Consider the following 57,108-nt stretch of genomic DNA (forward strand, 5'->3'; position numbering starts at 1 on the left):
GGGCGCACATGGCGCGCAGCGCGTACTGGGTTCTGGCGGAGATCCGCATCAGCGTTCCCCGCGGCGGTGAGCTGATCTCAAGGAAACACTCCTTCGGAAAAGCGCGATGCCCCCGGCTCGCGGCCGGGGGCATCATGGGCGATTCATGGGTGACTCAGGCCGGGGTGGGCTCGTCCTGCCGCTCCAGCTCGGAGTCCACGGCTTCCACCGACTCGTTCGCCTTGTCGCGGCGGTACTCGCGTACCGAGTAGACGATGGCGCCGACCCAGAGGAGCGCGATGAGGACGTAGGCGATGGCCTGCACGTTGCCGGGCGCGTCGATCCAGTCGCTGCGCAGCAGGGTACGCACGTTCGTCAGGATGATCACACCGCCGACCGCCGAGCCCAGGATGCGCGGCGGGATGTGGCGCACCAGCCAGGCGGCGATGGGTGCGGCGATGACGCCGCCGAGCAGCAGGACGCCGACCCAGGCGAAGTTGATGTTCTCCGAGCCGATGCCGACCAGGAAGCCGGCGCTGGCCGCGATGGCCACCAGGAACTCGCTGGCGTCGATGGAGCCGATGACCTTGCGCGGGGGGATGCGGCCGCTGGCCAGGATGGCCGGCGTGCCGACCGGTCCCCAGCCGCCGCCGCCGGTGGCGTCCACGAACCCGGCCACCAGGCCGAGCGGGCCGAGGAAGCGCTTGCGCAGCGGCTTGCCCAGGTTGCCGCGCGGCAGCCCGAACGCGGTGAAGCGGATGAGGATGTAGACGCCGAGGGTCAGCAGGATGACCGACATGATCGGCGCGGCGAGCTCGGTGGACAGGCTCGACAGGAACGTGGCTCCGGCGAAGGCGCCGATCGCGCCCGGGACGCCGATCTTGGCGACGACCTTCCAGTCGACGTTGCCGAAGCGCCAGTGAGAGATGCCGGAGGCCAGCGTGGTACCGATCTCGGCCAGATGGACGGTCGCCGACGCGGCGGCGGCGTTGGTGCCGATGGCCAGCAGCAACGTGGTGGAGGTGACGCCGTAGGCCATGCCCAGGCTGCCGTCGACGAGCTGCGCGGCCAGGCCGACCAGGCCCAGCAGGATGAGTGATCGCACCGCATCCGCCTTTCCCGCTTTTCCTGCTATATCGGTCGGGATTATCATGAATGCTGGGAAGGGGTCAGGTCAAGTCGCCGGGCGCAACCGCGCGCGCCGCCGCCCCTCCGGGGCGCGGGGTAGATCCACATTCGCCCGCTCTCCATGCAACCGGCGCCTGGTGCAAGCGACGGTCATGCCGGTCTCCCGGCCAGGTATGTGAGACGCCTGGGGCGAGAGTGCCGCGGTCGGGCCCTGTGGCAGGCCGATCGCCCGGTTCGCGTGGTGTGAGCCCTGGTAAGGGTTGGTTCGGCATTCGGGCAACCCCCGATTCGCGCCCCGGCTGCGGGCAGCGAACCAGAAAAGGAAGCGGGGGTTTCACGTGATTACCCAAGAGCAGATCCACGACCTGATCGGACACACGCTCTACGACAGCGACGGCGACCGCGTGGGGGAGGTGAAGACGATCTACGTGGACGACACGTCCGGCGACCCGGAGTGGCTCACGGTCAAGACCGGGTGGTTCGGCATGCACGAGTCGTTCGTACCGCTGCGCGCGGTCAGAATGATCGGCGACCGGGTCGAAGCGGGGTTCGGCAAGGACCAGATCAAGGACGCGCCGAGAGTCGACGTCGAATCCGGCGCCCGGCTGTCAGAGGAGGAGGAACGCGAGCTCTACCGCCACTACGGCGTCGAATGGGGCAACGGCCGGCGCCGGCCGCTCGTACCCGGGCAGCCCGGCAGCCCCGACGCCCGCACGGACATGACGTCCGAGGACGCGATGACCCGCTCGGAGGAGCACCTGCGGGTGGACACCGAGCGCTACGAGAGCGGCCACGCCCGGCTGCGCAAGTACGTCGTCACCCAGGAGGAGCAGGTGACCGTGCCGGTCAGCCACGAGGAGGTCCGCATCGAGCGCGAGCCCATCACCGAGGCCAACCGCGACGCGGCGATGCGCGGCCAGGACATCACCGAGGCCGAGCACGAGGTCACGCTGCACGCCGAGCGGGCCGTCGTGGAGACCGAGGCCGTCCCGGTCGAGCGGGTACGGCTGGCCAAGGAGGAGGTCACCGAGGACGAGACCGTCTCCCGCCAGGTGCGCAAGGAGCGCATCGAGGCGGACGGCGACCTGGACGGGGAGCCTGAGCGCAAGGAGCGCATCGAGGCGGACGGCGACGTGAAGGGGGAGCCTGACGGCACCGACCGCTGGTAGCCGCACTCCCGCCACCGGGCCGGGGCCCATCACGCCGGGCCCCGGCCCGGCCTTGCCCTAAGCTGTGCTCGGCACGTGCGCGTGGATGCGCGGTACGCGCCGCGACAGAAGTGGGTGGGGTCGATAGACGCGGACTCGCAGATCACGGATCTGACACTGGACGACCACGCCTGCCTCACCTTCGGCGAGCGCGAGGAGTACCTCGACCTGACCGCCGCCTACATCCGTGACGGGCTGGCGGAAGGCCTGCGGGTGGTGTGGCTGAGCGAGGAGCCGCAGGCGGCCCGCGCCGAGCTCGACCGGCGCGGCCTCGCCGTCCGGCACGCCGGCGACGGCGGGCGGATGCGGATCGTGGCCTGGCAGGACGGGCTGCTGTCCGGCCGCCAGTTCGCGCTGGAGGACGCCATGCGGTGGCTGCGCGCCCAGCGCGACGAGGCCGAGCGGGCACATCGCGGCCTGCGCGTGGCGATCGACATGGGCTGGGCGCTGAGCCCGATCCAGGGTGTCGAGCAACTGCCCGCCTTCGAGCGGCAGATCGCCGAGACGCTGGCGGGCACCCGCGTGTCGGTGCTGTGCCAGTACGACCGCGAGCGCTTCGACCCGGTCACGCTCGCGTCGGTGTCGGCCTTCCACACCCGCTCGGTCGCCGCCGCCACCTACCACGACGATCCGCTGCTGCGCATCTGCCGGCAGTACGCGCCGCCGGGCGTCCGGCTGGCCGGGCAGATCGACTCCACGGCGGCGGAGTCCCTGGCCCTGGCGCTGGCGGAGGTCATCCGCGGCGACGCGGACGTCACCGTCAACATGAGCGAGCTGACCTTCATCGACGTCGCCTGCACCCGGATGATCCTCGACTGCGCGCGCAGCATCTGCCCGGACCGCAAGGTGGTGCTGCGCTGCCACTCCACGATCAGCGCGCGTTTCGTGCTGCTCGGCGCGACCGATATCGCGGGTGTTACGGTGGAAACCGCCGATGAACGGTGACCAGCCCCTTGACCAGCCGACCGGCGCGGAGCAGACACGTCCGCCCGGTGACGACGTCCTGCTCACACAGGACTTCACCGGCGACTCCCTCTACACGCTGAGAGCCGGCGCCGAAGCCCACGCCACCCAGGCGGGACTGCCCGCCGGACGGGTCGCCGACCTGGTCATCGCCGTCCACGAACTGGCCATGAACGCGGTACGCCACGGAGCCGGGCACGGCACGATGACCCTCTGGACGCGGGACGGGATGTTGTGGTTCCGCGTCAGCGACCCCGGCCGCGAGGACGCCGTCCCGCCCGGCGAGCCGTGGCCCCGCGTGCACGGCCACGGCCTGTGGATCGTGCGCACGCTGGCCGACGAGCAGACGATGTCCACGGGCCCCGGCGGGACGGATACCACCGTCGCCATGGCGCTGCCCGGCGCCGCCGGGCAGCCCGCGAGCATCCGGCCGGAGCACGACAACGGGCGCGTGGTGCTGCGCCTGTCCGGCCTGTTCGACCGGAGCGCGGCGCTGGAACTGCTGGAGCGTACGCGGACGCTGCCCAGCCTCGTGCTGGACCTGACCGACGCCGGCCCATGGGACGCCGACGGCCTGGCCGCCCTGGTCACGTTGCGGCAGCGCAGCGAGCTGAGCCTGACCGGCGTGCCCGCGTACCTGCGCGGACGCCTCGAAACCCTGGACCCCGCGCTGTCCGAGGCCATCGACGACTGAACCCGCGGCGCCGAAGGCTCCGCGGGTCCGCGGGATCAGGCAGGAGTGGGCGGACCCTGATCGTGCGCGCCCGGCACACCGGCCGTGTCAGGGACCGGACGCGCATCGGGTGCGCCGGACCGGTCAGGGACGGAACGGGCCGGTGACGCAGTAGGTGATGCCGCCGGAGGACGATCCGCTGGTGCCGCGCTGGGAGGAGAAGTACAGGCGGTTGCCCGCGGGGTTGAACGCCGGGCCGGTGATCTCCGACGAGCCCTGGCCGCTGATGCGCAGGAACACCGAGATCTGGTCGTTCGGGGTGATCATGCAGATCTCCATGTTGCCGCCGTCCTCGGCCACGTACAGGTCGCCGCCGGTCGAGCCGGTCACGTTGTCGACACCGGTCAGGGGCGGGTTGCCGGGGCTGACCAGGCTGTCGTCGTAGGCCAGCTCGTAGGTGTTGTTCGCCAGGTTGAGCTGCCAGAGCCGGTTGTCGCCCTTGGTGGTGAACCAGACGGTGTCGTCGGCGTAGTGGCAGCCTTCGCCGCCGTTGAAGGACTTGGAGCCGGAGACCTGGCTGCGGGTGGCGGTGGGGGAGCCGTCGGGGTCGGGGACGTTCGCCCAGCTGAAGGAGCCCGAGGTGGAGGACCCGGCGACGAGCACCTGAAGGGTGCCGGCGGACAGGTCGCCCCAGGTCGAGGGGACGAAGCGGTAGAACCTGCCGTTGCTCTCGTCCTCGGTCAGGTAGATCACCCGGCGGACCGGGTCGGCGGCCGCGGCCTCGTGCTTGAAGCGCCCCATGGCCGCCCGTCGCGCGGCGGCGCCGCCGAAGGGATAGGTCTCGTAGACGAACCCGCGGCTCACCTCCTCGCACGACAGCCAGGTGTTCCACGGCGTCTTGCCGCCCGCGCAGTTCTGCCGGGTCCCGGTGAGGATGCGCTGGGCCGACTGCACGGCTCCGGAGGAGGTGAAGCGGATCGCCGACGCGCCGCCGCCGGGGTTGATCTCGGAGTTGGAGACGTAGATCCAGCCCGCGCCGTCGGCGAAGCAGGCACCGCCGTCGGGGGCGTTGTGCCAGGTCAAGGATGTGCCGGGGACCGTCTGGCCGGAGCGGGCGATCACCTGGCTGGTGAAGCCGGCGGGCAGCAGGATGCCGTTGGCGTCCGCGGAGCCCAGCGGACCGTAGGGGCTCGGCGCGTTCTGGGCGGGCGCGGCCAGCGCCGTGCCTTCCCAGAGGGTGAAGGGCAGCGCCATCGTGCCGGCGCCGAGAACCGAGGCACGCAGGAAGTTGCGTCTGTTCATCGGTGTGACCCTTTCCTGGCCGGGGGTGTCAAAACCCGAGGGTAGGCACCGTCCGTGAACGCTCGGTGTCCAATCCTGGTCGAGGCCGGGCCGATGCGCCGATGGATCCGGAAAGTCATGTATTGCATAGGAAAGTTTCCTATTTAATACTGCGATCAAGCACTATCCGCCCTGGTCCATGGAGGTTCCATGCTCCGTCGTCTCGCCGTGCTCGCCTCCGCAGCCCTTCTCGCCCTGTCCGCCGCACCCGCCCAGGCCCATGCCACCGCCGTCGTCGAGGACGTCTTCAGCCCGCTGACCCTCGGCGGGTACTGCGCCGCCCAGGTCAACCCCACCTCGGGGATCGGCTTCTACAACGGCTGGCTCAACTGTTACCGCTTCGGCACGCCCGGCCTGGTCTTCACGGGCGCGGGCAACCCGGGTCAGGCCTGCGTGTACTTCCACCCGACGTGGAACTTCATCAGCTATTCCCAGGGGGTGAGCCAGGCGCTGCTCTGCAGGTACTCGGTCTGACCTCCGGGCCCCGCCGTGCCTGTGGCGCGGCGGGGTTCACCGGGCCTCGCGCAGGAAGCGCAGGCCGGTGGCGGCGATCCAGGACCACGACAGCACCACGGCCAGCGCGAAGGACACGTTGATCAGGGCGGAGGCGTTGCCGGAGGCGATGCCGGCGAAGGCGGCGAGGAACAGTACGCCGGTCAGCGCGGAGAACAGGGCCCAGCCGGTCCGGCGCTCGGCGGCGTGGCGGCGGGCGTGGAACAGGCAGGCGGCGATCATGCACAGGAAGCCGATGCCGCCCGCGACGAAGTGCAGCATGCCGTGCCAGGAGACGGCGGCGGGCGGGCCAGCGGGAGTGCCGGCGGGGAAGCCGAGCGCGGGGTCGGCGACGAAGACTCCGGCGCCGATGAGGCCGAGGCCGTAGACGCGGATGAGCCAGGGGGCCCAGGGCCGCTTGAGCGCGTACGAGAAGGCGATGACGAGCGCCCCCGTGATCACGAAGTTGGCGATCTGGATCCAGCCGAGGTCGCCGTTGCTCAGCAGGCTGGCGGCATGGCGGGTGAGATCGAACGGCTCGCGGGTGACGGCCTGGGCCAGGGAGACCAGGACGTAGAGGGGACCGGCCAGGACGCCGCACATCAGAAGGGTTCTGTTCATGCCCTAGAGCATCTCTCCGACAATAACTTTTGTCAAGACGATTCTGATTGTCGGAGTTCCGGACGGCTAGGGTGTCGTCAAACGATCTTCTGCGGCGGATGGGCGGACACATGGACAGGTTGAAGGGGCGGCGGGCCATCGTCACCGGCGGCGCCAACGGCATCGGGCGGGCCATCGCCGTGGCCTTCGCCCGCGAGGGCTGCGAGGTGTTCCTCACCGCTCTGCGCGACGAGGACGCCGCCCGCGACACCCTCGCCGAGCTGCGCGGGTACGGCGTGCGGGCGCACTACATGCTGCTGGACGGCGCCGACCCCGACGGCGTGCGGAAACTGATGGAGGCGGCGGGCCGGGCGCTGGGGGTCGCCGACGTCCTGGTGAACAACGCCGCCACGATGACCAGGACCGGATTCCTGGACCTCACGCCGCAGGAGTACGAGCGCGTGATGGCGGTCAATCTGCGCTTCCCGTTCTTCGCCACCCAGGCCTTCGCCGCGCGCCTGCGCGAGGAGGGCGCGCCTGGCAGCGTCATCAACATCAGCTCGATCAGCGCCTTCAAGGCGGTCAGCGCGATGGCCCACTACCAGTCCAGCAAGGCCGGGCTGTCGATGCTGACGCGCAGCGCCGCGTACGAGCTGGCGCAATACGGCATCCGGGTCAACACGATCTCTCCCGGCCTGACCGCCACCAAGGCCAACTCCCCGCAGTGGCGCGACGACCCCGACCTGTGGCACGAGCGCAGCAAGGACATCCCGCTGGGCCGTCCCGGACGCCCGGCCGACTTCGCGGGCGCCGCCGTGTTCCTGGCCTCGGACGAGTCGTCCTGGATGACCGGCGCCGACCTGGTCCTGGACGGCGGCGACGCGGCCGTGTGAGCGGGCTCAGGCGGCCGACGGCGCGCCGCTCGCCCGCCGCAGCGGCGACAGGATCAGCCACAGCGTCGAGGCGACCGCGCCCAGGACGCCGATGAGGATGGTCGGGCGCACGCCCAGCCAGGTACCCAGCGCGCCGCCCAGCAGCCCGCCGGCCGGAGCCATGGCGAAGGCCAGGAACCGGTTGGCCGCCTGGACCCGGCCGAGCAGATGATCGGGGCAGGCGCCCTGGCGGTAGCTGACCTGGACGACGTTGTAGAGCGTCCCGCCGTACCCGCAGGCGAACCAGCCGCAGACGAACAGCGCGACTCCCCAGCCGCGCGAGGACAGCGCCATGAGCACGCCGAGCGGCTCGGTGAGCAGCAGCGACAGCACGATCGTGCGGGTGGGACCGAACGCGCGCGTCCACCTCTTGACGGTCAGGGCCGCGAGCACCCCGCCCGCGCCGGACGCGGCGGCCACCAGGCCGGTCATCACCGGCGAAAGCCCCAGCTCGCGCGTCAGGAACAGCACCAGCAGCGCCGCGACCATCGACATGAACAGGTTGACGCTGCCGGTGCAGAAGCCGATCGCGCGCAGCGCGGGGTCGCGCAGCAGGAAGCGCAGACCCTCGCCGATGTCGGCGAGCGTCCCCCTCCCGCTCGCCGCCGCGGGCGCGGGATCGGGGACGCGGATACGGCCCAGCAGGCCGGCCGAGGCCAGGAACGTCACCGCGGTGACCGACACCGTGGCGGCCGCCCCGGCCAGCCCGGCGATCAGGCCGCCGAGGCTGGGCCCGGTCACCACCGCGACGGAGTAACTGGCCTGCAGCTTGGCGTTGGCCTCGATGAGCCGCTCGCGCTCGACCAGCGCCGGCACGTACGCCAGGTGGGCCACGTCGAAGAAGATCGTCCCGATGCTCACCAGCAGGGCGACGGCCAGAAGCTGCCAGATGGTGAGCACCCCGGCGGCGTACCCGAGAGGGATCGACAGGAGCAGCAGCGCCCGCGTGACGTCGGCGGTGAGCAGGACGCGCCGGCGCCGCATCCGGTCCACCCACGCGCCCGCGGGCAGCCCGAACAGCAGCGCGCCGACCGTGCCCGCGGCGTTGAGCAGCCCCATCTCCAGGGGCGTGGCCGCCAGCGCGGTGACCGCCACCAGCGGGACGGCGATCGCTCCGGCGCGGCTGCCGAGCTGGCTGACGGTGTTGGCCGACCACAGCCGCACGAAGTCGGCGTGCCGCCAGAGACTCACCACCGCACCGGCAGCCGCACCGGTCCGATCGTGATCGCCGTGGTCAGCCACTCGACCTCCTCCTCCGGTACGGCCAGCCGCAGATCGGGACAGACGCGCACAAGTGCCCGCACCGCCTCCTGCAGTTCCATCCGCACCAGCGAGGCGGCCAGGCAGTGGTGCAGCCCCGGCCCGAACGTCAGGTGCGCGCTGCCCTCACGCTCCACGTCGATCCGTTCGGGTTCGGGGAAGGCGCCGGGGTCGCGGTTGGCCGAGGCGAAGGAGACGAGCACCGCCTCACCCTCGCGGATGGTCCGCCCGCCGATCTCGACGTCCTCGGTGGCGATCCTGGCGATGCCGAGACCGGGGCTGATGACGAGGTAGCGCAGCAGTTCCTCGACCGCCCCCGGGATCACCCCGGGCCGTTCGGCCAGACTCCGGTAGAGGCCGGGCTCGGTCAGCAGCGTGTAGGCCATGTTGCCGACCTGCTTGGCCACGTTGTCCTGGCCGGTGGTCAGTGAGCTGCCGAGGAAGGTGACCAGCTCCTGCTCGCTGAGCCGCCGCTCGCTGTCGCGGGCGTGCACGAGCTCGCTCAGCAGGTCGTCGCGCGGTACGGCGCGCCGCCGCTCGACCAGTTCCAGCAGGTACTGGGCGAACGCGCCCAGGACGCGCTCGACCTCCTCGGCGGTGTAGGCGGTGGTGGTCACCACGACCTCCGCCCAGCCGCCGAACCGGTCGCGCTCGCCGTACGGGACGCCGAGCATGTCGCAGATCGTCATCAGCGCGAGCGGCGTGCCGAAGTCCCGCATGAGGTCGGCGGGCGGGCTCAGGCCGCGCAGGAGCGTCTCGGCGCGGGTGGTCACCGAGGGCCTCAGCTCCTCGATCCGCCGCAGGGAGAACGCCTTGGAGACCAGGCGGCGCATCCGCGTGTGCTCGGGCGCGTCCATCATCGCCATGGAGCCGGCGCCGCCGGGCAGCGGCGTCATGCGCGGCACGTCGGCGCCGGCCGCCCGCGCCCGGCTGAAGCGGGGGTCGGAGATGATCGCGCGCACGTCCTCGTAGCGGGTCGCGAGCCAGCCTTCGCGGCCGTAGGGCATCCGGACCCGCGAAAGCGGCTCGCTTTCGCGCAGCTGCGCGAAACGGGGGTGCAGGCGCAGCAGGTCGGGTGGGCCGAAGGGGTAGGAGCCTGCCGTCATGCGTGATCTCCAGGGGTGACGATGGGCGGTCGCTCCCCAGCGGCCCGAGGAGCGTCCCGCCGTCGCGCTACTTGCCGGGCTTGACCGTACCGGTGGTCATGATCTTGAATTCAGCGGTCACGATGTGACGCATGGGATTCACCTCCTTCTGCTGCGAGTGTCCGTGCGTAGTCGAAGGCTTCGACCACGACGTCCTCGGTGAGCACGGGGGTCTCGACGAGCAGGCAACTGCCGAGCGGGGTGGTGGCGACGTCGCCGCCCGCCCGGCGGTGGACGGTGGCCCTCATCTCACGGCTCGGCACGGTGTCCAGCGGGAAGCCGAACCGCACCCGCGCGACCCCCGTCCGGCCGGGCCGCCTGCGCGCCTTCTCGGCCTTGGCCGGTGGTCCCAGTTCGTCCAGGGTCGCGCGCCATCGCCGCGAGAGGGGTGACCAGGGCTCGGTCTTCCTGATGAGCGCGCGCAGCTCGGGGGCGAGCGCGAGCGCCTCGGCGTGCTCGCGGACCACGCTCACCAGCGCGTCGCCCAGGCGCCGCTCGGCGAGGCCGGCGAGCACCGCGAAATCGAGGAGGTCCTTAATGCGGAATTTGCGCTGGAACCTTTCCTCGGCCACAGCGAACAATCCACATAAATCATCATGTTCCGGTGGAACGGCCCTTACCGGAACCCCCTTCAGGTCGCCGGTGAACGCACAGGTGGAGACGTCGGCACCCATCGGTTTGTCGAGATGGGGTTCCTCGGCCGGCCACTTCATGGCCACGCAGATATGCCGTCCGAATTCTCCGTCCATGACGCTGACACCCTGCGGGACGGCGTCATAACGCGCCGACAGCTCCACGACGCAGCGCCACAGCGCCTCCTCGTCGGGGGCGACCAGATCGGCGTCCCCGGACTGGCGCAGCATCCATCCGGGCATGTGGGCGGCGATCCTGCGCCCCTTGAGCACGGTCAGCCCGTGCGCCGCGGCCTGTTCCTCACCCACTCTGGCCAGCTCGGCGACCCGGCGGCGGGCCCGTTCGAGATGGGCCGTCGCCGCCGCGGTGAGCTCGATGTCCCGGGCCTGCGCCGAGGACAACCAGGTCGCCAATATCCCCGCCTTCGCGGCCATATGCGCCACTCGCCATGCCGGATATGCCGGTGGCGCGCCGAGGATTCTGTCTATGGTGTCAAAATCCATCATCACCGATACAAGAAACCCGATACTAACAAGATCAACACTTTGAGTAAACACGAGTTCTGGCGGAGGTCATGAAACAGGTTTCACCCCTGCCCGTCCCGGCCATGTTCGTGTCATGAGTGAACGTATGCCCCCGGCGCCCGTGATCGGCGCGGTGGTCGCCGTCGGCGTCGTCGCCGCGCTGCTCCTCGGCACCGGCGCCCTCCTGATCGCCGGCGGGCTGCCGCGCAGTGCCGTGCCGCCGGTGGCCTTCGGCCTCCTCGGTGCGGCGGTCGCGCGCGGGCTGTGGCCGGGATGGCGCGGCCCCCGCGTCCTGGCCACCTTCTTCGCGGCCTTCGTCGTCCTCTACGGGGGCACCACGCTGGCCGACGCGCTGACGGGCACGGGCGCGCCGCCCGCCGTCCTCGCGGGCGCGTCCGTGATGGCGCTGGCCGGCGCCGCCGTCATCGTCCTGCTGTTCGTGCCGCCGTCGTCGCGGGCGTGGTTCGCCCGCCACCGCAAAGCACGTTCCCGGCGCAATGAGTAGGGCCTACTCATTCGCGGGCCCCGGCGAAAGGCGAGAATGCGCTCAAGGCGCGGCCCGATAAACCTGTGGACGCCGTGCCGCCGGCGCCGGAAAACTGAATCCGCCGGATTCGTGGCAACGTTCGGAGGGGCATCATGTCGACCCGAGGTGTGGCGATCGCCGCGGCATTGATCGCCGCCGCGGCGACGATCACCGGCGCACTGATCACGTCCCGTCAGGTGCCGCTGCCCTGGGCCTCCGGAGACGCGGGAAGCTCGGAAACGCGACGCGAAACGGTCCGTGAGAGCGTTCCAGGCGGACCGAAAAAAGCCCCCGGAATCGCCGTTACTCCGAAATCCCTGACCTTTTCCTGCGAGGGCGAAAGCTGCGCGCAAGAAGTGCGGGTGTTAAGCACGGGAACGGCCACGCTGAAAATCGCCGGCATCGAGTTCGAGGGCGACAACCCCGGCGATTTCCAGCACGACAACGCCTGCGCCGGCCAGGCGCTCGACGTCGACGACGAGTGCGCGCTCAAGGTGTGGTTCGCCCCGGCGAGCACCGGTTCGAGCGGCTCGGCGACCCTGGTGATCCACCAGAACCTCAAGGGCGACGCCACGTACGTCAGGGTCAGCGGACAGGGCACCCAGCAGCCCACCGACGAGCCCACACCGGAGTCGAGCCAACCGGCCGGATAGCCGGGCCCGCCATGACGCACGATCCGGTGCGTTGCCGTTCCTCGCGGCCTCGACGCGACACCGTCCATCCGAGAAGAGGACGTATCGCCCACCCTGCGAACGGAGCCTGGGCGGGCAGTAAACACGACTTGCCCGCCCAGGTGGCATCGGCGACGGCCATGAGGTGTGTGAGGAAGGCGTCGATGCTCGCGGCGATGTGCCGGCGTGCTACGTCCGGCGGGGAGCCTCGAGGGCGAGTCGGCGTGAGCGTGCGGTGGTGATCGTGGAGGCTCCACAAGCCGCAGCAACGCGACGAACTGTTGCATACATGCTGAGCACTCGCTCAAACCAGATTGCGCGAGTGCTCAGAAGAGAGTGATCACTGCTTGAGCACTCCCAGGTCAGACGTCTAGGCGTTCTGGCCGAGCAGTTTCTTGGCGAGGAAGGCCGTGCCGTCTTCCGTGTAACCGTGGGCGAGGACCCCTGCTATGTAGTGAGTGTGCGCGCACGTCTGGAGGAACCCCAGGGCCAGAGGATTGCAGGAGGGAACGCGCGCGGTCGTAAAGCTGCACACCGGATCGCCTTTCTGGCAATAGCTGCGCACTCGATCACGCATGTCCTCGTAATAGTGTCCCTTGTCGACGCCGAACGCGCGCAGGCTGCCCGGGTGTTCCAGCGAGCCACGCGCGACGGGAGGCTTGGGAGAGAAGCGCGGATCGCCGAAGAGTACGATCGCAGTGATCTTCTTCTTGTGCTTCGGATGCTTCGCGAGATACGCCCCGATGACCCATGCACCTTGAGAATATCCGGCGAGCGCGATGCAGGCGTTCCCCTTAACCGCGGCATCCATGTGGTGGGCAAGTCCTTCCACGCCCCTGTCCACACTCTCGAACTGCCTGCGCACAAGTCCCTTGGCGAGTAGCACATCCACGCTGTCCGCGGGATAGCTGACTCCACTGAAGCCGACCCCGTCCACCTTCACGTTCGCGGAGTTGGCGCGGCTTCTGAATTCCTCGAACACACCCCGATATATGGTCGCGCCCATGTCGTGCTGGAGCTCGAACGCTCGTTCGCCAGAGCCGCGTAGGCCGATGAAGACGATCTTCGAGCAACTCTTGGGCTTGCCGGGCCCGGGAGTTCCCGTTACCCGGACCGTCACCGTACGTGAGTTGTTTCGCTCGTCGGTCTCGCTGATGTGGTCGTCGGCGTCCACGGTGAAGCGGACGGAGTGCGAGCCGGGTTCGCCGAACTTCCATGCGAACTGACTGTTCCCGTTCATCACAGTTGTCTTGCCCGCCACACCCGCGTGGCTCCCGTACGCGCCGACCTCTTGCCCGTCGACGTACCACTTGATGTTGAAGACGGAAGCCGCCTGGTCACCGAGGTTCCTGATTCCCGAATCGAACTGCACGCTGTGGCCCGTCCTGATGGCGCCGCCGGAGAAGGTGATGGCCGTCGGTGTCAGGTCGGGTCCCGCCGAGGCGTGGGCAGGCCCCATGGGGAGAAGGAGCGCTACCGTCGCAGCCGCGGCGAGTAAGCGCAGGATGCTTTTCATCGTGGGCGGACTTCCCTTCGTGTCGTGTTGACAGTTACCGGCAAATCTCCTGGTATGGCGCGGAGTGGACATAAATGCGCCATTCATGCTCGCTGAGTGAGCGTCCGGCGATGGCGCACATGGCCGCGGCGGGATCCGCCGGCATGGCCACATCCCACAGCCGGATGATCCCGTCGCCGCCGCCCACGGCTAGGACCCCCCCGTTGGGGCTGTAGGCGGCGACGCTGAGGAATTGGCGGCCGATGTCAAGCACGGCGAGACTTCGGCGGGTTGCCACATCCAGAAGGTGGAGGGCGCCCTCGGCACCGGCGGAGGCGAGGGTTCGCCCGTCGGGGCTGAACGCCAGGCCCCATCCGGAGCCACCGGTGACGGTGAACGGTTCATCGAGGGGCTGGCGGGTGTGGACGTCCCACAGTTCGACCATGCCTTCGTCCCCCGCAGCGGCGAGGATCCGGCCCGCCGGGCTGAATTGCAGGTTGGAGACGCCGAGGGTGTGACCGGGCAACGGTTCGCCGATGGGTCGGCGGGTGGCTACGTCCCACAGCCGGATGGAGTTGTCGGTGCCACCGCTGGCCAGGATGCGCCCGTCTGGGCTGAGGGCCACGGCGTTGACGTATCCGATGTGGCCGCGAAGCGGTTCGCCTGACGGCCGGTGCGCGGCCACGTCCCACAGGCGAACGGTCTCATCGGCGCCGGACGAGACGAGGAGGCTGCCGTCGGGGGTGAAGGCCAGCGAAAGGACGTCATCGCGGTGGCCCCGCAGCGGCTTGCCGATGGGTCGGCGGCCGACGACGTCCCACAATTGGATCAGATTGCCGTTGCCGCCGACGGCCAGGATGCGCCCGTCCCGGCTCAGTGCCATCGCGTTGAGCTGGCCCGCGCGTCCGTGGAACCGCCCTCCCATCCCGTTCCGAAGCCAGAGGGTCTGATCCCAGCTCGTACTGGCGAGGGTCCTGCCATCGGGCAGGAACGCCACACCCGAGACGAGGCGGGTATGCCGTCTGATCGGTTCACCGGCGAGCCGGAGCATGCGAAGGTTCCAGAGCCGGCTGGTCCCGTCGGCGCTGCCAGAAACGAGGCGTCCCCCACGTGGATCGAATACCAGCTCCGTCACAGGCTCGGTGTGCCCTCGCAGAGCTTGGCCGATTTCCTGCTGGTCCACGGTGTTCCAGAGTCGGATCGTTCCGCCCTTGCCCGAGGTGGCCAGCATCGCGTTGTCAGCGCTGAACGCCGCCGCGGTGACATCGGGCGTTCCCTTCAGCAGCCGGCCGGCCGGGCGGCCGGCCGTCAGACTCCACAGTTCCACGCCGTCGTTGTCGCTGACGGCCAGCATTGTGCCGTCGGGGCTGAAGGTCGTCGCATGGACCTTGCCGGTACGCAACTCGGCGAGGAGACGGCCGGTCCGTACGTCCCACAGCTGGACAGAGTCTCCCTTGCGCGACCTGGTGGCCAACGTGCCGCCATCCGGGCTGAAGGCCGCCCGCGTGGGAGATTGGATCCTTGTGAACGGCCTGGCGAGGAGACGGCCGGTGGCCACATCCCACACCTGCAGGGAGCGATCCCAGCTGACGGTGTGCAGGGTCGCCCCGTCGCGACCGAAGGCCAGCGTCTGCACGGGTTGGATGCCGTGCCGCAGCGGAGTACCGACCGCTGTCCTCGATGAAACGTTCCAAAGCCGGATGAAGCCCTCGTTGTCCGTGGTGGCCAGCATGTCGCCACGCGGGCTGAAGGCGATCCCGTACGAGGTGTAGGCGTGGACGCCGATTTGGCCCCCTGCCATGGGCCGCCTCGTGGCATCCCACAGTCGCACGCCATCGCCGCTGATGGTCGCCAGTGAGGAGCCGTCGGGACTGTAAGCCACACCCAGAACGGACCCCACATGCCATTCCAGGACGGCTTCCGCGCCGGTCGCGATCGCCGCCAGCATGCCGTAGCGGGCTTCGGCCGTGGCATCGAAGCGCCATGCGGCCACGGCCAGCAGCCCGGAAACCACGGGATCGCGCTCCTTCAGCTTTTCGCTCCATAACGACGTCTGCCGGGACAGCGACATGTTCTGCCGGGTTTCCGCGAGCTTCTGGCGATCCACCAGAACGGTCGTAACCAGTGTCAGCACCATCAGGAGCGGGAGAATGGCCCATCGGGCGAGAGGGCGGAGATCCCGGCGGCGCGCCAACCTGGCGGCGGTACGCCAGTTCTGGGCCGGAACGATCAGGGCGTCCGTTCCGGCCTCGTTGGCCTTCTGCTGGTCCGGTGTGGGAACGATCACCCGGGTGTCGCGGCCGGCTGCCTCCAGCTTGCGTCCGTATCCTCCGACCGGCTGCAGGTTCCCCCAGTCGTCGATCCGGCCGACTACGGCGTTCGCACCCGCCAGTCGGAAAACCGCGGGCATTCGGTAGAAGGGCCGGTGACGTCGCCGGAGCTCGTCGACCACCACGGCGAACGCCGCGCCGAGCGACTCACCGACGATGTTTCCGACCGGGCCGTCCGGCCCTTCGACGGACCAGGCGACCGTTCCCGGGAGCGTTCCGCCCGCCTGTGACCAGGAACGGGTCAAGGAGGTCTGGAAGCCCCGGTCTCCGGTGAAGAACGCCATCCGGGTGGCGTCCGGCACAAGGCAGACAGGCCAGGAGGAGACAACGGCTCCCGACAGTCGGGCCTTCATACCCCGGGTGCCCTGATCGAACAGGACGGTCAGGCCAACACTTGGCCCTTTCGCGCTCAGCCGCCCGGAAAGGGACAGAAGAGTGGCGGCGACCGCCGCGGCGGCGCCCGCGAGCCGCCGATCCTCTTTCACCGCGGCAGAAAGGAGGTCAAGTTGCCGGCGTAAGGAGTCGTCGCCGTCCGGCAACCGGTCGGGCGGCGGCCTCCACTCCGTGGTCACGGGGCTACTGCGGGCTTCAGATTGCCACAGGAGACTCGTACGGACGTACTCGCCAGAGGGATCCTCCTCTGTGAGGCTCAGAGCCAGGCCCGCGAGGTTGCGCAGGGCATGCGCCCCGGATGACTCTCCGATCGTGAACGGCGGGCCGAGGCGCCTGACGGTGTCCGTCGAGACAGCCGGGTAGTCAGCGGGCAGCAGGTCGTTGAGCAGAGCGTGCAGCGGAGTGTGCCCCTCGTGCAAGAGCCGTAGACAGGTGACATCTCCCGCCGCCACCGCGTCCCTGACCAACGTGACCAGCGGTTGCACCGGGCCGACGAGGTCACTGCAGACTCGCTCGATCTCTCCCGGGCCGAGAGGCGCGGGGCCGTGCAGATAGCTCATAATGGAGCGCTCCACGGACGGCGTGTCATTCTGACCGCGGTCACTCATCGGGCCCCTCCTGTCATAGCGGACACCATGTCCCGCAACCGGTGGTCGGCCGGAAGCAGGCCGGCCAGCTCCTGCCAGGGACGCAGGGCCGTGCGCGTCGTGACCCCCGCCAGCGAGCGCCGCAGAACGTCTTCGGTGAGGAAGCGCACCTCCGCCGCGCCGATCGGCGGCTTTGCCGCCCCAACCTCGAATGCGTTCGCCGGCGCGCGGAGGCTGATGGCGCCCGCGAGACGATCGGGAAGAGGCCGCAGCGGAATGACGTAGCCCAGCTCGCCGTCGTTCGTGCGTACTTCCACCCCGGCCACCATCACCCGATAGTCGTCCGCCACGAGCGCTGCCGATCTTGCCGGAAGCCTCGTAGCGACACTGATCTCCAGCCGCCCGGTGCTGGTGATGGTGACGTCGATGGCGAACGGATCGCGGCGGAGATGGGAGGTGCTTCTACGGATCCCAGCCCGCGTCTCCGCTGCGGGCTGCATCGTGGTGCGCAGGTGAACGGAATCCTCGGCCTCGTCCGTCCGGCGTAGCCGTCTCGCCGCCCGCCTCGACCAGTAGGACAGGAACGGATCGCGTTCCGCCAGCTCAAGCATCAGCCGTGCGAGAGCGTCGCGGGTGCCTCGCGGTAATCGGGGCACCTCCACCTGCAGCAGCTCCGCGCAAAGGAAGGTGGCGCCGACCCGGACGACCCCGGAGTTCGTGGTGCGTTGGCCGGCGCGGAGCTGCTCAAGCGCGGCGGTGAAGCGTGATCCCGCCGGGGTGAACCAGTGGCGCAGCCGCGGTTCCCTGCTTGGTGGACGACCCGTCCAGGTGGCGATGATCTGCTCGGCGACCTTGGAGACCAGCTGCCACGGCAGAATGTGGAAGAGCTCGGCCGGCGGGGCTCCCTCGGCCACTAGCCGGGACAACAACAGGTGACGGATGGCGAAGTTCTCGTCGGCGAGCACGGCCAGCTCGCCAGCGTCCGGCGCCGACTCGGGCCAGCCCTCCTCGATCCGGTCGATGACCTCGAGACCTGCCTGGCTGATCAGGATCGGCTCGCTCGTCTCGCTCAACTCGACCACTTTCCGTGCCGTCGCCCGGTGAACGAGACCAAGGACGGCGCGGCCGTCGCCGAGGGCGACGCGCTCACGGCGCCAGCCGTGGCCGAACTCAGGCAGGTGCCGGGCGTCCGCCCGCTCGTCACCGTCGTTGACCGCTGCCCCCGCGTCCACGGCGATGACCCACTCGCTCAGTGGTTTGTGGACCATGGCGCTTCCTTCTGCAGGAGGCGAGCCAGAGAATCGGCAGCGCTGCCCAGTTGCCTGGCGGTCGCCGCGGCTTCGGCTTGGCGCTCTTCCGGAACGCACCGCCGCCACATTCCGCGGAGAGCAGGCCAGGCGCCCCCCGGGATCCGAGCGGTGAGATCGCCGGGAAGGGAGTCGACCCAGGCGGTCATCTCGGAGACGTCGGCATCGGGCCAGCGAAGCTTGAACTTGATGCTCCGGACGATAGTCTTCGCCTGCCCGACGGCGTGGTCCTCACGGTAGAGAGGGGCGATCTTCCGGGGAACGGCACGCAGATGTTCGATCCCCTTGCCCGACGGATCGGCGATCAGCTGACGCCGGAGGTCGTAGTAGATTCCGTTGACCGTCAGATCGCGGGTCACGACGTCGTCAAGTAGGTCTCCGCCCGAGGCGGGAAAGTGGAACCCGTCGATGCTGAGCGCCTTGTATTCCAGAATGCGGGTTCCGCCCACGTGCGGGGCGACCGAGAACACCCTTCCGGGCGAGACACTCACCCGATGGTCGCCGAGCCCGGCGAGCGCCATCAGCTCGCCCGCGATCTCGTACAGTTCCCCGAGCAGCATCGTCCCGCAGAAGTCCAGGTCGTTGACCGATCCGCTGGTATCGGCGAGCAAGTCGCGCACACCGCCCCCGACGAGCCAGATCGCGTGATGCCGCGCGCCAATTACGTCGATCAGCGAGCGGATGAGGTCGCCGTCGCGCGACGATCGGGAGATCGTCCCGTCCACGGCGGCGGTCAAGCGCGGTGCGACATCGTCGGCCAGGACGACCTGGTCGGGCCTTAGCCTGAGCGTCGCATGAGGGCCGCGCCGCTCGACGAGTACGCCGTTCTCCTCGTCCGACGGAGAGGGCAGCGTGCGCGGCGGCGGCTCCTCGCACCCCTCGTCTCCCGCGAGCAGAAGCCGGTCGTTGCCTCTGCCCCACGGCTCCGGCTCCAGCGCGAACCCGAAGCCGATGACGAGCGTTCCGTTCACCTGGTCGTCCTTAACCAGCGGTCCCTTGTCCGGTCGCGTGTATAAGGAACGCAGATCTTTGTCGCCGGAAGTCTCTGATGACGCCATTGCCATCGCCCCCCTCGGTGCCGATCTGTATGGTAGGCAGTGCTGTGTCGCTGCTGTGTCGCAGACGTCCGGAGGTGCGGCCATGCCCGATGCCTACGTCCTCCACAGCACGAAAACGACCGGGCGAATGCTTAGCCACCTTCTCCTCGAACGCGACGAATACCGCAAGCGGTGGCAGCGGCAGCAGAAGAGAAGATCACCCACTGGCTTGCTGAACCGGCACGCCGTCGCGGCGGTGATTGCCGGGCATCTGATGGACGCCGGCATCTTCGCGGAGTCGGAGACGGAGCTCGATCGCAAGCTGAAAGACCGCGTCGGGCGGGCGCTCGACGGCAAGGTCCTGAGCCCGGAAACCCTCAACTGGTTCGTCGAGGCGTTCTCCATGGCGCCGGAGGACGAGCGCCGGCTGCGCGAGGCGCACGCCGCCAAGGCGCTCATCACCGGCATCCCCCTCGTGGACACGCTGCAGGTACGGCAGATGCTGCCGGTGGCTCAGCGACACCGGACCGTCATGCTTTTCGAGCGCCGGATCATCGACGCGGAAGGCCGTGCCGTCGCCCACCACTCCTCACACACCATCGTCGCCTGTGAAGACGGGGTTGACCGGTATCCATGCTTCCCAGGTCCCGGCGAGTCGAAGATGATCATGGTGCACGGCGGGCGTGTTTCCGCCCGGTCCCAGTCCGTGGTGGAGATCGTACTGCCGATGTCCCTGCGCCAGGGGGAGAGCACCTCGTTCGAGTACCGGCGGGACTTCCGGCGCGTCGGCGGGCCGGACACCGAATACCGGCGCGTCGTCAACGCGCGCGCGCAGAACATTGACATCGTCGTGCAGTTCCATCCGAAACGACTGCCGAGTCGGTTGTGGTGGTCGGCATGGGACCACTATCGCGACGGCGATGTGCTGGAGGAGGAACTGGTGACCCTCGACGCGGAGTGCCGGGCACACCGCTTCCTGCCGTACATGGAGAACGCCGCCGCGGGCTTCCGCTGGGAATGGTGAACGCCGATCCTGGGTGCTGGAGGCTGATGAGCGAAATCACAGTTGTTGCTGTGTCAAGAGACACCAGCGGCACTTGAGCCGCCTAACGTGACAGTCGATGGAGACGCTGCGCACTCCCAGGTCAGCGTAGGCGGACGAATTCTCGGCACTCACGACGGTGGCCCTCCGTCGCCTGGTGCCCTGGCCATGGCCTCGCGATCTCTTCGGCCTGGTCGCGCCATGCCTGCAAGGCCAGCTTCTCGCACGATGTCGACCGCCATGAAGCCGCACATGATGATCGCGTGAGCTTGAATGGTCAGGAACTGCCGCCAGGTCGGCCCGGCGGGGCGCCGGATCAGTACCACGAGCACGCCGGACAAGCACCGCATCATCCGGTAGACCAGCGATGACCACGCGGCAGTCGTGGCCGCCACACCCCGATCACGCGGCAAACCTCAGCTCACAGCACGAAACCGAGTTCCGAGAAAGGTCATACCTTCCGCGCCGGCGACCGAGACCGCCTGCTCGCTCTGTACACCGCCGAGCTGACAACGTTGGAAGCGCACGTGGGGAAGCGTCGCTAACCCTGGCGCTGGCCGGGCCGAAAACTCCTCCACATCACGAGTGGGCGAACTGGGCGTCGCCCGGTGTCGTTCCGCGATGCAATGGGCCATGGTCTTCAACCGGCGGTTATCCCCACGCACCCCGGGTTCCAGCCGGCATGGCCTCTTCTGGATGACCGTGGCGGCAGGCGCTGCGATAGGGGCGGCGGTGGGATTCGTGGCGGGAGCGGTGTCACGGAGCCGGCCGGTTCGCCCGTCAGGGTCGCCAGATGATCAGCCGCAGACTTCCGCCCCGCAAAATCCCGCACCACCGCAAGGTGAGCCGCGGGCTTCCGGCACCGACGACCCTGCATCACCTCTCGCCAGGGGTGGACACCATGGACGGCGCTCCGGTCTGCTGCCGCTCGCACTGGCCTTGATGTTGACCTTCGCCGTCTGGCCCATCACGGAGGAGATTCTCGAGGCGTACGACGAGACGTTCAGGACCAACGTCGAACCCCTGCTGCCATGGGTCGATCTGGCGCTGATCATCGTCATCGTCGCGATCCCGTGGTTGTTCCGGCCGCGTGGCTGGAAGATCAAGGTCGTGTGGGCCTTGACCGCCGCCGTGATCTCGGTGGGGCTGGGCCTTCTGCCGGCTTCCCGGGAGGAGGGTGGGCCTGTCGGGGTCGACGTGGCCATCGCCCTCGGATATCTCATCGCGCAGATCTTCATCGTCGCCTCGCTGGCCGGAGTTCGCTTCGCCCCTCGCGGGAACAAGCGGGCCGCGGACGATCCGCGGGCAGGCGACGCGGTCGGGGCGGCCAAGGCCGGATGGCGACGATTCCGCAGTACGCTCCCCCTGCTGATCGGCACGGGAGCCATGTATTTCGCATCCATCGTCTGGGGCGGCTACATCGAAAAGGTCGACCAGCAGTACTTCGCGCAAATGAGCCAGGTCCTGCCGCTGCTCCTGATCGCCCTTGGCCTCGAAGCGAAGTTCTTCAACGAGCTGGCCCCCGGTATCGCCGGGCGCGCGACGACGATGGTCATCGTGGTCACTCTGTGCATGGGGGAGTTGTTCGCGATTTCCGGGACCGTCACCGCCCTGGCGGGATGGACGGGGTACATGGCGTTCCTGGTCACGGCGAACGCGTGCGGGATCGCGTTGGTATCGCTGATCTGGGCCCTGGCCTTGCGGCCGCCCTCGGCGCAGCTCGAAACCTCCTCGAAGCCTCGGGCGGAACGCGGGTGAACCGGGCGGCCCCGCAACGACACGATGGCGCCGGTCTCGATCCTGTGCCGCTCATGCCTGCGCGCACGCGCGGGTCGCCGAGCGCCATCCGTACTCTGCCCGGCTGACGGGTGCACGGCGGATGAGCCGCCCTCCGCGGCCGGGCGGGTGACCACCACGCCAAGAAGAAGGCCGCCGCGGCGCGGTTCGTCCGTGAGACCTCGGGCAAGACGGCGCCTGGCGCACGTCTGCGCCAGGCCGGGCGTCCGCGCCGCACCGCGGCCCGCGCTCGCGAAGCGTCAGTGGACGTGGCTGGTGAGCCAGCGAACGATCTGGCGGCTGTAGTCCACCCGGTTCGACGGGCGGCCGTCTACCAGGAACTGGTGGGACTCGTCGGGGTAGAGGACCATCTCGGTGGGGACGCCGAGCGTGCGCAGCGCCGTGAACCATTCCTCCGACTGGCCCACGGGGCAGCGGTCGTCGTTGATCGCGTGCACGAGCAGGGTCGGGGTGCGCACGTGCCGTACGCGCTCGATGGGCGACTGCGCCCGCAGGAGCTCGCCCCCGGCGTAGACGTCGCCGCCGAACTCCAGCGCGGCGAAGACGTGGCTGTCGTCGGAGCTGCCGGACATGCTGAGCAGGTTGGTCACCGGCCCGCCGGCGACGGCGGCGGCGAAGCGGTCGGTACGCGTGGTCAGATGGCAGGTGGTGAAGCCGCCGTAGCTGTAGCCGCAGATCGTCAGCCGGTCGGGGTCGGCCACGCCCTCGTCGACCAGCCGCTCCACGGGGTCGAGGAAGTCGCGCTCGTCGCCCCTGCCCCAGTGGCCGACGCTGGCGGCGTAGAAGTCCTCGCCGTAGCCGTCGCTGGCGCGCGGGTTGAGCAGGAGTACGGTCCAGCCCTGGGCGGCCAGCAGCTGGTGGTAGGGGTGGGCGGGTTCGAGGTGGGGCGCCCAGGCCAGGTGCGGGCCGCCGTGCGCGTCCAGCAGGAGGGGTCCCGCGCCGGTGGCGCCGGGCTCGCGCAGGATCCAGCCGTGGACGGTGCTTCCGTCGCCGATCGTGAACTCCCGCTCCTGCGGCTGGATGAACTCGACGTCCGGCAGCGCGGTCGCGGTGTGCGCGGTCAGCTCGCGCACCTGCCCGGTGTCCAGGTCGGCCAGCGCGATCTCGCCGTGGGAGCGCGTGGTGACGGAGACGATCGCGGTGACGTCGTCGGGGGAGGTGCTCAGCCCGGAGACGCTGCCGGTCAGGACCGGCTCCGGACGGCCGCCGTCCGCGGGCACCCGGTACAGCAGAGTGCTGCCGCGCTCGCGGGCGCAGAAGAGCACGTGCGCGCCGTCGCGGGTGAAGCGGGGGGCGCCGCCCGGCCACTCCGGACCGCCCGGCATCACGTTGCGGTCCAGGTCCCGGGTCAGGTCGACGGGCGGGGCGCCGTCCAGGGGGAGCTTCACCAGCCGCGTGTGCCCGATGCGCACCTCCGGCAGGCCGACCGCGAGCAGCGCGGAACCGTCCGGGTACCAGTGGACGCCGCCGAACCAGCCCTTCTCGTCGCCGACCGGCCGCGGCCGCCCGCCGTCGAGTTCCACCACGTACGGCGCCGCCGTCAGCGTCAGGTCGGCGTTCTGCCCGGCCCCCGAGGTGTAGGCCAGCCGCGTCCCGTCCGGCGACCAGGCGGGCTCGCCGGCGTCCCAGTCGCCGGAGGTGACCTGCCGCACCTGCCCGGTGCCCACGTCGAGGACGTGCACCTGGCGGCGGACGGTGGCGCGCAGCCCGGCGCCGTCGGCCTTGTAGCCGAGCCGGTCGACGACCACGGGGCCACCCGGCCAGGATTCGGCCACGCGTACCGCCGCGGAGAAGGCGATCCGCTCGCCGTCCGGGCTCCAGCGGGGCGCTCCGGCGCCGAGCGGCAGGTCGGTGAGCCGCTCGGGCTCGCCGCCGTCCGGGCGCAGCGTGTACAGCTGCCCCTCGCGCAGGAACGCCAGCCGGGATCCGTCCGGCGACCAGGCCGGTGCGCCGTCGGACGGGCCGTTGGTCAGCCGGCGCGGCTGCGCCGTACCGCCGGTGCCGACGATCCACAGCGCGCGCACGTTGCGGTCGGGCTCGCGCTCGGCGGTGCGCAGCACGTAGACGACGCGTGAGCCGTCGGGAGACAGGGCGGGGGAGCTGGGGATCGCGAAGTCCCACAGGTCGTCGAGCGTCAGGCGGCGCTTCACGCGGTACCTCCTTGGTAGAGAAAGACACGGCCGGCGACGCGGAGCCCGAGCAGGCCGCCGTTGGGTTCACGCAGGAACGCGAGGGGCTCGTCGCGCCACGGGCCGTCCAGGAGCGCGAACTCGTCGGACTCCACACGGCCCGCGCCCATCTCCAGCGGCCGGTCGTAGTGGACGGTCGTCACCCGCAGGCGCAGGGTGCCCGGCCCGGCGGTGACCTCGACGCGCGAGGAGGTGTCCTGGCGCTCGGGTGTGCTGTAGGTGCCCGCGTAGGGGGCGAGCTCATGCTCGCCGGTGTCCCGGAAGACCTTGCGGTCCGGTTTGCCGATCCCGGCCAGCTCGGCCAGCAGCGTGTCGCTGATCTCCCGGTAGGCCAGCTGCCCGTCGTCGGCGTTGGTGAGCACCACCACCGCGAGGCCGGCCTCGGGCACGAAGCGGCAGACGGTGGCGGTGCCGTGCAGGCTGCCCTCGTGGTAGACGGCGCTCACGTGCGAGGCTCCGCGCGGCAGGTAGTCGAGGTGCCAGCCGAGCCCGGTCGCGGCCTGTCCCGCCCGCACGGGCACGGGGTCGGAGATCATCGCCCGGCGTGTCCGCGGCGACAGCGGCCCGGCCGCGTCCAGCTCGCCCAGCCACCAGCGCATCCAGCGCAGCTGGTCGCCGGCCGTGGAGATCAGGCCGCCGGAGGGGTTGACGCCGCGGGGCAGCAGCCACGCGTCCTGGACGGGGTGCGGGGTGCCGTCGTCCTCGCGGGTGTGGCCGGCGGCGGCGGGCTGGGAGACCACGCGTTCGGCGAAGAAGGTCGAGCCGGTCATGCCGAGCGGGGTCAGGACGCGGTCCTCGACGAACGACTCGTAGCTCTGCCCGCTCACGACCTCGACCAGCCGCCCGGCCACGTCCAGGCCGGTGTTGCAGTAGGAGAAGGTCGTGCCGGGCGGCAGGAACTGCGGCAGCGCGGAGAAGGCGGCCACCTGGGCGGCGAGCGCGCCGTCCCCCCGGTCGGTGACGAACTCGGGCTCGTCGCCCAGCCAGCCCGTCAGATGGGTGAGCAGGTGCCGCACGGTCACCGACGCGGTGGCGGACTCGTCGGCGACGCGGAAGCCGGGCAGGTAGCGGCGTACCGGCTGGTCCAGGTCGACGGCTCCGGCCTCGGCCAGCGCCAGGACCGCCGTGGCGGTGAACGGCTTGGTCATCGAGGCGACCGGGATACGCGTCTGCGGCAGGAACGGCTGCCCGGGGTCGGTCCTGGCCAGGCCGTACGCGCCGGTCCAGTGCCGCCCGCCGTGCGCGATCGCGACCGAGCAGCCGGGAACCCGGTGGCGGGCCAGCGCGGACAGCACGATCTCGTCGAGGTCGGCGGCGAGGACGGGAGGCGGGTTCATCGGGGACGGGACGGGGCGCACTGCTCCTCCTCGGTCGGTACGGCAGGCGGCAGGTTGACCGGGCACGCGGCACGATGCGCACCGGAGACCACGGCCAGGGCCGGATCGTCGCGGCGGCACTCCTCCCGCGCGACCGGGCAGCGCGGATGGAAGCGGCACCCGGCGGGGACGGCGGCCGGGTCCGGCGGCTCACCGGCCTTGATGGGGATCGGGCGGCGTTCCTCGCCCGCCCGGGGGACGGCGGCGACCAGCGCGCGCGTGTAGGGGTGGACCGGGTTGGCGATGACCTCGGCCGCGGGTCCTTCCTCGACGATGCGGCCCAGGTACATGACCGCGATCCGGTCGGCGTGCGCGGCCGTGGTGGACAGGTCGTGCGTGATCATCAGGATGCCCAGGCCGGCGGCGCGCAGCTCGTCGAACAACGCCAGCACGCCGGCGCGTACCGACACGTCGAGCATGGAGACGGGCTCGTCGGCGACGAGCAGGTCGGGTTCCAGGACCAGCGCGGCGGCGATGGCCGCCCGCTGCCGCTGGCCGCCGGACAGCTCGTGCGGGTAGCGGTCGGCGAAGGCGGCGGCCGGTGACAGGCCGGCGCGTTCGAGGGCGGCCAGCACCAGGCCGCGGCGTTCGGCGCGGGTGCCGACGCCATGGACGGCCAGCGGCTCGGCCACCGAGCGGCCGATGCGGAAGCGCGGGTCCAGCGACTCGTAGGGATCCTGGAAGACGACCTGCATGCGGCGGCGTACCGGCTTGAGACGGCGCCGGCTCAACCCGGTGATGTCCTGGCCGGCGAACCTGACCGTGCCCGCGGTGGGGTCGGCCATCCGCAGCACCGACTGGGCGGTCGTCGTCTTGCCCGACCCGGACTCGCCCACCAGGGCCAGCAGTTCGCCGGGTCCGACGGTGAAGGAGACGCCGTCCACCGCGCGCACCACCCGGCGCGGCCGTCCGCGCAGGCGGAAGTGCGTGGCCAGGCCGTCGACTTCGAGCAGGCTCATGCCGTACCTCCGGCGATCGATGCGGCGAGATGGCAGGCGCTGGACTGCCGCGCGCCGAGCGGGACCAGCCGCGGCGCCTCGGTGCGGCAGCGGTCCTCGGCGTGCCCGCAGCGGGGGGCGAACGCGCAGCCCGCCCACTCCTCGTCCAGGCGCGGGGGCGCTCCGGCGATGGCGCCGCCGGAGAACAGCGCGCGGCTGTAGGGGTGGCCGGGGCGCAGGTGCAGGTCACCGATGTCGGCGTTCTCGGCCACCCGGCCCGCGTACATGACCGCGGCCCGGCCGCACACGCGGCCGACCACGGGCAGGTCGTGGGTGACCAGGACGACCGCCAGCCCCAGTTCCGTGCGCAGCCGGTCCAGCAGGTCGAGCACCTGGGCCTGCACGATGACGTCCAGGGCGGTGGTGGGCTCGTCGGCGAGCAGCACCTTCGGCTCGCAGGCCAGCGCCATCGCGATGGCCGCGCGCTGGCGCATGCCGCCGGAGAACTCGTGCGGGTAGCGGCTCGCCTTGTCGGGGTGGATGCCGACGAGTTCCAGCAGCTCGCGTACGCGGGCCGTGGCCTGCTTGCCCTCCGCGACGCGGTGCAGGCGCATCGGCTCGGCGATCTGGGCGCCTACGGTGGCGACCGGGCTGAAGGCGTTCATGGCGCCCTGGAAGACCATGGCCAGGTCGGTCCAGCGGTGCCGGCGTACGCTCGCCTCGCCCCCGGCCAGGATGTTCTCGCCGTTGAGCAGGACCTGCCCGGCGACCGTCGCCGACGGCGGCAGCAGTCCCATCATGGCCTGGATCGCGGTGGTCTTGCCGCAGCCCGACTCGCCGACCAGGCCCAGGCCCTCGCCCGCGCCGACCGTGACGTCCAGGCCGCGCAGCGCGTGCACCCTGCCCTGGGGCAGGTCGAACCAGACGTGCAGGTCGCGGACCTCCAGCAGCGGAGCGGACATCAGCGTTCACCTCCCGACGGAACCGGAGCCAGGCGGAAGGTCCGCACCGACAGGTGCCCGGCGCGCAGCCGGGGGTTGAGGTGGTCCTCCAGCGCCCGGCCGATCAGCGTGCACGCCAGGATCAGGCAGCCGACCGCGAGTCCGGGCGGCACGATCGCCCACCAGGCGTCGCGGGAGACGGCCTGCCCGGCGAAGGCGTTCTGGATGAGCCGCCCCCAGGACAGGGCCGACGGGTCGCCCAGGCCGAGGAAGGCGATGGCGGTCTCGACCAGGATGGCGTTGCCCACCGCGAAGATCGCCAGCGTCAGCAGCAGCGGCACGACGTGCGGGAGCACGTGGGTCGCCACGATCCGCAGGTTCCCCGCGCCGATGGTCAGCGCCCGTTTCACGTACGCGCGTTCGCGCACGCTCAGCGCCTCCGCGCGCACCACCCGCGCCAGCCGGGGCCACGACAGCAGCCCGATGATGGCCACGACGCCGGTCATGCTGCGCCCCCACACCGCCGCGACGATCAGCAGCAGCGGGATGTCGGGGATCACCAGCATGTAGTCGGTCAGCCGCATCAGCACGGCGTCGGTGCGCCCGCCGGCGTACCCGGCGGCCAGGCCGATCACGCCGCCGACCACGACGGCGATGAGCGCGGCGGCGAACCCGACCAGCAGCGACGTGCGGGCACCCCACAGCAGGAGCGTCACCATGTCGATGCCGGCGTCGTCCAGGCCGAGCGGATGCGCCGCCGAGGGCGGCTGGTAGACCGCGCCGACCTTCTCGTGGCTCGCGTAGGGCGCGATCCACGGGGCGAGCACGGCCAGGACGACGATCGCGGCGAGCATGACCGCCCCGAGCGCGCCGCCCGGATACCTGCGCAGCACGTTCATGTCCTGATCCTCGGATCGAGCTTGAGATAGAGCAGGTCGGCCAGCAGGTTCGCGACCACGATCGCCGCCGTCAGGAGCAGGAACCCGCCCTGGAGCACGGCGTAGTCGCGGTTCTGGACCGCCTGGTAGAGGGCCAGCCCGATGCCCGGATAGGAGAACACGGTCTCCACCAGCAACGACCCGGCCACGATGTAGCCGAACGTGAGGAAGATCAGCGTGGTGATCGGCAGCAGCGAGTTCGGCAGCGCGTAGCGGCGCACGATCCGCCAGCTCGTCAGGCCCTTGGCGCGCGCGGTGAGGATGTAGTCCTCGCCGAGCGCCCCGACCAGCGCCGAGCGCGCGATCAGCGCCCACGAGCCGCACCAGGCCAGCCCGATCGCCAGCGACGGCAGCGCCAGGTGCTCCAGCCGGTCGCCGAGCACCTGCCACCACGTCGGATCGCTGAAGCGCAGGTACGGGTCGGAGATGCCGCCGGTCGGCAGCGCGCCGCCGAACAGCAGCAGCAACATCAGCCCGATCCACTGGATGGGCAGCACCGACAGGAACATCGAGGCCGACAGCGGCGCCCAGTCGGCCGCCGTGCCCCGCCGCCAGGCCGCGACGACCCCGATGACCAGGCCGAGGGCGAGCCCGAAGGCTAGCCCGAGCCCCACCATCGGCAGCGTGTTGGCCAGCGGCCCCGCCAGCTCGTCCCACACCGGCCGCCGCGTCTGGAAGGAGTGGCCGAGGTCCCCGCGCAACAGCGCGGAGACGTACAGCCAGAACTGCTCCAGCAGCGGCCGGTCCAGGCCGAGCTCCGCGCGCAGGTAGTCGCGGAACTCGGCGCTGCAGGTCCGGCACATCTGGTACTGCGTGGCCGCGTCGCCCGGCGCGGCCCGGAAGAGCACGAAGTTGATCACAGCCGCCGCCGCGACGGTGGCGAGGGCCGAGGCGAGGCGCCGGACCAGGTAACCGCCCCGGTTCATGACACGCGGTGGATCTGGGTCCAGAGACCCGGTCCGAAGCGCTGGGTCTCGATGCCGGCCCAGTCCTGGCGTACGACGTGCACGGTCTCGGCGTGGTAGAGCGGCAGGACGGCCCGCGTGTCGCGCAGGAGCGTCTTCTGCAGCGTGCCGACGGCCGCGGTCCGCTCGGCCTGGTCGAGCATGCCGCGCTGCTTGGTGAGCAGCGTGTCGTAGTCCTTGTCGCAGAACCCGGCGAAGTTGACGCTGCCCCAGCTGTCGCAGCTGTAGACCCTCAGCGTGCCGCCCGGGTCGGGGGACAGCGTCCAGTAGGAGTAGGCCAGGTCGAAGTCCAGGTACTTGCCGTCGGGCTTGGTGACCGCGGCCGTGTAGTCGGCGGCGATGTCCGGCTTCAGCTCGATGCCGACCTCCGCCAGGTTCTTCTGCAGGATCTCGGCCACGCGGCTGATCTCCTTCCAGACGACGACGGAGTAGGACATGCGGTCGCCGGCCGGGGTCACGCGGATGCCGTCGGCGCCGCGCTTGTAGCCGAGGCCGTCGAGAATGCCGTTGGCCTTGGCCGGGTCGTGCGGGTCGGCCTGCAGGTCCTTCGGGATCCACTCGTCCTGGAAGGGGGCCAGGACGCTGCGGCCGGGCCTGCCGTACCCGTTGAGCACGACCTCGACGAGCTCGGCGCGGTCGAGCGCCAGGGACATCGCCTCGCGGACCTGGACCTGCTTCAGCTCGGGGTTGTCCCGCTTCTTGGGGTTGGTGTTGATGTTGAGCATGGCGACCTCCTGGGAGGGGGAGGCGGCCACCTTCAGGCCGGCGGCGCCCTTCACCGAGGCGGCCACGGCGGAGCCGCCGCCGTAGCCCCAGGCGACGGTCCCGGCGCGCAGGGCCTGGGCCAGGCCCTCGTCGTTCTGGAAGACCTGCAGGCCCACCGCGCCGACCTTCGGCGGGGTGCCGAAGTAGCCCTTGTTGGGCTCGAAGATCGTGGTGCCGTCGCCGGCGAACTCGGTCACCGTGAACGGCCCGCCCGAGACCGCGGGGAGCTTGTCCTCGGGGCGGAAGGCCAGGATCTTCGAGCCGTCGCCGCCCGCGTGCGGCTCGTAGACGTGCTTGGGCAGCACGTGGAAGTTGGCCAGCAGGGTGAGCACGCTCTCGGGCATCGCCTCGGCGTAGGTGACGACCAGGGTCTTGTCGTCGGTGGCCTTGACGCTCTTCACCCCTTCGAGGGCGAAGGAGACCAGACCGGCGGCGTCACTGGCGTGCTTCAGCTCGAAGTTCGCCGTCCAGGCGGCGTCGTGCGCGGTGAGGGGCTTGCCGTCGGACCAGGTGCCGGGCTGCAGGTGGAAGGTGTAGACGCGGCCGCCCTCGGAGACGTCCCACTTGCTCGCCCATGACGGCTCCAGCTTGGTGCCGTTGAGCTGGACGAGCGCGGGATAGATCAGCTGCCGGGCGATCCACGAACCGTAGAGGTTGTCGGCCAGGGGGTTGAGCGAGGTCATCCGGCCCAGTGAGGCGGTGACGCCGACGCTCAGGATGCCGCTGGCGGAGGGGGATGACGCGGCGGGCTTGGCGTCCGCGCCGCACCCGGTGGCCACCGCGGCCAGCACTGTTACGGCACACCACACCTGAGCCGCACGCCGGCGACGAGATTTGGACATGGCATTCCTTTCCGATTCACAACCAGCCCAGCCGGCCCGCGGCCTTGACGTTGACGCGGACCGCCGGCTCGTGCAGGTATGACAGGGGTGTCTCGGTGATCTCGACCACCTGCACCGTGGCGGGGTCGGCCCCCGCCTGGACGGCCCGGTGGACCGCCTTCTCACTTGCCTCTTCGATGGCCTGCTTACGGCCTTCGCCGGCCGGGGCCAGCGTTTCCCACCGGCCGCTGACCAGGGCGATGGCCGCGCCCACGGCGTTGGCCACGTCGGCGTTGTCGGGACGCAGCACCTTGGCGGCGCCGGTCACGACGTCCGGCACGAGGAACGCGCCGCCGCCGACCGCGACGACGGGCCGGTCGCGCCGGCCCAGCGACATCTGGTCCACCGCGTCGCTGATGACCGCGTCGGCCACCCGCAGCGCGGAGTCCAGCAGGGCCCGGGTACGCGCCGGGGGCCGGAGCCCGTCGCCCAGCGCGACCCGGCCCGCCAGGGAACCGGCGTCGCTGAGTGTCGGTGTGCTTCCGCCGAAGGACAGCCCTTCGGAGGTGATGCGGAAGCCGACCGAGACCGGCCCGACGACCGGCTCCTCGGGGGTGCCGCCGACGATGGTGCCGCCGCCGACGGCCACGCTGAGGATGTCCGGCATGCGGAAGTTGGTGCGCACGCCGCCGATGTCGGTGGCGAACGACGACTCGCGGGGGAAGCCGCGTACCAGCACGCCGAGGTCGGTGGAGGTGCCGCCGACGTCGACCACGATGGCCTCGTCCACCCCGGACAGGAACGCCGCGCCCCTGATCGAGTTGGCCGGGCCGGATCCGATGGTCAGCACCGGGTAGCGGGAGGCGTACTCCAGGGCCATCAGCGTGCCGTCGTTCTGGGCGAAGAAGGCCGCCGCGTCCAGGCCGCGCTCGGCGAGCACGGCGTCCAGGGCCCGGGTCACCTCGCCCGCCGCGCGGTAGAGCGCGGCGTTCAGCACGGTCGCGTTCTCCCGCTCCAGCAGGCCGAGGGAGCCGATCTCGTGGCTGAGCGACAGCGCCACGTCGGCGCCGAGCTCCTCGCGGACGATCTCGGCGACGTGCTGCTCCTGCTCGCCGGAGGCCGGGCTGAAGATGCCGGTGACCGCCACCGCCTCCGTCCGGCCCGCGACCGAGCCCAGGAAGCGGCGGATGCCGTCGCGGTCGAGCGGGGCGATCGGCCAGCCGTCGACGAAGTGGCCGCCGCCCAGCATCACCGACCCCGCCTCGACCGCCTCGCGCAGGTCCGCCGGCCAGGTCGTCAGCGGCGCCACGGCGGTGGCGGCGGGCGCCCCAAGCCGGATCACCGCCACCCGGCTCAGCCCCCGGCGCTGCAGGACGGCGTTGGTGGCGTGGGTGGTGCCGAGCATGATCCGGCCCACCTGCCGCTCGCGCTCGCCGAGCTCGCCGAGCACCACCGCCAGCGCGCTGCGGATGCCGTCGGTGACGTCCCGCGTGGTCGGCTGCTTGGTCCTGGCCACGATGGCGTCCGACCGGTCGAGCACGACGGCGTCGGTGTTCGTGCCGCCGACGTCGATGCCGATCTTCAGATCGCGCTTGGGATCAGCCGACATGCACGTGCTCCTCAACAGGTCGGTAGTCGATGTGGTAGCCGAAGGCGCGCGGGCCCACGACGGCCATGCCCTCCGGGGTACGCCAGAGCGGGTCGCAGGCCCAGGCCAGGACGCTGACCCGCTGGCCGTAGCGCAGCGTCTCGGTCGAGACCGCCTCGGCGGTCTGGGTGTCGACCACGGTGATCAGGTCCGGGACGCTGGCCAGTACCTCGCCGGACTCGAAGACGACGAGGTTCTCGTTCTGGATCTCGATGCGCACCATGCGGCCCGCGTACGAGCCGGTGCCGTCGATGACGACGGCGCCGCGGACGAAGCCGCCGCCGGTGTTCCGCTCGACTTCGACGATCTTGCCGTCGAGCAGGCGGCGGGCGGCCAGCCGTTCGGTGAGGGCGGCGACCGGGTCGGTCTGGCCGATGGTGGCGCGCCCGATGTCGAGCGCGGCCGAGACGCTGCCCTCGATGACCGCGCCCCTGGCCTGGGCCCCTGACATCAGGTAGTTGGCCATCATCGTGCTCGCGCCGCTGGCCACGCAGAGCGCGCGGGCCTGCCGTTCGGACCAGATCGCGTCGATCGGGCGCAGCGCGGCCACGTTGCCGACGACGTCGGCCAGGATCACCAGGTCGGAGGTCAGGCCCGCCACGTGCATCGACACCATCTGAAGCTCGGGGAAGGCGCGGCCCATGCCGTCGGCGTCGAGCATCGGCAGGCCGAGCTGCGCCGCCCAGGCGAGCGGCTCGACGCCGTTGCTGCCGCCGATCTCGCCGGCCATGATCGCGGAGATCGGGCGGCCGGCGATGCGCTCGACCTCCTCGCGCAGCCGCTTGGGCTGTTCGGCGCTGGCGAGCATCTCGTGCCCGACGGTCGGGGCGCCGATGCTGGACATCGGGACGATGAGCGCGTCGTCGTCGAGGTCGGCCAGCCGTACCAGCGGGACGGGGCCGTGCTCGCGCAGCGCCTGCAGGGCGCTGGGGATGGCGGTCTCCACCGAGCCGCCGCCACCGGTCCCCAAGACGGCGCAGCCACGCGCCAGCGCTGGAAGGTCACTCTCGGTCAGCTGCATGGGATGAGTATGGCCACCGGCCCCTCCGCATCCCATATGGCGCGATCACAAGGTTCCGCCCTAATCTGTGACCATGCCACAGACGATCGCCGAGATGTTGCGCCGCCAGTCAAGGTTCGGGCTCACGCTGATCGCCGGGCCCGCGGCGGAGGTGCCCATCCGGCACGTCGCGGGCGCCGACACGCTGGCCGCCATCGAGCGCGTTCCGGCCGACAGCCTGATCGTGGTCCTGGGCGCGGCGTCCATCTCCGGGTACGAGATCGACGTGGCGATCCGGCAGGCGACCTCGCGGGGGCTGACCGGGCTGGTGTTCGCGGCGCCGATGCGGCTGCCGATCACCGCCACGCGGCTGGCCGACCGGGCGCAACTGCCCGTGCTCGCCCCGGACAAGGCCCGCGACGGGGCCGGGCTCCTGCTGGACATCGACCGGTTCGTCAGGGGCGGCGCGTCGGACGCGCTCGCGCGCGCGGAGAGCGCCATCCGGCTCGCGCAGCAGGCGGCGGAGGAAGGCGGCGCCGAGGCGGTGCGGACGCTGCTCGGCCACGCGGCCGAGGCGCTGGGCTGCCGCGTGCGCCTGGACGAGACCATGCCGGTCGGCGAGTCCGACCCGGGCGCGGTCGTGGTGGGGCGGCAGGCGGTCGCCCGCGTGGTGGCCGATCTGGACGACGACGCGACCAGGGTCGCCCTCCCGGCGATCGCCGCGCTCGTCTCCCGGCTGCGGCAGCGTGAACTCAACCGCCGCTTCGCGCCCGCGCTCACCCGCGCCGGGCTGATCGTGCAGATCGTGCTGTGCGACCGGGCCCAGCTGCCGCAGCTGGTGGAGCAGGCGTTCCAGCTCGACCTTCCGGTGGAACAGACGCACGTGGCCGTCTGGCTCAAGCTCGAGGACGCCGCCGCCCGCGGCGAGGCGTCGCTGGACCGGGCCCGCCAGCTGCTCGACGAGGCGGAGCTGTCGGCGCTGCAGGTGCTCCACTCCAAGCCGGGCGACTGGCACGTGGCCACGCTCGGCGGCGACCTGGTGGTCGTCTGCACCGGGCCGGCCGGGACGGACCTGCACCGCCGGGCGCGGGCCGAGGTGCAGCGGCTGATCGAGGTGCTGACCGGGCGGGGCGACGTCGTCATCACCGGCGGGATCGGCACCCCCCAGGCCGGGCCCGACGGGCTGCGGCAGTCGGCCGCGGAGGCGCGCGTGGCGGCGGACTCGGCGCGCGCGGCGGGCCGCCACGGAACGCTGGCCGAGACCGACGCGACCGGCCTGCGCAGGATCCTGGCGGGGCTGTCGTCCTCGCCGCTGAGCCGTGACCTGCTGGCCGAGATGCTGGGCCCGCTGGACGCCATGGGGGCGGCGCGGGCCAAGGTCGGCGTCACGACGCTGTCGGCCTATCTGGACGCGCAGAGCTCGCCCACGCGCACCGCCGAGACGCTGCACCTGCACCCGAACGCGGTCGCCTACCGGATCCGGTGGATCACCGAGGCGCTCGGCGCCGACCTGGCCGACCCGGACACCCGCTTCGCCCTGCAACTGGCGTGCCGGGTCAGGCTGCTCAACGCCTAGAAGGCCCGTGACGGCGGGCGTACGCCGTCACGGTCAGGCTGCTCAACGCCTGGAAGGCCCGTGACGGCGGGCGTACGCCGTCACGGGCCGTGGTTTCCGGTACGGTCAGACGGCCTCGCGCCACGTCCATCGGCCGCCGAGCATCGTCGCGGCCACGGGCATCGCGCGCAGCTCAGCGCCCGAGGCGGTGAACGGGTCGGCGCCCGTCACCACGAGGTCGGCCTCGTCCCCGGCCGCAAGCTCCGCCCGGCCGGTCCTGGTCGAGGCAGCGATGGCCGCCTCGATCGGGATCGCCTGCTCGGGGTGCCAGGGCTGCCTGCCGTCCCGGCCGCGGTCCACCGCCGCGGCCATCGTGATCCAGGGGTCCAGCGGCGAGACCGGCGCGTCCGAGCCCAGCGCGAGCCGCGCCCCGGCGGCCAGCAGCGCCCCGAACGCGAACGCCCGGCCGGTGCGCCCGGCCCAGATGCGGTCGGCCACGTCACGGTCGTCCATCGCGTGCTCGGGCTGCACGCTGGCCACCACGCCCAGCGCGGCGAACCGGCCGAGGTCGGCGTCGTCCAGGAGCTGCGCGTGCTCGATCGCGCCCTGCGCGCCCACCCGCTCGAAGGCGTCCAGCGCCAGGTTGTTGGCCCAGTCGCCGATCGCGTGCACCGCCGGTCGCAGCCCGGCCGCCCACGCCTTCTCCATCATCGGCACCAGCTCGTCCGGCGGCACGAGCAGCATGCCGTGCGGGTGCGTGCCGTCCTCAAGCCCGGGGTAGGGGTCGTGGCAGTAGGCGGTGCGGGTGTTGAGCGAGCCGTCGGTGATCACCTTGAACGGGCCCATCTCGACCAGGCCGCCGGTCCCGTCGATCACCTCCCCGGTACGCAGCCCGCGCGCCACCGCCTCCTCCAGCAACGCCGGCCAGACCCCGCACACCACGCGCAGCGCCCGGTTGCCCGCCCGCACCCGCCGCGTCCAGGCGTCCAGCCGCCAGGGCGCCTCCAGTTCGACCACGCCGACGACGCCACGGGCCGCCGCCTCCGCGGTGGCGACCTCGGCCCAGCCGTCCAGCAGGGGAGCGGGGACGTTGGTGATGTCCTGCTGGATGGCCTGCCACTCCGACTCGCGCAGGATGCCGGTCGGGTGCTCCGACCAGCCGTAACGTCGTGCGGCCGCCGAGTTGATCCAGCAGCAGTGCAGGTCGCCGCTCATGAGGATCACGGGCACGTGCGCCGCCTCCGGCGCGGCGTCGTCCAGGAGGTCGCGGTGCGGCGGGTCCGGCCAGAGGGCGTCGCGGAAGCCGTAGCCCACCAGGGGCAGGCCGGGCTCCGGCGGCCGCGTGCGCAGACGTTCCGCCACGAGGGCCACCGCCTCGGCGGCGGAGGCGGCGCCCGAAAGGTCCAGCCGCTGCCTGGCCATGATCCACTGGTCGAAGTGCACGTGGTGGTCCCACAGCCCCGGCAGCACGGTACGGCCCGCCACCTCCACCACCTCCCAGCCGGGCTCGGCCGGGATGCGCTCGGCGATGTTCGCGACGCGTCCTCCGGAGACGAGTACGTCGCGAAGGGGGCCGGAGGGGCCGGTCCGCGCGCCGCGCAGCAGGGTCGTCGTCGTGGTCATCGAGTCTCCTCCAGGGTCCAGACCTCGCGCATCTCCCGCGCGAGCGCGGGATTGGCGTATGAGGGGTCCGCGTCGAGCGCGCGGATGATGTTGTGTGCGATCTCCGGTGACTTGTCCTGGCTGAGCTTCGCCTTGCCCTCCACGCGTTCGGCCCGCAGCCGGAATCCCGCGACGCCGGGCGCGATCCGGCGCGCGTAGGACTCGTCCATCCGGTACGGCGCGGGCAGCACGTGCTCGAACCGGTCCACCGTGTCCACCAGGACCTGGTAGGTCTCCTCCGGGCTCAGGACCTCGGGGCGGCCGTAGAGGTGGACGGCCAGGTAGTTCCAGGTGGGGACGGCCGGGCCGGTGCCGTACCAGCCGGGAGAGATATAGCCGTTGGGGCCCGCGACGATCAGCAGCGCCTCGCGTTCGCCGAGCCGGTGCAGCTCGTCGTCGGGGCGGCCGAGATGGCTCACCACCGACAGCCCGGGGCCGTCCTCCAGCAGGACGGGCAGGTGAGAGGCGGTCAGACCGTCGCTGACCAGCGTCGCCCACGGGTTCTCGCGGATCAGCGCGCGGATGCGGGTGTGGTCGTCGAGCAGGTAGTCAGGGTTGTGGCGCACGGCACGACTATCGCCGCCCAGGCCACCCCAGGCCAAGGTGACGCGGCGACAAGGCGGCGGGTTCGTTTGTGCTCAGAGCACAAGGGGCCGTTGCCGCACGAACGGCCGGGCGGAAATGGTGCGCGGCGACGAAGCCCGCCCCCGCCGCCGGGCAGCAGGATGAGCGAATGGCTGACCTCACCCACCTGCAGAGCCTGCTCGACAGCGAGGCGACTTCCCTGCACGTCCCCGGAGCCGCCGTGGGCGTGCTGTTCGACGGCGCGGAACACGTGCTCACCACCGGCGTCACCAGCGTCGACGCGCCGGTGCCCGTGACGGCCGACACGTTGTTCCAGATCGGGTCGACCACCAAGACGGTCACCGCGACCGTGATCATGCACCTCATCGAGGAGGGCCGGCTCGACCTCGACGGGCGCGTACGCACGTACCTGCCCGAGTTCCGGCTCGCCGACGAGAGCGCCGCGCGGGAGGTGACCATCCGGCACCTGCTCACCCACACCGGCGGGTTCCTCGGCGACATCGACGACGGCCAGAGCTGGGGCGACGAGGCGCTGGCCGAGGCGATCAAGGTCTACGAGCGGCTGCCCCAGCTCTTCGCCCCCGGCACGCTCGCCTCCTACAGCAACGCCGGGTTCCGGCTGCTCGGGCGCGTCATCGAGGTCGTGTGCGGCGAGCCGTACGAGAGTGTCGTCGAGCGGGTCGTGCTCCGGCCGCTGGGCATGCGCGACAGCTTCTTCTTCCCCTGGGAGGCTGCCACCCGCCCGCACGCCGTCGGCCACGTCGTGCGCGAGGACGGCGCGCACGTGTCGCACACCTGGGGCCTGTTCCGCGACGCCATGGCCGAGGGCGGTCTCGCCTCGTCGGTCCGCGACCAGCTCCGCTACGCCGCCTTCCACCTGGGCCTGGGCGGCGAACGGCCGGTCAATGCCGCCACCAGGGAGCTCATGCGGTCCGAGCACGTCGCCGTCGGCGTGCCGTGGTCCGGGGTCGGCCTGCCGTGGCTGCTGGAGGAGCAGGGCGGCGTCCGCCTGGTCACCCACGGCGGCAACATCGGCAACGTGCAGTTGTCCACGTTCGTCCTGGCCCCCGAGCACGGCTTCGCCGTCACCACGCTCACCAACTCCGGGCCGGGCAAGGTCCTGGGCAGGCGGGTGACCGACTGGTGCCTGGAGCACCTGCTCGACGCCAAACGCGACGAGGCCCGGCTGACGCTGCGTGAGCCCGCCCCCGAATACGCCGGCGGCTATGACGCCGGCCAGTGGGTCTTCGAGGTGGACGAGAACCTGGTGGCGCGGTTCGTGCTCACGCCGGAGCTGGTGGCCGCCGGGGTGGAGGGCATGCCCGACATGGCGCTGGCCCTGGTCGAGGGGGGTGACGACGTGACCCTCGCCGCCGACCCGCAGCGGGCCGTGGGCCGGTTCCTGCGCGACGACGCGGGTGAGATCTCCTTCCTGCACCTGGGCGGCAGGGCGGCCCGCCGCATCCGCTGACCCCAGGGGCCGGCCGGGCAGTCCTTTCCCGGCCGGCCCGGCACGGAGTCAGGGGATGATCGAGACGTCGGGGTGCTGGGGGCTGGGCGCGTCGAACAGCCGGGTGGGCCGGTTCTTCAGGTGCAGATCGAAGAAGGCCGCCACGTACGCCCGCTGCGCCGCGACCGACCGCCGCGGGTCGATGGTGCCCACGTAGTCGGCGACCGGCACCTTCGGCACCGTCTCGGCGATCTTCGGCAGCATCGCCTGCAGGTCGGTGAACGAGCCGTGCGCGGCCTTGGCGAAGCGCAGCTCCCGCTTCCAGCCGGTCGAGGCCCGCCAGAAGGACTTCCAGCTCGGCTCGCTCTCCCGGGTGTGCGCCTCGGCCGCGAACTGCAGGAACGGCCGGCCGACGCCGGTCTTGGCCACCCGGCCGACGTAGCCGCCGTCGAGGTTCACCCCCACGTCCACCCGCCGGTCGTCGTGGACGAGCTGCGCGGCCACCGACCCGCCGAGCGACTGCCCGAGCGCCCCCACCCGCGACAGGTCCGGCGCTCCGCGCAACCCGTCGGGCAGCCGCGCCTCGGTCCCCAGCCTCCCGCCGCCGGCCAGCGCGGCGAGCCGGCCGAGGACGAACCGCATGTCCGCCAGACGCGCCTGCGAGTGCCGCGCCAGCAGCTTGGCGATGACGCGCGGCGTCAGCTTCGACGGCAGGGGCAGCGCCCGCACGACCCGCCCGCCGGGGAACTCCACCTGGTCGGCCTCATAAGTGTGGTCCACGGTGACGACCAGGTAGCCGCGCGAGGCCAGGTCCTGCACCAGGGTGGTGCCGAGGGTGCGCGGGCCGCCGTCCCCGGAGCCGAACAGGACCACGGGCAGCTTGCCCGCCCCGGGATCCACGGGTGCGCCGGTGCGCGCATGGGTGGCCGTGGCGGCCCAGTTCACGGCGCCCGCCTTGATGCCCATGGGCGGGGCGGAGTGGCGGTCCCAGTCGGCCGCGGCGAGGGGCGCCATGTGCGGGGCGACGGGCGCGCCGCTCTCCTTGGCCGGGTACCACAAGCTGACCATCAGCTCCCGGTAGGGCTTCGAGCGGACCAGCGGATCGGGGCGCGAGGTGTCGACCAGCCGCATCGCGACCGTTCCCACACGGTACGGCCCGCCCGGCGCGGGCAGGTCCACGGTCACGGGCTGCCCGGCGCCGGCGGCCGAGGTGGCGAGTGTCAGCGCGGTGAGGGCCGCGGGGATCATGGTGAAGGTCATCTGGGACTCCTTACGGGAAACGTCCCGACAGGCTCGCAGCGGGGCGGGGCCCGGCCCAGCGGCGAACGGCTGATCCCCGCCTGCGACTTCCGGATGACCCGGCCGGATGTTCATCCCGGAGGAGGATGGGGAGCGTACCCGCAGGACAACTAGGGTGAACGCCATGATGCCGGCCGCTTTCATGGCACTCGCCCGACGCTCGTCCCTGCCGGTCGACGGGCTGCTGGCGGCCGCGATCTTCGTGGTCACGCTCGGGCCGGGACAGGTGATGGCACGGGCGGAGCTGGTCCCGCTGCAGGTCGCTCTGGTGGCGCCCCTGGTGTGGCGGCGGCGGGCGCCGGTGACGGTGTTCTTCGCGATCGCGGTGGCGGCGGCCGTTCAGTGGGTGGCCGGCGTGCAGCTTCCCGCCGACGTGTCCTTGTTGGTCGCGCTCTACACCGTCGCCGCGCGCGGCACCTGGCGGTGGACGGCGGCGGCCGGGGTGACGCTGGAGGCGGGAGCGCTGCTGGCCGCGGCCCGCTGGGCGCCGCCCGGCCAGTTCCCGTTCACGGCCGCGGCTCTGACGGCGCTGGTCGCCGCCGCCCTCACCACGGGGTTGTGGGCGCGGGAACGTCGGGCGTACGTGCTGTCGCTGGAGCACGACCGCGAGCGGCGCGCCCGGCTCGCCGTGGCCGAAGAGCGCGCCCGCATGACCCGCGACCTGCACGACATCGTCACGCACAACCTGTCGGTCATGGTGGCGCTGGCCGACAGCGCGGCGTACGTGCGCCATCGTGCCCCCGAGCGCGCGGCGGCCGCCGTGGACCAGATCGCCGACACCGGGCGGCAGGCCCTGGCGGACATGCGCCGCGCCCTCGGCGAGATGGCCGAGCCGCTGCACCCGGCTCCCGGGATCGCCCAGCTCGGCGCCCTCGCCGGCAGGATGCGCGCGGCCGGGCTGCCGACCCGCCTGGAGGTGACCGGCGATCCCGCCGCGATCCCGGCCGCCGCCCAGCTCACCGTCTACCGGCTCGCCCAGGAGGCGCTGACGAACGTCCTCAGGCACGCCCCGGGCGCGACGGCCGAGGTCACGCTCGCCATGACACCGGGCCACGCCACCGTCGAGATCACCAATGACGCGCCCACGGGCCGGGCGCCGGAGCCCGGGGCCGGCGACCGGCGGGGGCTGGCCGGGATGCGCGAACGGGTCGCCGGCTACGGCGGGACCTTCGAGGCCGGGCCGGTGCCCGGCGGGGGATGGCGGGTGGCGGCCCGGCTCGACCTCGCCGCGGATCTGGCGGGCAGGGGCGCGCCATGACGATCCGGCTGTTGCTGGTCGATGACGAGTCGTTGCTGCGCATGGCGTTCCGCATGGTGTTCGAGGCCGAGCCGGACATGGAGGTGGCGGGTGAGGCGGGCGACGGCGAGGAGGCCGCGCGGCTGGCCAGGCGGCTGCGCCCCGATGTCGTGCTGATGGACGTGCGCATGCCCGGCGTCGACGGGATCGAGGCCACCCGCAGGATCGCCAGGGACACCCCGGCGGCGCGCGTGCTCATCCTGACCACGTTCGATCTGGACGAGTACGCCTTCGCCGGGCTGAAGGCCGGGGCGGCGGGGTTCCTGCCGAAGAACACGCGGCCCGAGGATCTGCTGACCGCGATCCGCAACGTCGCGGCGGGCGAGGCCGCGGTGTCGCCGCGGATCACGCGCCGCCTGCTGGAGAGGTTCGCGCCGCAGCTCATGCCGGGCGCCCCCGAGCAGGACGAACGGCTGGCCGAGCTCACCTCCCGCGAACGCGAGGTCCTGGTCCAGGTGGCGCGCGGGCTGTCCAACGCCGAGGTCGCCACCGCCCTGTGCCTGGCGGAGGCCACCGTGAAGACGCACCTCAGCCGGGTCCTGGTGAAGCTGGGGCTGCGCGACCGTACCCAGGTCGTGGTGTTCGCCTACGAGAGCGGCCTCATCCGCCCGGCGAGGCCGTGACACGCCCGCCGTATTTCCTATAAAGTAAATAGGGAATACATGAATCTTCCAAGTGAAGGTGAAGCCCCATGTGCAGCCTGGGACCGGGCCCTACTGTCATGTCCATGTCGATCGATATCCAGCAGATGCTTCCCGACCCCGGCCGATCGGTGGTGGCGATCGGCCCCCCGGTGTCCGGCGAGGGGTACTGGGCGGGCGCGCCGAGCGCGGTGGCCTGCGATGGGCTGGTCTACCTCGCCTACCGGCTGCGCCGTCCCGTGGGAGAGGGGCGGGGGTACGCGATCGTGGTCGCCCGCTCCGCCGACGGCGAGCGCTTCGAGCCGCTGGTGACGATCACGCGCGAGCGGATGGCCGCCGAGTCGCTGGAACGGCCCGCCCTGGTCCGCACGCCCGAGGGACGCTGGCGGCTCTACCTGAGCTGCGCCACCCCCGGAACCAAGCACTGGCGGGTTGAGGTGCTCGAAGCCGCCGACCCGTCCGGATTCGACCCGGCCGCGCGGCGTACCGTCCTGCCGGGCGACCCGAAGACGGGCGTGAAGGACCCCGTCATCGTACGGCGGCGCGGCCAATGGCACCTGTGGGCCTCCTGTCATCCGCTGGCCGACCCCGGCGAGGCCGACCAGATGGTCACCGACTACGCCACCAGCGCCGACGGCCTCGACTGGACCTGGCACGGAACGGCGCTGAGCGGCCGCCCCGGCCTCTGGGACGCCCGCGGGGTGCGCGTCAGCGCCGTCCGCTTCGACGGCGAGCGGGTCGTGGCCTTCTACGACGGCCGGGCCAGCGCGGCGGAGAACTACGAGGAGCGGACCGGGCTCGCGCGGGGCGACGAGCCCGCCTCGATGACGCCGGTCGGCACGCGGCCCGCGGCCGCCTCGCCGTACCACGGGGGTGGCCTGCGCTACCTGGACATCCTCGACCTGCCCGGGGGCGGCACCCGGCTGTACTACGAGTACACGAGGCCGGACGGCGCCCACGAGCTCCGCACGGAACTCCGCTGACCCGAGCCCTGCCCGACCCGAGCCCTGCCCGATCCGGGTCCTGCATGATCCGGGTCCTGCCGGATCGGCAGCCCTGCCGGATCGGCAGGGCCGGTCAGGTGGGGCGGCCGTTCCTGGCCTGGCGCTGGCCCGGCGGGCGGGGGCCGACCAGGCCGCCCGAGCGCTCCTTGGGGCCGAGCCAGTCGCTGAAGTCCTCGCCGGTGACCTGCTGCAGGAGCAGGATGTCGGCGGCGAAGCAGGTGATCAGCTCCCGCCGCTGCTCCCACGTCAACGGACGCCGGGCCAGGCCGTCGCGCTGCAGCCGGGTCTCGACGCGGTCGGCCAGCTCGCCGCGCACCCGCCGCCGGAACGCCGACAGCAACGAGGGACGCCGGCCGGGATGGGCGGTGACGTTCTCCCTGGGCACCTCGGTGAGCAGCCCCTGGGTGACGCCGAGGAAGGCGCAGATCCGGTCGAGCGTCTCGGCCGGGCGGTCGAGCAGGTCACGATAGCGGAAGGTCAGCACCTGTTCGCGCGGGAACAGGGTGAACAGGTGGGCGAGCTGCCCGCCGTACCTGCCGAGGCCGGTGTAGTGCCAGAAGTGCGCCCAGCCCGCCGCGATCCGCCGCGGCTCGTCGGCGCACGCGCGTACGACGTCGTCGAGCGGTTCCAGCCCCGCCGACCACAGGTGGACCCAGTTGGAATGGGCCCGCTCGACCGGATCGCGCAGGATCGCGATGAGCCGGGCGCGGGGGACGGCCGCGTGGATGCGCCGCTGCGCGGCCAGGTCATAGAGATAGAACGGCGTCGCCTCCCCGCGCAGCGCGCCCGGCGGCGCCCCGGAGAACAGCGCCTCGTAGTCCTGGCGCCGCCACACGTGCTCGCGGTAGGTCGCCGCGTCGCCGGGACCGCCCTGCGTCGGCGGCGGACCGCCGGTGAGGAAGTGTTTGGGCTCCTTGACCGCGGACAGGAAGAGGTCCGGATGGCGCTGGAGCGCGGCGTGCAGGGCGGTCGTCCCGGTCTTGGGGGCGCCGATGACGAGGAAGTCCGGAAGGGGCATGGTCGCTCCTTAGGCTGTACCCCCTTTTTCCTACCAAATGTGTGGGACATTGCAAGCCTTCCCGGGCAGACGTCTTCGGCGAGGATCGTCGATCAGGCGAAGGCGTCGATGCCGGTGAGCCCGGCCGAGGGCGCCAGAGCCTGGAGTTCACTCCAGGTCAAACGTCAGTTCAGCCGTTGTGCCTTGCTGAGCAGCCGCTGCGCGACCACGACCAGCGCCAGGAACGCCCCGCTGACCACCTGCTGGAAGGAGGAGGTGAGGTTGCCGACCTGGTTGATCAGGCTCTGGATCACACCGAGCAGCAGCACCCCGGCCACCGTCCCGGTGACGCCCCCGGCCCCGCCCGTCAGCAGCGTCCCGCCGATGACCACCGCGGCGATGGCGTCGAGTTCCATGCCGATGCCGAGGATGGTCACGCCGGAGGACAGCCGGGCGGCGTTGAGCGCCCCGGCCAGCCCCGCCAGCAGCCCGGACATCAGATACACCAGGACCTTCGTACGGGCGACGGGCACCCCCATGAGCGCCGCCGCCTGTTCGTTGCCGCCGATGGCGTAGACGTTCTGCCCGAACCCGGTCCGCTGCAGGAGCACCATCGCCGCCAGCACGAGCGCGATCGTGACGTAGACCGGATAGGTGAGCCCGAGCAGCTCGCCCTGGCCGAGCGCCGCGAACGCCGGATCGGAGACCAGGTACGTGGTGGCGCCCTCGTCGGAGATGGCCAGCATGAGCCCGCGTACGCCGAGCAGGCCGGCCAGCGTGACGATGAAGGGCGCGAGGCCGGTTCTGGCGATGATCAGACCCTGGACCAGGCCGACCAGCCCGCAGACGGCCAGCGGCAGGAGCAGCGCGGCGGCGAAGCCGTAGCGTGAACCGGCGGCGGCGAGCACCCCGCCGAGCACGAACAGCGAACCGACGGACAGGTCGATGCCGCCGCCGATGATCACGAAGGTCATGCCGATCGCGACGACGGCCAGGAACGAGGAGGAGACCACGACGCTGGCGGCGTTGCCCACGGTGGCGAAGGAGTCGAAGGCCAGCGTGCCGACGACGATCAGCACTCCGAGCACCATCAGCGCGCCGTGCTGCTGGAGCACCCGGCCTATCTCTTCCCTGCGGGTGACGGTCGTCATCGCTTGGCACGCTCCCTCGTCACATACACGGCGGCGAGGATGATGACCGCCTGGACCATCTGCGTCCACGACTGGGGCAGGTTGTGCTTGATGAGCGTGGCCGACAGCAACTGCATCAGCAGGGCGCCCATCACGGTGCTGGCGACCCTGATCCGCCCGCCCGACAGCGGCGTGCCGCCCACGACGACCGCGGTGATCGCCGACAGTTCGATGAACATGCCGAGCGAGGTGGGGTCGCTGGCCTGCAGCCGGGCGGTCGCCAGCACCCCGGCCAGCGCCGCGAGCAGCCCGGAGATCACATAGACGAGCACGAGGACCCGTTTCACCGGCAGCCCGGACAACTCCGACGCGGCCCGGTTGCCGCCGATCGCGACCACCTGCCGGCCGAACGTGGTCCTGCGCACCAGGAAGGCCACCACGAGCGTCAGCACGCCGGCGATGATCACGATGAGCGGGACGCCGAACAGCGAGCTGCTGCCGAGCGCGATGAGGTCGGGGTTGCGGAACTCGACCAGCTGCGGCACGAGCACGTTGGCCAGCCCGCGCACGCCGACGAGCAGGGCCAGGGTCGCCACGATCGGCTGGATGCCCACGTAGGCGACGAGCGTGCCGCCCGCCGCGCCCGCGACGGCGCCGCCGATCAGCGCGACCACGAGGGCGGCGGCCGCGCCGTACCCCAGATAGAGGGCCGTCAGCGCGGCGGCCATCGCCATCACCGAACCCACGGACAGGTCGATGCCCTTCGTGCCGATCACCAGCGCCATGCCCAGCGAGATGATCACGATGGGGGAGACCTGGACGAGCTGGGTGCGGAAGTTGGCCGCGTCGAGGAAGTACGGCGTGAACAGCACGTTGAACAGCAGCAGCGCGAGCACCGCGGCGTAGACGCCGTAGTCGCGGATCCACCTAGTCATCGGCGCGCTCCGCGATGGCCGCCATGATCTTCTCCTCGGTCACGTTCTCGCCGGACAGCTCGCCGACCACCGCGCCCTCGCGCAGGACGAGGATCCGGTCCGCGCCCTCGACCAGTTCCTCCAGGTCCGAGGAGATGAGCAGCACGCCCAGGCCCTCCCGGGCGAGCTCGTCGATGAGGGCCTGCACCTCCGCCTTGGCGCCGACGTCGATGCCGCGCGTGGGCTCGTCGAGGAGCAGGACCTTCGGCCGCACCGCCAGCCACCGGGCCAGCAGCACCTTCTGCTGGTTGCCGCCCGACAGCTCCGACACGGCCTGGTGCGGCGAGGACGCCTTGATCCGCAGCCGCCGCATGAAGATCTCCACCACCCGGTCGATCCGGGAGTCGGACACGACCCCCGCGCGGGCCAGCGAGGGCAGGGCGGCCAGCGCGATGTTGTCGCGCACCGACAGGCCGGGGATGATGCCCTCGGCCTTGCGGTCCTCGGGCAGCATGCTCACGCCGGCGCTGATCGCCGCCTTGGTCCCGCCGCGGGGCAGCGGCGCCCCCGCCACGAGCACCTGCCCGCCGTCCAGGGGCAGCGCGCCGACGATGGCCTTCGCGGTTTCCGTACGGCCGGCGCCGAGCAGCCCGCCGAGCCCGACCACCTCGCCGGGCCGGACGGCGACGGTGACGTCGGAGAGCACGTGCCGCCGGGTCAGCCCGCGGGCCTCGACGACGGGCGTGCCGTTCACGGCGCCCTGGTCGCGGTTGAAGCGGGTGAGCCCGCCGCTCTTCACCTCGGCCAGGTCGCGGCCGAGCATGAGGGAGATGAGCTTGAGCCGGTCGAGGTCCGCCAGCGGCCCGGTGTGCGCCACGCGGCCGTCGCGCAGCACGGTCACGTTGTCGCAGATCCGGTAGAGCTCGTCGAGGCGGTGGCTGACGTAGATGACCGCGATGCCGGACTCGCGCAGCCGGCCGATGACGCCGAACAGCGTCTCGACCTCGCGCGGCTCCAGCGACGAGGTGGGCTCGTCCATGATGACCACCTTGGCGTCCACGGAGACCGCCCTGGCCAGGGCGACCATCTGCTGGGCGCCGACGCCGAGGCCGCGCAGCGGGCGCCTGACGTCGGTGTCGAGGCCGAAGCCGCGCAGGACGGCGCGGGCTTCGCCGTACAGCCTGGCGGTGTCGATCACCCCCAGCCGGCCGCGGGGCTCGCGGCCGAGCAGGAGGTTGCGCGCGACGCTCATCATCGGGACGAGGTTGACCTCCTGGTAGATGGTGGAGATCCCGGCCCGCTGCGCCTCCAGGGGGGAGGCGAAGGCGGCCGGGGCTCCGTTGTAGCGCAGTTCGCCGCCGTCGGGCCGGTAGACGCCGGTGAAGACCTTGATGAGGGTGGACTTGCCGGCGCCGTTCTCGCCCACGAGGGCGTGCACCTCGCCGGCCCCGAGGGCGAGATGCACGTCGTCGAGCGCCACCACGCCGGGAAAGCGTTTGGTGATCCCCCGAGCTTCCAACATGGGTTCAGTACGCTTCACCGAGCGAGTCCTTGGCGTTGGCCTGGTCGTATTCGCGATCGGAGATGATCACTTTCTCGGCGATGCCCTCGCCGCCGAGGAACTTCGCGGCGGTCTCGAAGGCGAGCGGGCCGAAGCGGGGGTTCGACTCGATCACCGAGTGGAGCCAGCCGTCGACGATGGCCTGGACCGCGCTCCTGGTCCCGTCGATGGAGACGATCTTGATGTCGCCCGGCTGCTTGCCCGCGCCCTTCAGCGCGGTCACGGCGCCGAGCGCCATCTCGTCGTTCTCCGCGTAGATGCCGTTGATGTCGGGGTTGGACTGGATGAGCTGCTCGGTGACCTGCTGGCCCTTCTCCCGCGCGAACTCGCCGGTCTGCTCGAAGCTGATCGTGATGCCGGGGGCCTTCTCCTTGACCCGGTCCTTGAAGCCGTTGGTGCGCTCGGTGGTGACGTTGTTGCCGGGCGCGCCGAGCAGGATCGCCACCTTGCCCTTGCCGCCGACCGCCTCGATCATCTTGTCGGCGGCCCGCTTGCCCTGCTCGTAGAAGTCAGAGCCGATGAAGGTCAGATAGTCGGTGCAGGCCTTGGCGTTGATCTTCCGGTCGACGGTGATGATCGGGACCTTCTTGGCCGCCGCCTGCTGCAGCACCGGCTCCCAGCCGTCGGAGTTCAGGGGCGCGATCACCAGGAGCTTGGCGCCCTGCGCGATGAGCTGCTCCACGTCGGTGATCTGCTTGGAGAACTGCGACTGGGCGTTGGTCACCTTCAGGTTGGTGATGCCGACCTTGGCCGCCTCGTCCTTGATCGACTTCGTCTCGGCGATGCGGAACGGGTTGGCCTCCTTCTCCGACTGGGAGAAGCCGACCGTGGCGCTCTTCAGGTCGAAGGCGGTGCCGCCGAAGCGCTCCAGCGTGCAGGCCGGTCCTTCGGCGGTGCCGGTGGGCGTCTTGACGACCTGCTGACCGGCCGTGGAGGACGGCGCGGCCGCCGTCTGCGGCTCCTCGCCCTTGGCGCAGCCGGCCACGGTCACGAGGACGGCCATCGCCAGGATCGCGATGCGGGACATGGTGGTTCCTTTCCTAGCAGGCGGGCGAGATCTCGTCGACGAGCGCCCGGTTGGCGGCCCGGACCCTGGCGAGGTCGGGCTTGATGACCGCCCGGTCGTAGGTCATGAGCCCGTTGAGCTCCACCTCCACGTCCGTGGTCTGGGTGTAGATCGCGGCGCTGAGGCCCTCGCAGGCGTGCAGCCGCCGCAGCGTCTGGTCCATCTCGACGTAGCGGGTGGTGAGGGTCTCGGCGTCGGGTTCGACGCGGTAGCCCCAGCCGCCGCCGGACCAGGTGTGGCCGATGACGAGCAGGCCGAGCCCGCCGTACTCACCGAGGACCGAGGCCCTGGTCGCGCTCGGCGGCGAGACCGGAGCGGGGCCCGGGTACATGTGCCAGTCGATGACGTCGCCGTTGCCGCCGTCGGTGGCGCCGCAGCAGTTGACGCCGCTCTGGTTGTCGACCAGGCGTGCGGGGTCCCAGCTCTTGACCAGGTCGGCGACCCTGGCCACCTCGTACTGGCCCCAGCTCTCGTTGAACGGCACCCACATGACGATCGAGGGGCTGGCGCGGTGCTGGTCGACGATGCGCCGGAACTCGGTCTCGAACTGGGCCTGGTTGGTGTTGCCCGAGGTCGAGGGCATGTCCTGCCAGACGAGCAGGCCGAGCTTGTCAGCATGGTGGTACCAGCGGTCGGACTCGACCTTGACGTGCTTGCGCACCGTGTTGAACCCGGCCTGCTTGGTGACCTCCAGGTCGTAGCGCAGGGCCGCGTCGGTGGGGGCGGTGTAGAGGCCGTCGGGCCAGAACCCCTGGTCGAGCGGGCCGAGCTGGAAGACGGGCCGGCCGTTGAGCAGCATCCGGGTCTTACCGGCGACCTGGCCGATCGAGATCTCCCGCATGCCGAAGTAGGAGCGCACGAAGTCGTCGCCGGTCGTGACGGTCAGGTCGTACAGGAAGGGGGTGTCCGGGGTCCACGCCTTGGGCTTGGGAACCGGCAGGCTCAGCTCGGTGCCCGAGCGCCCGCTCACGCGGCCGACGACCCTCGAGCCGTCCCGCGCCACCAGGCTGACCCGCGTGCCGGCGAGGCCGGCGTTGACGGTCACCTTCAGCCTCTGGCCCTTGAGGTCGGGCACGGAGTCGACCGACAGGATCCGGTTGCGCGGCGCGGGCTCCATCCAGACGGTCTGCCAGATGCCCGAGCTGGGCGTGTACCAGATGCTGCCGGGAGTGAGGCGCTGCTTGCCGGTGGGGTGGTTGCCCTTGTCGGTGGGGTCGTAGACGCCGACGATCAGTTCCTGGGGACCCCGGCGCCTGAGCGCGTCGGTGACGTCGACGGTGAAGCGGTCGTAGCCGCCGCGGTGGGTGGCCAGGCGGGTGCCGTTGACGTAGACGGTGGACTCCCAGTCCACGGCGTCGAGGTGGAGGATGATCCGCTCGCCGCGCCAGCCGTTCGGGACCTCGAAGGTCCTGCGGTACCACATGCGGTCCTCGCTCCTGCCGATGCCGGACAGCGCCGACTCGACGGGGAAGGGCACGGTGATCCGCTCGGCCAGGTTCTTGCCGACCGGCGGCTGCTCGCCCGCCTCGGCGGCGGCGAACTGCCACGGCCCGTTGAGGCTGCGCCAGCGCTCGCGCACGAGCTGCGGCCGCGGGTACTCGGGCAGCGGGTTGGCCGGGTTCATGTCCTTGGCGAACTTGCTGGCCAGGAGATATTCGGAGCGGTTGGCCAGCGCGGCACGGGGGAAGGCGGGCAGCGCGGTGCCGTCGGCGAACTCGACGCCGCCGGTGCCGTCGTAGGCGGCCCGCACGCCGTTGCCGGCCTCGAGCGGGATCTTGGCCCCCAGCTTGAACGTCAGCGTGGCCCCGGAGGAGGAGGCGGAGGTGATCGGCCAGGCCGATCCACCGGTGGTGATCTTGAATCCGGTGGCGGCCGTGACGGGCTTGAGCGGCTTGGCGAAGGTCAGGGTGGCGGTGTCGCCCGCCTTGCCGACCTCGGCCTGGATGGGGCCCGGCGGGTCGAAGCCCTCGGGCAGGAAGAGCGCCGTCTCGGGCACGACGGTCTTGGCCAGGTCCGGGCTCTGCCAGCGCAGCCGCAGGTTGGCGCCGCCGAAGTGCTCGAAGTACTCGATCTTGATGTCGTACGCCCGCCCGGCCTCCAGGGCGATCGGGGTGCCGATCTGCTCGACGTCCCAGATGTCGCGCCAGTTGTCGATGATCAGCTTGTTGTCGACCCAGAGGCGGAAGCCGTTGTCGCCGATCATGGAGAAGGTGTAGGTGTTCGCCGCGGGTGCCGCTATGCGCCCGGTCCACCGTACGGTGACGTTCTCGTCGCGGCCGGTCAGTTCCGCGAGGGCGGGGTTGAGGTCGGAGAAGTCGATGTTCGGATCCACGACGGTGGCCTTGAGCTCACCGAAGTCGAACGTGCCCGGCCCGGTGCTCAGGTGGTAGTCGCCCTTGAGGCCATGCCGCTCCGCCTGCGTCGCCGCCGCGGGGGAGAGCGGCCACATCACGCTGAGCAGAACGGCCAGTGCTAAGGAGAGGCGTGTGATCACGGAGCTGCCTTCCGATCGAAAACGAGCGCCATCTCGACCAAAGAAAGCACCATTCCGACACGGTGGTCAAGCAAACTCGATCAGATTCGTTCTGAAATGGTCAGAGATGGGCAGTCCATCTCTGGTCGACTATGCTCGGGCCACGTGAGCGACACGCAGAGGGAGAGCGGCAGGCCCGTGTTCGCAGCCGAGCGCCGCCAGAGGATCCTGGAGCTGGTCCGGGCCAACGGCGCGGTATCCCTTCGCGAGCTCGCCCAGGCGGTGCGTTCCTCGGAGGTGACCGTCCGCCGCGACCTGCGCGCGCTCGAGTCCGAGGGCCTGCTCAACCGCCACCACGGCGGCGCCACCCTGCCCGGCGACTTCACCCGCGAGCCCAGCCACACGCAGAAGAGCGCCGTGGCCGCCGCCCAGAAGACGGCCATCGCCGACCTCGCCGTCTCGCTCGTGGAGGACGGCGACGCCATCGTCATCGGCCCCGGCACCACCACCCAGGAGTTCGCCCGCCGGCTGGCCAGGCACAGCGACCTCACGGTGGTCACCAACTCCCTGCTCGTCGCCCAGGCGCTGGCCGGCTGCCCGCGCATCGAGGTGGTGGTCACCGGCGGCTCGCTGCGCGGCCCGATCCTCGCCCTGGTCGGCACCGCCGCCGAGGGCTCGCTGGCGGGCCTTCGGGTGCGCCGCGCGTTCGTCTCCGGCAACGGGCTGAGCGCCGAGCGCGGCCTGTCCACGCCCAGCCTCCAGGTGGCCGCGGTCGACCGCGCGCTGGCCGCGGCGGCCGAGGAGGTCGTGGTCCTGGCCGACCACACCAAGATCGGCCACGACACGATGGTCCAGACGATCCCGGCCGGGCGCATCGCCCATCTGGTCACCGACGACGACGCCCCCCGCGACGTGCTCGACGAACTGGCCGCGAAGGGAGTGCGGTTGCACGTTGCCCAGCTCTGACCGAATGTGACATCTTCGTTGCGAGATTGTTTCTTGTTGTGGCCACCATCGGGGTGGAGGCAACCGTGCTTCAGCTTGCAGGCGTTCTCAAGACCTTCGACGGCGTTCCGGCGCTCGACCACGTCACGCTGGCCGTGCGGCCCGGCTCCGTCCACGCGGTCATCGGCGGCAACGGGGCGGGCAAGTCCACCCTGGTCAAGGTGGTCTCCGGCGTATACCGGCCCGACGCCGGCCAGGTCCTTCTCCACGGCGCGCCGGTCAGGTTCGCCGGCCCCGCGCAGGCCAGGCAGGCCGGCATCGCCACGGTCCACCAGGAGAGCGGCCTCGTCCCGACGATGAGCATCGCCCGCAACCTCTTCCTGGGCGCCGAGCCGCGCGGCCGGCTGGGGCTGATCGACTTCGCGGCCATGCACGCCCGCGCCGAAGAGCTCCTGTCCCCGTACGGCCTGCGTGGCAGCACCCGCCGCCCCCTCGGCTCCCTCACCCCCGGCGCCCAGCAGCTCGTCGCCCTGGCCAGGGCCGCCTGCTCGGACGCCAAGCTGGTCATCATGGACGAGCCCGCCACCGTCCTGGAACACGCCGAGCTCAGGACCCTGCTGGCCGCCGTGACCCGGCTGCGCGAGGAGGGCCGGGCGGTCATCTACGTGACCCACCGCCTGGAGGAGCTCTACGAGATCTGCGACCGCGTCACGGTCCTGCGCGAGGGCCGCGTCGTCCACACCGGGCCGCCGGCCGGCCTCGGCCGGGTCCGCCTCGTCTCGCTCATGATGGGCCGTCCCTTCCACCCGGGGGACGCCTCCCCGTTGGAGAGCTGGCCCGTGGACGAGGTCGCCGACCGGCCCGTGCTGGAGGCCAAGGGGCTGACCCGCGCGAACATGCTGGCCGGAGTGTCGCTGGCCGTACGTCCCGGGGAGGTCGTCGGCCTCGGCGGGCTGCTCGGCGCCGGTCGCAGCGAGACCGCCAGGGCCATCGCCGGGGCCCTGCCCGTCGAGTCCGGCCAGGTCACCGTGTCGGGGACGGCCAGCAGGAGGTGGTCGGTCCGCAGCGCCGTCAGGGCCGGGGTCGGCCTGGTGCCGGAGAACCGCACCACCGAGGGCATCGTCCCCAACCTGTCCGTACGCGACAACATCGCCCTGGCGGCGCTGCCGCGCCTGTCCCACGCCGGCATCGTGGCCGACACCCGCATCGACAGGATCGTCACCACGTTCATGAAGCGGCTGGACATTAAGGCCGCCTCGCCCCGCCAGCTCGCCGGCGAGCTGTCCGGCGGCAACCAGCAGAAGGTGCTGCTGGCCCGGTGGCTGGCCATGCAGCCCAAGGTCCTGCTGCTGGACGAGCCCAGCAGGGGAGTGGACCAGGCCAGCAAGCGGCAGATCCAGGCACTCCTGGACGAGCTCGCCGTCGACGGCCTGGCCATCCTGCTGATCTCCTCGGACGTGGGCGAGCTCGTCGACAACTGCGACTCGGTGGTGGTGCTGCGCGACGGCGCCATCACCCACCAGCTCAGCGGGCCGGAGGTGACCGAGGACCGGCTGCTGGCCGCCCTCGCCGACGGCTAGAACCGGACGATCTTTTGAACGGCTCTTGTGCACGATGATCAACTTGACCGGGCATCGCTCTGATCATGTCGATCTCCGTCATCCTCGCCCATGTCCTCGCGGCCGCCCTGGCCGGACCCTCCACGGTGGCCGCCCACGACGGCCCCGTCCCCATGATCGTGACCCAGTGCAGCGACGCCCTTCCCTGGCCCGGCGACACCCGGGGGTCGGTGGTGCGCCGCGTCGACTTCAACGGCCGCTCGGTTGAACTGCACGCCAGGCGCTTCAACGGCAAGCAGTACGGCTGGGCCCGCCTGACCGGCTCCACCCGCACCGGCGACGAGGTGTACATGATGGTGCACAAGGGCGACCAGAGCTGCTACACCCGCCTGCAGCGCATCGGCGCCGACGGCTACGACGCCTGGTCGCAGATGTGGCCGGCCAGCAGCCAGGGATCACAGCGGTTCCAGGCGTGCGGCTGGTTCCCGCACGACGGACCGGAGGGCACCAGCCGATGCACCGGTCACTGGTGAGATAAGGTGTGAAACGCAGCTGATCTGAAGCGAGGAGACCAGACGTGGCAGGTGACGACGACATCTCCGGGTGATACCGGAGACTGACCGGCCCCGGCAGGCGCGTATGACCGCCGCCGATGTGGCCTTGTCGTCGTTCCCCGAATCCCAGTCCCGTCGCCGGGCGGCTTCGGCACGCCCGGATCGTCTCCGTACGAGGTTCTTCACATGTCCGATGCGTTCATCATCTGCTCCAACCTGTCTTTTTCCTGGCCCGACGACACGCCCGTCTTCGGTGACCTGTCCTTCAGCGTGGGCGGCGGCCGTACCGGGCTCGTCGCCCCGAACGGCGCGGGCAAGAGCACGCTGCTCAAGCTGATCGCCGGCGAGTACCGGCCCGGCGGCGGCAGCGTGTCGGTCAAGGGCGTGCTCGGCTACCTCCCGCAGAGCCTGCCGCTGGCCGGCGACCTGACCGTGGCCGAGGTCCTGGGCGTCGCGCCGGTGATCGCCGCGCTGGACGCCATCGAGTCCGGGGACGCGAGCGAGGAGCACTTCACCACGATCGGCAACGACTGGGACATCGAGGAGCGCACCCGCGCCCAGCTCGACCGGCTCGGGCTCGGTGAGCTCGCGTTCGGGCGGACGCTGGCCACGCTGAGCGGCGGCCAGATCGTCTCGCTCGGCCTGGCCGCGCAGCTCCTCAGACGGCCCGACGTCCTGCTGCTCGACGAGCCGACGAACAACCTCGACCGCGGCGCCCGCGACCGGCTCCACGACGTGCTCGGCGAATGGAAGGGCTGCCTGCTCGTCGTCAGCCACGACCGCGCCCTGCTCGACCGCATGGACCGCATCGCCGAACTGGACCGCGGCGAGGTCCGCTTCTACGGCGGCGGCTTCACGGCCTACGAGGAGGCCGTGCGCACCGAGCAGGAGGCGGCCGAGCGGACCGTGCGCGGCGCCGAGCAGGAGCTCAAGCGCGAGAAGCGGGAGATGCAACAGGCCCGCGAACGGGCCGAGCGCAGGGCGGGCAACGCCGCCCGCAACCTCAAGAGCGCCGGGCTGCCGCGCATCTTCGCCGGGAACATGAAGCGCGGCGCGCAGGAGTCGGCCGGGCGCGCCGGCCAGATGCACGCCTCCCGGGTCGGCGACGCCCAGGCCCGGCTCGACGAGGCGGGACGCGCCCTGCGCGACGAACAGAAGATCGTGCTGCACCTGCCGGGCACGAGCGTGCCCGCCGGCCGTACCGTCTTCCTGGGCGAACGGCTGCGCGCCCGCGAGCTGTTCGCCGAGCCCGGCCTGGACCTGACGGTACGCGGGCCCGAGCGGATCGCGCTGACCGGGCCGAACGGCGCCGGCAAGTCGACCCTGCTGCGCATGATCAGCGGCGACCTGGAGCCGGGCGGCGGCCTGGCCAGGCGCGCCGAGGGCCGCGTGGCCTACCTGTCGCAGCGCCTGGACCTGCTCGACGAGGAGCGCACGGTCGCCGAGAACCTGGCCGCGTTCGCCCCGGCCATGCCGGCGGCCGAGCGCATGAACCTGCTGGCCCGTTTCCTGTTCCGTGGCGCGCGGGCCCATCTGCCCGTCGGCGTGCTCTCGGGGGGCGAACGGCTGCGCGCCACGCTGGCCTGCGTGCTGTGCGCGGAGCCGGCGCCCCAGCTGCTCCTGCTGGACGAGCCGACCAACAACCTCGACCTGGTGAGCGTGGGGCAGCTGGAGAGCGCGCTGGCGGCGTACGAGGGGGCGTTCGTGGTGGTCAGCCACGACGAGCGGTTCCTCACGGAGATCAACGTGGAACGGCGGCTGGAGCTGTCGGACGGGCGGCTCCGGGAAACCGGGTGATCTACATTGTAAAGGGCGCGTGCTGGATACCATGACATATGGCCACAGAAAGCCCAGCCGCGACGCGGCAGCGCCGCGAGCAGCTCCGTGCCTTCCTGCGCTCGCGCCGGGCGCGGCTCACGCCCGGCGACGTCGGCATGGCGGGCGGGGGCGCCGGCCGGCGACGGACTCCGGGGCTGCGCCGCGAGGAGGTCGCCGTGCTGGCCGGGGTCGGTGTGTCCTGGTACACCTGGCTTGAGCAGGGCCGTGACATCAACGTCTCGGGCGAGGTGCTCGACGCGATCGGCAGGGCGCTGCGCCTGAGCGAGCCGGAGCGCGCGCACCTCTACCTGCTGGCCGGGCTCAACCCGCCGCGGGCCGGCGCGACCCACGGCGCCGCGGTCACCCCGGAGCTGCGGCACCTGCTCGACGCGTGGATGCCGCGGCCGGCGATGCTGCGCGACCGGTACTGGAACCTGCTGCTCGTCAACGACGCGGCGCGGGAGCTGTTCGGGTACGCCGACGCCGACCGCAACTGCCTGGTGACGTTCTTCACCAGCCCCCGCTACCGCGCGATGCAGGTCGAGTGGGAGTCGGCCGCCCCGTCCGTGGTGGCCGCCTACCGGGCCTGCGTCGCCCACGATCCCGGCGACCCGGGGTTCTCCCGGGTCGTGGACGAGCTGAGCGTCGTGAGTGAGGAGTTCGCCGAGCTGTGGGCCCGCCACGACGTCAGCGGCCAGGCCCAGACGGTCAAGGCGGTCCGCCATCCCGAGGCCGGCGAACTGTTCTTCGACACGACGCCCCTGGCCGTGGTCGACCATCCCGACTGGTACCTGGAGCTGTTCAACCCCCGCCCCGGCACCGGCACCGCCGAGCGCCTGGCCCGGCTCCCGCCGCTCAGGCTGGCCGCCCCGGCGTGAGGGTGGTGGTGACAGACCCCTGATAGCCGGGCACTGTTCACCTCGCTCGCCGGTCGGCACGCTGAGACCCATGACG

49 protein-coding genes (2 of these 49 cut by a window edge) are annotated in these 57,108 nt (G+C 71.4%); 20 read left to right on the top strand and 29 right to left on the bottom strand.

Going from position 1 to position 57,108, the window contains the following annotated elements; translation table 11 throughout:
• A protein-coding gene (locus tag ACIBKY_RS24650) for an RrF2 family transcriptional regulator (protein WP_397099757.1) crosses the window boundary here: on the bottom strand, positions 1–49 show its beginning. It extends 338 nt beyond the left edge of the window; 49 of the gene's 387 nt are visible here — the first part of the coding sequence; its start codon is at positions 47–49; its stop codon lies off the left edge, out of view.
• Positions 50–154: 105 nt separating this feature from the next.
• Positions 155–1,084 carry a sulfite exporter TauE/SafE family protein gene (locus ACIBKY_RS24655; RefSeq protein WP_397099759.1) on the bottom strand — a complete coding sequence of 310 codons (930 nt, stop codon included), beginning with the start codon at positions 1,082–1,084 and terminating at the stop codon, positions 155–157.
• 361 nt (positions 1,085–1,445) lie between these two features.
• On the opposite strand from ACIBKY_RS24655, the gene ACIBKY_RS24660 reads away from it, so the two are divergent.
• From ACIBKY_RS24660 to ACIBKY_RS24670, 3 genes are all read left to right on the top strand, one after another.
• On the top strand, positions 1,446–2,276 hold the full coding sequence (locus ACIBKY_RS24660; RefSeq protein WP_397099761.1) for a DUF2382 domain-containing protein: 831 nt from the start codon (positions 1,446–1,448) through the stop codon (positions 2,274–2,276).
• Between the two features lie 75 nt (positions 2,277–2,351).
• Complete coding sequence (locus tag ACIBKY_RS24665; RefSeq protein ID WP_397099763.1) at positions 2,352–3,260, top strand: MEDS domain-containing protein; 909 nt, start codon at positions 2,352–2,354, stop codon at positions 3,258–3,260.
• Entirely contained in the window at positions 3,250–3,972 is a 723-nt protein-coding gene (locus tag ACIBKY_RS24670) for an ATP-binding protein (protein WP_397099765.1), read from the top strand. The genes ACIBKY_RS24665 and ACIBKY_RS24670 overlap by 11 nt, the downstream gene beginning before the upstream one ends.
• A gap of 123 nt (positions 3,973–4,095) precedes the next feature.
• Here the strand turns inward: ACIBKY_RS24670 and ACIBKY_RS24675 are convergent, their stop codons facing one another.
• Entirely contained in the window at positions 4,096–5,253 is a 1,158-nt protein-coding gene (locus tag ACIBKY_RS24675) for an alkaline phosphatase PhoX (protein WP_397099767.1), read from the bottom strand.
• A gap of 189 nt (positions 5,254–5,442) precedes the next feature.
• Between ACIBKY_RS24675 and ACIBKY_RS24680 the strand changes: the two genes are divergently transcribed.
• Complete coding sequence (locus ACIBKY_RS24680) at positions 5,443–5,766, top strand: hypothetical protein (RefSeq protein ID WP_397099769.1); 324 nt, start codon at positions 5,443–5,445, stop codon at positions 5,764–5,766.
• A gap of 36 nt (positions 5,767–5,802) precedes the next feature.
• On the opposite strand, the gene ACIBKY_RS24685 is transcribed toward ACIBKY_RS24680, so the two are convergent.
• On the bottom strand, positions 5,803–6,405 hold the full coding sequence (locus tag ACIBKY_RS24685) for a DUF998 domain-containing protein (protein WP_397099771.1): 603 nt from the start codon (positions 6,403–6,405) through the stop codon (positions 5,803–5,805).
• A gap of 110 nt (positions 6,406–6,515) precedes the next feature.
• On the opposite strand from ACIBKY_RS24685, the gene ACIBKY_RS24690 reads away from it, so the two are divergent.
• Positions 6,516–7,277 (top strand): SDR family NAD(P)-dependent oxidoreductase, encoded by a 762-nt coding sequence (locus ACIBKY_RS24690; RefSeq protein WP_397099773.1) that lies wholly within the window; start codon positions 6,516–6,518, stop codon positions 7,275–7,277.
• A gap of 6 nt (positions 7,278–7,283) precedes the next feature.
• Here ACIBKY_RS24690 and ACIBKY_RS24695 read toward each other — a convergent pair whose 3' ends face one another.
• From ACIBKY_RS24695 to ACIBKY_RS24705, 3 genes are all read right to left on the bottom strand, one after another.
• Entirely contained in the window at positions 7,284–8,507 is a 1,224-nt protein-coding gene (locus tag ACIBKY_RS24695; protein ID WP_397099775.1) for an MFS transporter, read from the bottom strand.
• Positions 8,504–9,682 carry a cytochrome P450 gene (locus ACIBKY_RS24700; protein WP_397099777.1) on the bottom strand — a complete coding sequence of 393 codons (1,179 nt, stop codon included), beginning with the start codon at positions 9,680–9,682 and terminating at the stop codon, positions 8,504–8,506. The genes ACIBKY_RS24695 and ACIBKY_RS24700 overlap by 4 nt, the downstream gene beginning before the upstream one ends.
• Before the next feature lie 110 nt (positions 9,683–9,792).
• Positions 9,793–10,767, bottom strand: a complete 975-nt coding sequence (locus ACIBKY_RS24705; RefSeq protein WP_397099779.1) for a hypothetical protein — start codon at positions 10,765–10,767, stop codon at positions 9,793–9,795.
• 205 nt (positions 10,768–10,972) lie between these two features.
• Here ACIBKY_RS24705 and ACIBKY_RS24710 point away from each other — a divergent pair, with 205 nt between their 5' ends.
• Both ACIBKY_RS24710 and ACIBKY_RS24715 read left to right on the top strand, forming a co-directional pair.
• A complete protein-coding gene (locus ACIBKY_RS24710; RefSeq protein ID WP_397099781.1) occupies positions 10,973–11,383 on the top strand; it encodes a hypothetical protein in 411 nt (136 codons plus the stop codon).
• A 149-nt stretch (positions 11,384–11,532) separates the two neighbouring features.
• The gene (locus tag ACIBKY_RS24715; RefSeq protein WP_397099783.1) at positions 11,533–12,057 is read left to right on the top strand and encodes a choice-of-anchor D domain-containing protein; all 525 of its coding nucleotides are present in this window, start codon (positions 11,533–11,535) and stop codon (positions 12,055–12,057) included.
• Between the two features lie 388 nt (positions 12,058–12,445).
• Here ACIBKY_RS24715 and ACIBKY_RS24720 read toward each other — a convergent pair whose 3' ends face one another.
• The 4 genes from ACIBKY_RS24720 to ACIBKY_RS24735 are packed head-to-tail and all read right to left on the bottom strand — an operon-like array spanning position 12,446 to position 19,158.
• Positions 12,446–13,591, bottom strand: a complete 1,146-nt coding sequence (locus ACIBKY_RS24720; RefSeq protein ID WP_397099785.1) for a cutinase family protein — start codon at positions 13,589–13,591, stop codon at positions 12,446–12,448.
• A 34-nt stretch (positions 13,592–13,625) separates the two neighbouring features.
• Positions 13,626–16,853 (bottom strand): WD40 repeat domain-containing protein, encoded by a 3,228-nt coding sequence (locus tag ACIBKY_RS24725; protein ID WP_397099787.1) that lies wholly within the window; start codon positions 16,851–16,853, stop codon positions 13,626–13,628.
• Positions 16,854–16,897: 44 nt separating this feature from the next.
• Complete coding sequence (locus ACIBKY_RS24730) at positions 16,898–18,112, bottom strand: hypothetical protein (protein ID WP_397099789.1); 1,215 nt, start codon at positions 18,110–18,112, stop codon at positions 16,898–16,900.
• A 17-nt stretch (positions 18,113–18,129) separates the two neighbouring features.
• Positions 18,130–19,158 carry a hypothetical protein gene (locus tag ACIBKY_RS24735; RefSeq protein ID WP_397099791.1) on the bottom strand — a complete coding sequence of 343 codons (1,029 nt, stop codon included), beginning with the start codon at positions 19,156–19,158 and terminating at the stop codon, positions 18,130–18,132.
• A gap of 169 nt (positions 19,159–19,327) precedes the next feature.
• Here ACIBKY_RS24735 and ACIBKY_RS24740 point away from each other — a divergent pair, with 169 nt between their 5' ends.
• Positions 19,328–20,248 (top strand): hypothetical protein, encoded by a 921-nt coding sequence (locus tag ACIBKY_RS24740; RefSeq protein WP_397099793.1) that lies wholly within the window; start codon positions 19,328–19,330, stop codon positions 20,246–20,248.
• A 960-nt stretch (positions 20,249–21,208) separates the two neighbouring features.
• Positions 21,209–22,024 (top strand): hypothetical protein, encoded by an 816-nt coding sequence (locus tag ACIBKY_RS24745; protein ID WP_397099795.1) that lies wholly within the window; start codon positions 21,209–21,211, stop codon positions 22,022–22,024.
• Positions 22,025–22,302: 278 nt separating this feature from the next.
• Here the strand turns inward: ACIBKY_RS24745 and ACIBKY_RS24750 are convergent, their stop codons facing one another.
• The 9 genes from ACIBKY_RS24750 to ACIBKY_RS24790 are packed head-to-tail and all read right to left on the bottom strand — an operon-like array spanning position 22,303 to position 33,665.
• Positions 22,303–24,213, bottom strand: coding sequence for a S9 family peptidase (locus ACIBKY_RS24750; RefSeq protein WP_397099797.1), 1,911 nt, complete (start codon positions 24,211–24,213; stop codon positions 22,303–22,305).
• Positions 24,210–25,610, bottom strand: coding sequence for a serine hydrolase domain-containing protein (locus tag ACIBKY_RS24755; protein WP_397099799.1), 1,401 nt, complete (start codon positions 25,608–25,610; stop codon positions 24,210–24,212). Before ACIBKY_RS24755 ends, ACIBKY_RS24750 begins: the two co-directional genes overlap by 4 nt.
• Positions 25,586–26,587 carry an ABC transporter ATP-binding protein gene (locus tag ACIBKY_RS24760; RefSeq protein ID WP_397099801.1) on the bottom strand — a complete coding sequence of 334 codons (1,002 nt, stop codon included), beginning with the start codon at positions 26,585–26,587 and terminating at the stop codon, positions 25,586–25,588. Before ACIBKY_RS24760 ends, ACIBKY_RS24755 begins: the two co-directional genes overlap by 25 nt.
• Positions 26,584–27,528: an ABC transporter ATP-binding protein gene (locus ACIBKY_RS24765; RefSeq protein ID WP_397099803.1), complete on the bottom strand. Its 945-nt coding sequence runs from the start codon at positions 27,526–27,528 to the stop codon at positions 26,584–26,586. The genes ACIBKY_RS24760 and ACIBKY_RS24765 overlap by 4 nt, the downstream gene beginning before the upstream one ends.
• Positions 27,528–28,406, bottom strand: a complete 879-nt coding sequence (locus ACIBKY_RS24770; RefSeq protein WP_397099805.1) for an ABC transporter permease — start codon at positions 28,404–28,406, stop codon at positions 27,528–27,530. Before ACIBKY_RS24770 ends, ACIBKY_RS24765 begins: the two co-directional genes overlap by 1 nt.
• On the bottom strand, positions 28,403–29,371 hold the full coding sequence (locus ACIBKY_RS24775) for an ABC transporter permease (RefSeq protein ID WP_397099807.1): 969 nt from the start codon (positions 29,369–29,371) through the stop codon (positions 28,403–28,405). Before ACIBKY_RS24775 ends, ACIBKY_RS24770 begins: the two co-directional genes overlap by 4 nt.
• Positions 29,368–31,017, bottom strand: a complete 1,650-nt coding sequence (locus ACIBKY_RS24780; protein WP_397099809.1) for an ABC transporter substrate-binding protein — start codon at positions 31,015–31,017, stop codon at positions 29,368–29,370. The genes ACIBKY_RS24775 and ACIBKY_RS24780 overlap by 4 nt, the downstream gene beginning before the upstream one ends.
• A gap of 16 nt (positions 31,018–31,033) precedes the next feature.
• The gene (locus tag ACIBKY_RS24785) at positions 31,034–32,605 is read right to left on the bottom strand and encodes a hydantoinase/oxoprolinase N-terminal domain-containing protein (RefSeq protein ID WP_379624792.1); all 1,572 of its coding nucleotides are present in this window, start codon (positions 32,603–32,605) and stop codon (positions 31,034–31,036) included.
• Entirely contained in the window at positions 32,595–33,665 is a 1,071-nt protein-coding gene (locus ACIBKY_RS24790; RefSeq protein ID WP_397099811.1) for a DUF917 domain-containing protein, read from the bottom strand. Before ACIBKY_RS24790 ends, ACIBKY_RS24785 begins: the two co-directional genes overlap by 11 nt.
• Before the next feature lie 73 nt (positions 33,666–33,738).
• On the opposite strand from ACIBKY_RS24790, the gene ACIBKY_RS24795 reads away from it, so the two are divergent.
• On the top strand, positions 33,739–35,220 hold the full coding sequence (locus tag ACIBKY_RS24795) for a helix-turn-helix domain-containing protein (RefSeq protein WP_397099813.1): 1,482 nt from the start codon (positions 33,739–33,741) through the stop codon (positions 35,218–35,220).
• Positions 35,221–35,325: 105 nt separating this feature from the next.
• On the opposite strand, the gene ACIBKY_RS24800 is transcribed toward ACIBKY_RS24795, so the two are convergent.
• Together ACIBKY_RS24800 and ACIBKY_RS24805 are read right to left on the bottom strand one after the other, a co-directional pair.
• Entirely contained in the window at positions 35,326–36,822 is a 1,497-nt protein-coding gene (locus tag ACIBKY_RS24800) for an amidohydrolase (RefSeq protein WP_397099815.1), read from the bottom strand.
• Positions 36,819–37,427, bottom strand: a complete 609-nt coding sequence (locus ACIBKY_RS24805) for an FMN-binding negative transcriptional regulator (protein WP_379624800.1) — start codon at positions 37,425–37,427, stop codon at positions 36,819–36,821. Before ACIBKY_RS24805 ends, ACIBKY_RS24800 begins: the two co-directional genes overlap by 4 nt.
• A 167-nt stretch (positions 37,428–37,594) precedes the next feature.
• Here ACIBKY_RS24805 and ACIBKY_RS24810 point away from each other — a divergent pair, with 167 nt between their 5' ends.
• The gene (locus ACIBKY_RS24810) at positions 37,595–38,917 is read left to right on the top strand and encodes a serine hydrolase domain-containing protein (protein ID WP_397099816.1); all 1,323 of its coding nucleotides are present in this window, start codon (positions 37,595–37,597) and stop codon (positions 38,915–38,917) included.
• A gap of 48 nt (positions 38,918–38,965) precedes the next feature.
• On the opposite strand, the gene ACIBKY_RS24815 is transcribed toward ACIBKY_RS24810, so the two are convergent.
• Positions 38,966–40,156 carry an alpha/beta hydrolase family protein gene (locus tag ACIBKY_RS24815; RefSeq protein ID WP_397099818.1) on the bottom strand — a complete coding sequence of 397 codons (1,191 nt, stop codon included), beginning with the start codon at positions 40,154–40,156 and terminating at the stop codon, positions 38,966–38,968.
• A 163-nt stretch (positions 40,157–40,319) separates the two neighbouring features.
• Between ACIBKY_RS24815 and ACIBKY_RS24820 the strand changes: the two genes are divergently transcribed.
• From ACIBKY_RS24820 to ACIBKY_RS24830, 3 genes are all read left to right on the top strand, one after another.
• Positions 40,320–41,453 carry a sensor histidine kinase gene (locus ACIBKY_RS24820; RefSeq protein ID WP_397099820.1) on the top strand — a complete coding sequence of 378 codons (1,134 nt, stop codon included), beginning with the start codon at positions 40,320–40,322 and terminating at the stop codon, positions 41,451–41,453.
• Positions 41,450–42,115, top strand: a complete 666-nt coding sequence (locus ACIBKY_RS24825) for a response regulator (RefSeq protein ID WP_397099822.1) — start codon at positions 41,450–41,452, stop codon at positions 42,113–42,115. The genes ACIBKY_RS24820 and ACIBKY_RS24825 overlap by 4 nt, the downstream gene beginning before the upstream one ends.
• A gap of 104 nt (positions 42,116–42,219) precedes the next feature.
• Positions 42,220–43,116 carry a hypothetical protein gene (locus ACIBKY_RS24830; RefSeq protein WP_397099824.1) on the top strand — a complete coding sequence of 299 codons (897 nt, stop codon included), beginning with the start codon at positions 42,220–42,222 and terminating at the stop codon, positions 43,114–43,116.
• 94 nt (positions 43,117–43,210) lie between these two features.
• Here the strand turns inward: ACIBKY_RS24830 and ACIBKY_RS24835 are convergent, their stop codons facing one another.
• From ACIBKY_RS24835 to ACIBKY_RS24860, 6 genes are all read right to left on the bottom strand, one after another.
• A complete protein-coding gene (locus tag ACIBKY_RS24835) occupies positions 43,211–44,155 on the bottom strand; it encodes a sulfotransferase family protein (RefSeq protein ID WP_397099826.1) in 945 nt (314 codons plus the stop codon).
• Between the two features lie 164 nt (positions 44,156–44,319).
• Positions 44,320–45,285, bottom strand: a complete 966-nt coding sequence (locus tag ACIBKY_RS24840) for an ABC transporter permease (RefSeq protein WP_397099828.1) — start codon at positions 45,283–45,285, stop codon at positions 44,320–44,322.
• The gene (locus ACIBKY_RS24845; protein ID WP_397099830.1) at positions 45,282–46,199 is read right to left on the bottom strand and encodes an ABC transporter permease; all 918 of its coding nucleotides are present in this window, start codon (positions 46,197–46,199) and stop codon (positions 45,282–45,284) included. The genes ACIBKY_RS24840 and ACIBKY_RS24845 overlap by 4 nt, the downstream gene beginning before the upstream one ends.
• The gene (locus ACIBKY_RS24850) at positions 46,192–47,700 is read right to left on the bottom strand and encodes a sugar ABC transporter ATP-binding protein (protein ID WP_397099832.1); all 1,509 of its coding nucleotides are present in this window, start codon (positions 47,698–47,700) and stop codon (positions 46,192–46,194) included. The genes ACIBKY_RS24845 and ACIBKY_RS24850 overlap by 8 nt, the downstream gene beginning before the upstream one ends.
• 4 nt (positions 47,701–47,704) lie before the next feature.
• Positions 47,705–48,766, bottom strand: a complete 1,062-nt coding sequence (locus ACIBKY_RS24855) for an ABC transporter substrate-binding protein (protein ID WP_397099834.1) — start codon at positions 48,764–48,766, stop codon at positions 47,705–47,707.
• 13 nt (positions 48,767–48,779) lie between these two features.
• Entirely contained in the window at positions 48,780–51,299 is a 2,520-nt protein-coding gene (locus ACIBKY_RS24860; RefSeq protein ID WP_397099836.1) for a PA14 domain-containing protein, read from the bottom strand.
• 144 nt (positions 51,300–51,443) lie between these two features.
• Here ACIBKY_RS24860 and ACIBKY_RS24865 point away from each other — a divergent pair, with 144 nt between their 5' ends.
• The 6 genes from ACIBKY_RS24865 to ACIBKY_RS24890 all read left to right on the top strand — a co-directional run.
• A complete protein-coding gene (locus tag ACIBKY_RS24865) occupies positions 51,444–52,244 on the top strand; it encodes a DeoR/GlpR family DNA-binding transcription regulator (protein WP_397099838.1) in 801 nt (266 codons plus the stop codon).
• Positions 52,245–52,309: 65 nt separating this feature from the next.
• Positions 52,310–53,803, top strand: a complete 1,494-nt coding sequence (locus ACIBKY_RS24870) for a sugar ABC transporter ATP-binding protein (protein WP_397099840.1) — start codon at positions 52,310–52,312, stop codon at positions 53,801–53,803.
• Between the two features lie 65 nt (positions 53,804–53,868).
• Positions 53,869–54,315 (top strand): hypothetical protein, encoded by a 447-nt coding sequence (locus ACIBKY_RS24875; protein ID WP_397099842.1) that lies wholly within the window; start codon positions 53,869–53,871, stop codon positions 54,313–54,315.
• A 207-nt stretch (positions 54,316–54,522) separates the two neighbouring features.
• Positions 54,523–56,133 carry an ABC-F family ATP-binding cassette domain-containing protein gene (locus ACIBKY_RS24880; RefSeq protein WP_397099844.1) on the top strand — a complete coding sequence of 537 codons (1,611 nt, stop codon included), beginning with the start codon at positions 54,523–54,525 and terminating at the stop codon, positions 56,131–56,133.
• 38 nt (positions 56,134–56,171) lie between these two features.
• On the top strand, positions 56,172–57,032 hold the full coding sequence (locus tag ACIBKY_RS24885; RefSeq protein WP_397099846.1) for a helix-turn-helix transcriptional regulator: 861 nt from the start codon (positions 56,172–56,174) through the stop codon (positions 57,030–57,032).
• A gap of 70 nt (positions 57,033–57,102) precedes the next feature.
• A protein-coding gene (locus ACIBKY_RS24890) for a glucose 1-dehydrogenase (protein WP_397099848.1) crosses the window boundary here: on the top strand, positions 57,103–57,108 show its beginning. The gene runs 765 nt beyond the window's last position; only the first 6 of its 771 coding nucleotides appear in the window; it begins with the start codon at positions 57,103–57,105; its stop codon lies beyond the right edge, outside the window.

This window comes from Nonomuraea sp. NPDC050394, assembly GCF_044459065.1.
GTDB lineage: Bacteria > Actinomycetota > Actinomycetes > Streptosporangiales > Streptosporangiaceae > Nonomuraea.

Coding starts and splice junctions, on each gene's coding strand:
- ACIBKY_RS24670 (WP_397099765.1), top strand. CDS start 3,250: ATGAACGGTGACCAGCCCCTTGACCAGCCGACCGGCGCGGAGCAGACA.
- ACIBKY_RS24675 (WP_397099767.1), bottom strand. CDS start 5,253: ATGAACAGACGCAACTTCCTGCGTGCCTCGGTTCTCGGCGCCGGCACG.
- ACIBKY_RS24680 (WP_397099769.1), top strand. CDS start 5,443: ATGCTCCGTCGTCTCGCCGTGCTCGCCTCCGCAGCCCTTCTCGCCCTG.
- ACIBKY_RS24685 (WP_397099771.1), bottom strand. CDS start 6,405: ATGAACAGAACCCTTCTGATGTGCGGCGTCCTGGCCGGTCCCCTCTAC.
- ACIBKY_RS24690 (WP_397099773.1), top strand. CDS start 6,516: ATGGACAGGTTGAAGGGGCGGCGGGCCATCGTCACCGGCGGCGCCAAC.
- ACIBKY_RS24700 (WP_397099777.1), bottom strand. CDS start 9,682: ATGACGGCAGGCTCCTACCCCTTCGGCCCACCCGACCTGCTGCGCCTG.
- ACIBKY_RS24710 (WP_397099781.1), top strand. CDS start 10,973: ATGAGTGAACGTATGCCCCCGGCGCCCGTGATCGGCGCGGTGGTCGCC.
- ACIBKY_RS24720 (WP_397099785.1), bottom strand. CDS start 13,591: ATGAAAAGCATCCTGCGCTTACTCGCCGCGGCTGCGACGGTAGCGCTC.
- ACIBKY_RS24725 (WP_397099787.1), bottom strand. CDS start 16,853: ATGAGCTATCTGCACGGCCCCGCGCCTCTCGGCCCGGGAGAGATCGAG.
- ACIBKY_RS24740 (WP_397099793.1), top strand. CDS start 19,328: ATGCCCGATGCCTACGTCCTCCACAGCACGAAAACGACCGGGCGAATG.
- ACIBKY_RS24745 (WP_397099795.1), top strand. CDS start 21,209: ATGTTGACCTTCGCCGTCTGGCCCATCACGGAGGAGATTCTCGAGGCG.
- ACIBKY_RS24760 (WP_397099801.1), bottom strand. CDS start 26,587: ATGAGCCTGCTCGAAGTCGACGGCCTGGCCACGCACTTCCGCCTGCGC.
- ACIBKY_RS24765 (WP_397099803.1), bottom strand. CDS start 27,528: ATGTCCGCTCCGCTGCTGGAGGTCCGCGACCTGCACGTCTGGTTCGAC.
- ACIBKY_RS24770 (WP_397099805.1), bottom strand. CDS start 28,406: ATGAACGTGCTGCGCAGGTATCCGGGCGGCGCGCTCGGGGCGGTCATG.
- ACIBKY_RS24775 (WP_397099807.1), bottom strand. CDS start 29,371: ATGAACCGGGGCGGTTACCTGGTCCGGCGCCTCGCCTCGGCCCTCGCC.
- ACIBKY_RS24780 (WP_397099809.1), bottom strand. CDS start 31,017: ATGTCCAAATCTCGTCGCCGGCGTGCGGCTCAGGTGTGGTGTGCCGTA.
- ACIBKY_RS24785 (WP_379624792.1), bottom strand. CDS start 32,605: ATGTCGGCTGATCCCAAGCGCGATCTGAAGATCGGCATCGACGTCGGC.
- ACIBKY_RS24790 (WP_397099811.1), bottom strand. CDS start 33,665: ATGCAGCTGACCGAGAGTGACCTTCCAGCGCTGGCGCGTGGCTGCGCC.
- ACIBKY_RS24795 (WP_397099813.1), top strand. CDS start 33,739: ATGCCACAGACGATCGCCGAGATGTTGCGCCGCCAGTCAAGGTTCGGG.
- ACIBKY_RS24800 (WP_397099815.1), bottom strand. CDS start 36,822: ATGACCACGACGACGACCCTGCTGCGCGGCGCGCGGACCGGCCCCTCC.
- ACIBKY_RS24810 (WP_397099816.1), top strand. CDS start 37,595: ATGGCTGACCTCACCCACCTGCAGAGCCTGCTCGACAGCGAGGCGACT.
- ACIBKY_RS24815 (WP_397099818.1), bottom strand. CDS start 40,156: ATGACCTTCACCATGATCCCCGCGGCCCTCACCGCGCTGACACTCGCC.
- ACIBKY_RS24820 (WP_397099820.1), top strand. CDS start 40,320: ATGATGCCGGCCGCTTTCATGGCACTCGCCCGACGCTCGTCCCTGCCG.
- ACIBKY_RS24825 (WP_397099822.1), top strand. CDS start 41,450: ATGACGATCCGGCTGTTGCTGGTCGATGACGAGTCGTTGCTGCGCATG.
- ACIBKY_RS24830 (WP_397099824.1), top strand. CDS start 42,220: ATGTCGATCGATATCCAGCAGATGCTTCCCGACCCCGGCCGATCGGTG.
- ACIBKY_RS24835 (WP_397099826.1), bottom strand. CDS start 44,155: ATGCCCCTTCCGGACTTCCTCGTCATCGGCGCCCCCAAGACCGGGACG.
- ACIBKY_RS24840 (WP_397099828.1), bottom strand. CDS start 45,285: ATGACGACCGTCACCCGCAGGGAAGAGATAGGCCGGGTGCTCCAGCAG.
- ACIBKY_RS24845 (WP_397099830.1), bottom strand. CDS start 46,199: ATGACTAGGTGGATCCGCGACTACGGCGTCTACGCCGCGGTGCTCGCG.
- ACIBKY_RS24850 (WP_397099832.1), bottom strand. CDS start 47,700: ATGTTGGAAGCTCGGGGGATCACCAAACGCTTTCCCGGCGTGGTGGCG.
- ACIBKY_RS24855 (WP_397099834.1), bottom strand. CDS start 48,766: ATGTCCCGCATCGCGATCCTGGCGATGGCCGTCCTCGTGACCGTGGCC.
- ACIBKY_RS24875 (WP_397099842.1), top strand. CDS start 53,869: ATGTCGATCTCCGTCATCCTCGCCCATGTCCTCGCGGCCGCCCTGGCC.
- ACIBKY_RS24880 (WP_397099844.1), top strand. CDS start 54,523: ATGTCCGATGCGTTCATCATCTGCTCCAACCTGTCTTTTTCCTGGCCC.
- ACIBKY_RS24885 (WP_397099846.1), top strand. CDS start 56,172: ATGGCCACAGAAAGCCCAGCCGCGACGCGGCAGCGCCGCGAGCAGCTC.